The following is a 57,671-nucleotide window of genomic DNA, read 5'->3' on the forward strand; positions in this document are numbered from 1 at the left end:
TAATCACCGGCACATCATCAATGCCCCACTGCTTTGGCAGCATCAGCTTCTGGCTATCTTCATCGTCAATCAGCACCAGCCCGGCCAGCCCCATCGCCACCTGATGCCCGGTTTTTCCATGCTGGTGCGGGTGGAACCAGCAGGTCGCCGCGCGCTGGGTGGGCGTAAAGCTCACCGTGCGGCTACCGCCGGGTGGAATAATCCCCTGAGGACCGCCGTCGACGTCGCCCGGCACCTCCAGCCCATGCCAGTGCACGGTGGTCTCCTCGGGCAAGTTGTTCTGCACGTTTACCGTCACCGGTTTCCACTGTTGCAGGCGAAGGGCCGGCCCTAGCAGGTTGCCGTTATAGCCCCAGGTGGTCGCCGCTTTTCCGGCAAACTGCGTCTTCCCCGCCTGCACGGTCAGCAGGATCTGGTTATTGGCGTCGGCGGTTAACAGCGGAGGGATCGCAAGCGTTGGGCGTTCGGCGGCAAACACCGCTCGGCTCCACAGCGGCAGGGCGCTGACAACGCCGACGGCGGCGCTGAATTTGAGAAAATCACGACGATGCATCGGTACATCCTTTTCGACTTTTGCTGATTATTTGAGCTTAAGCCTTCCCCCTACGGGAAGGTCAAGCGGAAAGCTATCAATAATGCTCCCCGTCGCATGGATAAGTATGTTAACGTTGAATATCGACGATGTAAGGTAGAAGAAATGAAGACGTTTTTCCGAACGGTGCTGCTTGGATCGCTGCTGGCGATGTCCAGCTCGAGTTATGCTTTAAGCGAGTCTGAAGCGGAAGATATGGCCGATTTAACGGCGGTATTTGTGTTCCTGAAAAATGACTGTGGCTACCAAAACCTGCCTAACACGCAAATTCGTCGCGCGCTGGTGTTCTTTGCCCAGCAGAACCAGTGGGATCTCAGCAATTATGACACCTTCAATATGAAGGCGCTGGGCGAAGACAGCTACCGCGATCTCAGCGGTATCGGCATCCCAACGGCCAAAAAATGCAAAGCGCTGGCGCGTGATTCGCTGAGCCTGCTGGCCTACGTGAAGTAAGGCTCAGAGCCCGATGGCGCTACGCTTATCGGGCCTATGTTTGGCAGTGTGCCGGGTAAGCGCAGCGCCACCCGGCACGCCGTAAACGCGAATTAACGCTGTTGTACAAACTCGCGGTACGCCGCAACAACCTGCAGGAAATCTTCTACGCCGCAAAGCGAGAGGCTCTCTTCGTCGTAGTAGCTCATCCCCTCTTCCATTTCGTCGCCGGAAAACTCCAGCTGGTTCGCGCGAACCATCACTTCTTCGCCGTCCATCCATAACGTATATTCATGCCCGGCGCGCTGCCAGGAACGTTCACTGCCTTTTACGGTGCGTGCAGCCTGTTCGACTTCATCCAGTAGCGAGAGGTTATCTTTCACCTCTTCATTGAACCAGTGACCGACCACCTCGTGGCCCATCGACATACGTACTTTTACCCCTCCGGTAACGTCGCGCAGAAATTCGTAATCCATGATCTGTTCCTCTACAAAGGCAATGCGTCACCGCTGCATTGTACCTATCTGTAATTATCGCAGCAGCGGGCCAGAAAAAAAGCACGCGAGCTAGAGGTGATGCAAATAAAAATGCGCTCACCGTCTGCTTGAGCGCATTATCATCAGCGTTCGGGCATTATTTCACCGCCGTTGCGCGCTTCAGGAAAAGAGCATCGCCGCCGAGGTAGCCAGCTCGGTATCGCCATCGCGGGCGCCGCTGACGCCAACCGCCCCCACGCTCTGCCCGTCAATCACCACCGCGACGCCGCCCTGAAGCGACGAGACGTCCGGCGTCGGCGGGAAATGAGGCCGATCGCGATGGCAGCCTGATGCCAACACGCGGGAAGGCGAGCCGAGCTGTACCGCCGCGCGGGCTTGTTCGATAGCGGCATTAATGGTCACGCCCGATGCGTTATCATCGCGCGCGAAGGCGATCAGCCCGCCGTGAATATCCACCACCGCCACGCTGACCGACTGCTGCTGCTTTACAGCCGTGACGAGAGCGTGTTTAACCATCTGACGCGCGGCAAATAGCGTCAGCTGCGGGCGCGGCCTGACCAGTTGAGAAAGGGTAATATCGGACATGGCAAACTCTCCTTCGGACAAGAAGCGAATTGAAATTATGAAGGAAATTGGCCTGCCGCACGGTCAAGAAATGTTGAGGGGAGCGTAAAAAGCAGTCAGCGATATTCAGGGCGGTATGGCGATACACGCGCGGATAAAAAAAGGCGAGTGCCGAAGCCCTCGCCTTAATATTACGCTAGCGCGGTTATACCGCGGTCTGGAAAATCACGCCATCGGCTTTCTCGGTGTACTGAGACAGCTGGTCGAAGTTCAGATAACGGTAGGTATCCACCGCCGTCTTATCTACCTGCGCGACATAGGTCTGGTACTCTTCCGGCGTCGGCAGTTTGCCGATCAGCGCCGCGACCGCCGCCAGCTCCGCAGAAGCCAGGTAGACGTTCGCCCCGGTCCCTAAACGGTTCGGGAAGTTACGGGTAGAGGTCGACACCACGGTTGAGTTGTCCGCCACGCGCGCCTGGTTACCCATACACAGGGAGCAGCCAGGGATCTCGATACGCGCACCGCTCTTACCAAACACGCTGTAGTAACCTTCTTCGGTCAGCTGAGCTGCGTCCATACGGGTTGGCGGAGCCACCCACAGGCGGGTCGGCAGCTGGCCTTTGTGGTTATCCAGCAGCTTACCGGCAGCACGGAAGTGGCCGATGTTGGTCATGCAGGAGCCGATGAACACTTCGTCAATCTTCTCGCCCTGCACGTCAGACAGCAGACGCGCGTCGTCCGGATCGTTTGGCGCGCACAGGATCGGCTCTTTAATGTCAGCCAGATCGATGTCGATCACCGCTGCGTACTCTGCATCCGCGTCAGCTTCCAGCAGTTCAGGGTTCGCCAGCCATTTTTCCATGCCCTGTACACGACGTTCCAGCGTACGACGGTCGCCGTAGCCTTCCGCGATCATCCACTTCAGCAGCACGATGTTGGAGGTCAGGTACTCAACGATTGGCTCTTTGTTCAGCTTGATGGTACAGCCCGCAGCGGAACGCTCTGCGGAAGCATCGGTCAGCTCGAACGCCTGCTCCACTTTCAGATCCGGCAGACCTTCGATTTCCAGGATGCGGCCAGAGAAGATGTTTTTCTTACCTTTCTTCTCAACGGTCAGCAGGCCCTGGCGAATCGCATACAGCGGGATCGCATGAACGAGGTCACGCAGTGTGATACCCGGCTGCATTTTGCCTTTGAAGCGTACCAGCACGGATTCCGGCATATCCAGCGGCATGACGCCGGTGGCCGCAGCAAACGCGACCAGGCCAGAGCCCGCCGGGAAGGAGATACCGATTGGGAAACGGGTATGGGAGTCACCGCCGGTACCCACGGTATCTGGCAGCAGCATACGGTTCAGCCAGGAGTGGATAACGCCGTCGCCCGGACGCAGCGAGACACCGCCACGGTTCATGATGAAGTCAGGCAGCGTGTGGTGCGTGGTCACGTCAACCGGCTTAGGATAGGCGGCAGTGTGACAGAAGGACTGCATCACCAGGTCAGAAGAGAAGCCCAGGCACGCCAGGTCTTTCAGTTCGTCGCGAGTCATTGGGCCGGTGGTATCCTGAGAACCTACGGAGGTCATCTTCGGTTCGCAGTACGCGCCCGGACGAATACCTTTCACGCCACAGGCGCGACCAACCATTTTCTGTGCCAGAGAGAAACCACGGCTGCTTTCTGCCACGTCTTTCGCCTGACGGAAGACGTCGCTGTGCGGCAGACCCAGCGCTTCGCGCGCTTTGGTGGTCAGGCCACGGCCGATGATCAGCGGGATACGGCCACCGGCACGTACTTCATCGATCAGCACGTCAGTTTTCAGCTCAAAGCTTGCCAGCAGTTCGCCGGTTTCGTGGTTACGCACTTCGCCTTTAAACGGGTAAACGTCAATGACGTCGCCCATGTTCAGGTTGGAAACATCGACTTCAATTGGCAGCGCGCCCGCATCTTCCATGGTGTTGAAGAAGATAGGTGCAATTTTGCCACCGAGGCACAGGCCGCCGCCGCGCTTGTTCGGCACGTGCGGAATGTCGTCGCCCATGAACCACAGCACGGAGTTGGTGGCGGATTTACGTGAAGAACCGGTACCGACAACGTCACCCACATACGCCAGCGGGAAACCTTTCTTCTGCAATTCTTCGATCTGTTTGATCGGCCCCACTGCGCCCGGCTGATCCGGGTTAATGCCTTCGCGGGCGTTTTTCAGCATCGCCAGCGCGTGCAGCGGGATATCCGGACGAGACCATGCGTCAGGTGCCGGAGACAAATCATCGGTGTTGGTTTCACCCGTCACTTTAAAGACGGTCACGGTGATTTTTTCAGCCAACGCTGGGCGGTTCAGGAACCACTCGGCATCGGCCCAGGACTGAATAACCTGTTTAGCATAGACGTTGCCCGCTTTGGCTTTTTCTTCAACGTCATAGAAGTTGTCGAACATCAGCAGCGTGTGCGACAGCGCTTTAGCGGCAATCGGGGCCAGCTTAGCATCGTCAAGCGCATCAATCAGCGGGTGAATGTTGTAGCCGCCCTGCATGGTGCCGAGCAGTTCGATGGCTTTTTCTGGGGTAACCAGCGGGGAAGTGGCTTCGCCTTTCGCAACGGCGGCGAGGAAACCCGCTTTTACGTAGGCGGCTTCGTCAACGCCCGGCGGCACGCGATTGATTAACAGGTCTAACAGGAATTCTTCTTCGCCAGCAGGCGGGTTCTTCAGCAGCTCAACCAGCCCGGCCATTTGGGTTGCATCTAAGGGTTTGGCAACAATCCCAATGGCTGCACGCTCAGCTACGTGCTCACGGTATTCTTTTAGCACGACGGTATCTCCTCGCTCTCATTGTCATATGCGGTCGGCGATCTCTTCACGCTCCTGTGAGACAGCAGTTTGTAGGGTAAAAGCCCGGTACCGCGAGGGCCAGCATAGCAGGATTTCCGGGGACTGTTAATCCGTTTACAAAAAAGCAACATTAAATATTTGCTGAATCGTTAATGTTGATATAAGAGAGCAGAAAATCACGCATTTGAATGGGAAAAAACCATCTGTTAGCAGCCGTGTTAGATATTTTGTTATTAAAATATTACTTATACGTGACAACCACTTCAGGCCATAAATGTGCACAGGTGTAAGCTCCTGTCACAATTTCCCCGCATTGGCAGAAATCCCTACTTTAATCAAAAAACAAACAGCAGTCTCATTATACTCGCGGCATATTCGCTCCCTCACCCGGACTGCGTCGTTCCCTGGAGACTCACCATGAACTTGCCTTTTAAGCCCCACTATATTGCGCTGGTGTGCAGCGCCGGGCTGCTGGCGGCCGCCGGTACGCTGTATGTCAAAAGCCGCGAGCCCGCCGCGCCGGAAGCCACACCTGCACCGGTCGTTGCTACGGCATCGCCGGCCACTGCGGCACCCACCTACACCGCCGCGCAAATCACCCAGTGGGTAGCGCCCATCGCGCTCTACCCTGACCCGCTGCTCTCACAGGTGCTGATGGCCGCCACCTACCCTGACAGCGTGTCCCAGGCGGTACAATGGTCAAAAGATCATCCCGGCCAGCAGGGCGATGCTGCGGTAAAAGCCGTTTCCGGGCAACCCTGGGACGTGAGCGTCAAGTCGCTGGTCGCCTTCCCGCAGCTGACGGGCATGATGGGTGAAGATCCCCAGTGGGTCACCAACCTCGGTAACGCTTTCCTGGCGCAACCGCAGGATGTGATGGATGCGGTGCAACAGCTCCGCCAGCTGGCACAGCAAACCGGTTCGCTGAAGTCGACGCCGCAGCAAACGGTGACCGCCAGTAAACGTCCAACCCCTTCAGCCTCGGGAACGACGCACGCCGCCAGCAGCGCGCCAACGGTGATTAAGATTGAGCCAGCCAATCCGCAGGTCGTGTACGTGCCAAACTATAACCCGACGGTGGTTTACGGCAGCAGTTGGCCTTATACCGCCGCCCCACCGGTGTATCTGCCACCGCCCCCGGGGGAGCTGTTTGCCGACAGCTTTGTGCGCGGTTTTGGTTACAGCCTTGGTGTGGCAACCACCTACGCGATTTTCAGCAATATTGACTGGGATGATGACGATCGCCACCACGATGACGACAATCATGATCGCGGCGGCTACCAGCACAATGGCGATAACATCAACATCAATGTAAATAATTTCAATAAGATAACCGGAGAAAATCTCAGCGGCGCAACCCAAAACTGGCAGCATAATCCAGCCTATCGCGGCCAGACGCCGTATCCGAATAACGCCGTCGCCAATCAGTTCCACCCCACCAACGTGGCCGGTGGGCTAAGCGCCACACACCAAACACCGCAGCCGGTGGCATTACATCAGCCCGATGCCCCTGGTGGTCTGAGCGCTACCCAGCACGCTGCGCCAAATCGCGATACGCAGCGTCAGGCCGCCATGCAGCAGCTCAATCAGCGCACGCACAACGACATGCCCACGCCAGCCAGTTCGCGCGATGCTCAGCGCCAGGCCGCTTCACAACCGCTCAATCGTACCGCGTCGCGCAACAATTTCCGCGGCTACGATGCTCCCACCGGCCAGAGCACAACGCGAAATACGTCGCCGCATTCATCGCTGAACGACAAGCCGCATCTGGCCCAGGATATAACGGGCCAACGCAGCGCGCGGCAGGCTCATAGTGAAAGCAACGCATTCAGCGGCAATGAGAGCCGGGCTCCGTCCTGGCAGTCGCAGCAATCCCGCGGGCAGCAAAGCCGTCGCGTCTCCGGTATCGGCGGCCTGGCCGAGCATCATGAGTTTCATCGACGCTAAAGGATCACAAGATGAAAAAGCAGATACAGATAGCCCTGCTGGCGCTGGCGATGTCTCCCCTGATGGCATGGGCACAGCAGATATTCTCTACGCCAGACGAGGCAGCCAGCGCGCTGGTTGACGCGGTCAGCCGCAAAGATAACCCACAGCTGAGCCAGCTCTTTGGCGATAACTGGCAGCAATTTTTACCGCCCGATGGGGTCGATAGGGACGCTGTAGCCCGCTTTCTTCGTGACTGGCAGCTCGGCCATCGGATCGTCATACAGAACGCAACCGCCTGGCTGGAAGTCGGTCACGCCGGCTGGCGGCTCCCTATCCCCATGGAGAAAAGCGACAAAGGCTGGGCGTTTAATATCGCCGCTGGCAAAGATGAAATTCTGACGCGCACGATTGGCCGTAACGAGCTTTCGGCCATCGGCGCGATGCACGCCTATGTGGATGCGCAGGAAGATTACTATCAATTGAATCACGCCTGGGCGCAGAAAATCATCAGCAGCAAGGGAAAGAAAGACGGCCTCTACTGGCCGATAGCGCCGGGTGAAGCACCGAGCCCGCTGGGGCCGAATTTTAGCCCAGCCGCACCGAACGCGGGCTATCACGGCTACCATTTCCGCGTGATTGAAGGCAGAGATAACGGTACCGTGGCGCTGCTGGCGTGGCCGGTTGCGTGGGGCGAAACGGGGGTTATGAGCTTTATGGTCGGTCAGGACGATCGCGTGTATCAGGCCAACTTTGGTGAGGGAACGTCGGAGAAAATGACGGCAATCGACCGCTTTGATACGCAGACACCGTGGCAGCCCGCGCAATAGCAGGCGTAAAAAAAGCGGCTGGTTAGCCGCTTTTTATTTGCCGGATGGCGGCTTGCGCCTTATCCGGCCTATCTCATCGTAGGCCTGATAAGCGAAACGCCATCAGGCAACGTTGCTCAGAACTTACTTCTTCTTCGCTTTCGGGTTTGGCAGGTCGGTGATGCTACCTTCAAAGATTTCTGCTGCCAGGCCAACAGACTCGTGCAGAGTCGGGTGAGCGTGGATAGTCAGCGCGATATCTTCAGCGTCACAGCCCATTTCGATCGCCAGACCGATTTCGCCCAGCAGCTCGCCGCCGTTGGTACCGACAATCGCACCACCGATAACACGGTGAGATTCTTTGTCGAAAATCAGTTTGGTCATACCGTCTGCGCAGTCGGAAGCGATAGCACGGCCAGAAGCAGCCCACGGGAAGGTGGCGGTTTCATAGCTGATGCCTTTCTCTTTCGCTTCTTTCTCCGTCAGACCTACCCAAGCAACTTCTGGATCGGTATACGCAATGGATGGAATCACTTTCGGATCGAAGTAGTGTTTCTGGCCGGCGATAACTTCAGCAGCAACGTGACCTTCGTGAACACCTTTGTGCGCCAGCATCGGCTGACCGACGATATCGCCGATAGCAAAGATATGCGGTACGTTGGTACGCAGCTGTTTGTCGACGTGGATGAAGCCACGCTCGTCAACTTCTACGCCAGCTTTGCCCGCGTCGAGGTTTTTACCGTTTGGTACGCGACCGATAGCCACCAGCACGGCGTCATAACGCTGTGCTTCTGAAGGTGCTTTTTTGCCTTCCATGGAAACGTAGATACCGTCTTCTTTTGCTTCAACGGCGGTCACTTTGGTTTCCAGCATCAGGTTGAATTTCTTGCTGATACGTTTGGTGAAGACTTTAACGATGTCTTTGTCGGCAGCCGGGATAACCTGGTCGAACATTTCAACCACGTCAATCTCTGAACCCAGCGCATGGTACACGGTACCCATTTCCAGACCGATGATGCCACCGCCCATAACCAGCAGGCGTTTTGGCACTTCTTTCAGTTCCAGTGCGTCTGTGGAGTCCCAAACGCGTGGGTCTTCATGTGGAATGAATGGCAGTTCAATCGGACGGGAACCCGCCGCGATGATAGCGTTGTCGAAGTTGATGACGGTTTTACCGTTCTCGCCTTCCACTTCCAGGGTGTTTGCCCCGGTGAATTTACCCAGACCGTTTACCACTTTCACTTTACGGCCTTTGGCCATACCCGCCAGACCACCGGTCAGCTGAGTGATAACTTTCTCTTTCCAGGTACGAATTTTGTCGATATCGGTTTTCGGCTCGCCGAAGACGATACCGTGTTCAGCCAGCGATTTGGCTTCTTCGATAACTTTTGCAACGTGCAGCAGTGCTTTAGAAGGGATACAGCCAACGTTCAGACAAACACCACCGAGGGTGCTGTAACGTTCTACAATTACGGTTTCCAGACCTAAATCAGCGCAACGGAATGCAGCAGAGTAGCCCGCAGGACCTGCCCCAAGTACCACGACCTGAGTTTTAATTTCAGTACTCATCATGACCTCTATCATTTGTATCCGGCGGTCTGACGTTATAGTTATTACGCCCATCATCCACCGGGACGTTCTATCCGCGTGTATTTTACAAAATTGTTAACAATTTTTAAACAACAAACGGCAAACGATTTTGTCCTTTGTTGCTGATAACCCCTAACCACTCCGAGGTTACCAGAAAAAAGCCGGCCGTCAGGCCGGCTTTTTTATTACATCACCAGACGGCGAATGTCAGACAGCATGTTGTTGATGATGGTGATAAAGCGCGCACCATCCGCACCGTCGATTACGCGGTGGTCGAAGGAAAGAGAAATTGGCATCATCAGACGCGGCATAAACTCTTTACCGTTCCACACTGGCTCCATAGAGGACTTGGAGACACCGAGGATCGCCACTTCCGGCGCGTTAACAATCGGCGCGAAGTGGGTCGTACCCAGGCCACCGATGCTGGAGATGGTGAAGCAACCGCCCTGCATTTCGCCAGCGGTCAGCTTGCCATCACGCGCTTTCTTGGAGATCACGGTCAGTTCACGAGACAGCTCGGTAATGCTCTTCTTGTTCACGTCTTTGAAGACTGGAACAACCAGACCATTTGGCGTATCAACCGCCACACCGATGTTGATGTATTTCTTCAGGGTCAGGCGCTGACCATCTTCAGACAGAGAGCTGTTGAAGCGCGGCATCTGTTCCAGAGCGGCGGCAACGGCTTTCATGATGAAGACCACTGGGGTGAATTTCACGTCCAGTTTACGTTTTTCAGCTTCGGCGTTCTGCTGTTTACGGAACGCTTCCAGATCGGTGATATCGGTCTTATCGAAGTGAGTAACGTGCGGGATCATCACCCAGTTACGGCTCAGGTTAGCACCCGAGATTTTCTGGATACGGCCCAGTTCCACTTCTTCGATTTCACCAAACTTGCTGAAGTCCACTTTCGGCCAAGGCAGCATGCCCGGGATACCGCCGCCAGCGGCTGCAGCCGGAGCCGCTTCAGCACGCTTGATAGCGTCTTTCACGTAAGCCTGAACGTCTTCACGCAGGATACGACCTTTACGGCCAGAACCTTTCACTTTCGCCAGGTTCACACCGAATTCGCGCGCCAGGCGACGAATCAGCGGAGTGGCGTGAACGTAAGCGTCGTTCTCAGCGAACTCGGTTTTACCTTCAGCCTTCGCAGCCGGTGCGGCAGCAGGTTTAGCAGCCTGAGCCGGTGCAGCAGCAGGAGCTGGAGCCGCCGCGGCAGCTGGAGCAGCAGGTGCTGCGCCTTCCACTTCGAAGACCATAATCAGAGAACCGGTTTTGACTTTGTCGCCGGTGCTGATTTTGATTTCTTTTACGGTACCTGCGAACGGTGCCGGAACTTCCATAGAGGCTTTGTCGCCTTCTACGGTGATCAGTGACTGCTCAGCGGCAATTTTATCGCCCACTTTCACCATCACTTCGGTCACTTCAACTTCGTCACCGCCGATGTCCGGTACGTTAACGTCTTTCGAGCCAGAAGCCGCCGGAGCCGCTGCTGCTGCCGGAGCGGCAGCCTGAGCCGGTGCAGCAGCAGGCGCTGCGCCCGCCACTTCGAAGACCATAATCAGGGAGCCGGTGGACACTTTGTCGCCGGTGTTGATTTTGATCTCTTTCACCACGCCCGCGAACGGTGCCGGGACTTCCATGGACGCTTTGTCACCTTCAACGGTGATCAGAGACTGTTCAGCCGCTACGGTATCGCCGACTTTGACCATGATCTCGGTCACTTCAACTTCGTCGCCGCCGATATCAGGCACGTGAACGTCTTTTGCCGCTGCAGCAGCAGGTGCTGCTGCCGGAGCCGCTTCTTTCTTCTCTTCTGCCTTGGCAGGTGCAGCAGCTGCTGCACCGTCGGCGGAATCGAAAATCATGATCAGTTTGCCGGTCTCAGTTTTGTCGCCAACAGAGACTTTGATCTCTTTAACGATACCAGCCTGAGGAGACGGAACTTCCATAGAGGCTTTGTCGCCTTCTACGGTGATCAGCGACTGTTCAGCTTCAACTTTGTCGCCTACTTTGACCAGGATCTCGGTGATTTCAACTTCATCAGCCCCGATGTCCGGTACATTGATTTCGATAGCCATTGTTCTTTTACCTCTTACGCCAGACGCGGGTTAACTTTTTCTGCATCGATGTTGAATTTGGTGATTGCGTCAGCAACCACTTTCTTATCGATTTCGCCACGTTTAGCCAGTTCGCCCAGTGCCGCTACAACCACGTAGGAAGCATCAACTTCGAAGTGGTGACGCAGGTTTTCACGGCTGTCAGAGCGACCGAAGCCGTCGGTACCCAGTACGCGGTAATCGTCAGCCGGTACATAAGTACGAACCTGCTCAGCAAACAGTTTCATATAGTCAGTAGAGGCAACAGCCGGCGCGTCGTTCATTACCTGAGCGATGTACGGAACGCGCGGCGTTTCCATCGGGTGCAGCATGTTCCAGCGCTCACAATCCTGGCCATCACGCGCCAGTTCAGTGAAGGAGGTTACGCTGTAAACGTCAGAACCTACACCGTAGTCGTTCGCCAGGATCTGTGCTGCTTCACGGACGTGACGCAAGATAGAACCGGAGCCCAGCAGCTGAACTTTACCTTTCTTACCTTCGAGGGTTTCGAGTTTGTAGATACCTTTACGGATACCTTCCTCGGCACCTGCTGGCATTGCCGGCATGTGGTAGTTTTCGTTCAGCGTGGTGATGTAGTAGTAAACGTTCTCTTGTTTCTCACCGTACATGCGCTCCAGACCATCGTGCATGATGACCGCCACTTCGTACGCGTAAGATGGATCGTAAGAGATACAGTTCGGGATAGTCAGAGACTGAATATGGCTGTGACCATCTTCGTGCTGCAGACCTTCACCGTTCAGCGTCGTACGACCGGAAGTACCGCCTACCAGGAAGCCGCGAGCCTGCTGGTCGCCTGCCTGCCAGCACAGGTCACCGATACGCTGGAACCCGAACATGGAGTAGTAGATGTAGAACGGAATCATCGGCAGGTTGTTGGTGCTGTAAGAGGTCGCAGCCGCCAGCCAGGATGCGCCAGCACCCAGTTCGTTGATACCTTCCTGCAGAATCTGGCCTTTCTCGTCTTCTTTGTAGTAGGCAACCTGCTCACGGTCCTGCGGGGTGTACTGCTGGCCGTTCGGGCTGTAGATACCAATCTGACGGAACAGGCCTTCCATACCAAAGGTACGCGCTTCATCGGCGATGATCGGCACGAGGCGGTCTTTGATGGACTTGTTCTTCAGCATCACGTTCAGCGCACGGACGAACGCGATAGTGGTGGAGATCTCTTTGTTCTGCTCTTCCAGCAGCGGGCCGAAATCTTCCAGCGTCGGCAGCTCTAACTTCTCATCGAAGTTCGGCTGACGGCTCGGCAGGTAGCCGTGCAGTTTCTGACGCTGAGCGTGCAGATAGGTGTGTTCTTCAGAACCTTCCGGGAAGGTAATGTAAGACAGTTTTTCAACCTGCTCGTCGGTCACAGGAACGTTGAAACGGTCGCGGATGTAGCGCACGCCGTCCATGTTCATTTTCTTAACCTGGTGAGCGATGTTTTTACCTTCAGCGGTGTCACCCATGCCGTAACCTTTGATGGTATGGGCGAGGATTACGGTTGCTTTGCCTTTGGTTTCCTGCGCTTTTTTCAGTGCAGCGAAGACTTTCTTCGGATCGTGACCACCGCGGTTCAGGGCCCAGATCTGCTCGTCAGTCCAGTCGGCAACCAGCGCTGCGGTTTCCGGATATTTACCGAAGAAGTGCTCACGTACGTAAGCGCCGTCTTTGGATTTGAAGGTCTGGTAGTCGCCGTCAACGGTTTCGTTCATCAGTTGGATCAGTTTACCGCTGGTATCTTTACGCAGCAGCTCATCCCAACGACCGCCCCAGATAACCTTGATAACGTTCCAGCCAGCGCCCGCGAAGATGCCTTCCAGTTCGTTAATGATCTTGCCATTACCGGTTACCGGGCCGTCAAGACGCTGCAGGTTACAGTTGATCACAAAGACCAGGTTGTCCAGTTTTTCACGGGTCGCGATGGTGATCGCACCTTTGGATTCCGGCTCATCCATCTCGCCGTCGCCCAGGAAGGCATAAACGGTTTGTTTGGAAGTGTCTTTCAGGCCACGGTGTTCCAGATATTTCAGGAATTTCGCCTGGTAGATAGCGCCGATAGGACCCAGACCCATAGAAACGGTCGGGAACTGCCAGAAGGTTGGCATCAGTTTCGGGTGCGGATAAGAAGACAGACCTTTACCGTGTACTTCCTGACGGAAGTTGTCCATCTGCTCTTCGGTCAGACGACCTTCCAGGAAAGCACGTGCGTAGACGCCCGGAGAGATGTGGCCCTGGAAGTACACCAGGTCGCCGCCATCCTGCTCGTTGCGCGCACGGAAGAAGTGGTTGAAGCAGACTTCGTAGAAGGTCGCAGAAGACTGGAAGGAAGCCATGTGGCCGCCCAGCTCGAGGTCTTTTTTAGACGCACGCAGCACGGTCATGATGGCGTTCCAACGGATAGCAGAACGAATACGACGTTCCAGCTCCAGATTGCCCGGGTATTCCGGTTCATCTTCAACGGCAATAGTGTTGACGTAACCGCTAGCTCCTGCACCCGCCGCAACCTGAACGCCGCCTTTGCGGGCTTCAGAGAGCAGTTGGTCGATCAGATACTGAGCGCGCTCAACACCTTCTTCACGGATGACCGATTCGATCGCCTGTAGCCAGTCGCGAGTTTCGATCGGATCCACGTCATTGTGTAAACGTTCTGACATGGGTTATTCCTTATCTATCTAGTACGTTGATTTGTCTGGAACCTGTCCCATTGCGCTTTCGTGGGAAAACGCAATAAGACAGGTTCTGCGTTTAGTTGCCGCGCGCTAAAGGCGCATTTCTACATTTTCTGGTCAAACGACTGCCAGAAAAAAGCTTATTCCTTTCGCTGCTGGAGGCGGCGTAACGAGCGCTCACGGCGGCTCTGTTCACGGCTGCGATCCAGCAAAATCTCTTCGATGAAGGCCAGGTGGCGGTGTGACGCTTCGCGCGCCTGTTCGGGCTCGCCGGCCATAATCGCTTCGAAAATGCCTGTACGATGATTGCTGACCAGCGGGAGCATCTCCCGGCGGGCGTACAGCAGTTCAAAGTTCTGGCGAACATTTTGCGCCAGCATCGGCTCCATACACCGTAGCAGGTGAAGCAGCACCACGTTGTGGGCAGCTTCGGTGACCGCAATTTGATACTGGACGACGGCGTCTGATTCAGCGTCAAGGTCGCCCGACTGCTGAGCCCGCTCAATGGCCTGATGCAGCTCGCGAATGCGTACGCGATCTTCATCAGTGCTGCGCAGTGCCGCGTAATAAGCCGCGATACCTTCCAGCGCGTGACGGGTCTCTAGCAGATCAAATTGGGATTCAGGGTGGTCGGACAGTAGCTCAACCAGCGGATCGCTGAAGCTCTGCCATAGGCTGCTCTGAACAAAAGTCCCGCCGCCCTGACGACGAAGCAGTAACCCTTTGGCTTCGAGGCGTTGAATCGCCTCACGCAGCGAAGGGCGGGAAACGTCGAACTGTTTTGCCAGCTCGCGTTCAGGTGGAAGTTTTTCGCCGGGGCGTAAGGTCCCCTCGAGGATCAAAAACTCCAACTGCTGCTCAATCACATCGGATAGTTTTGGTTGGCGGATTTTGCTGTAGGCCATTGTTCCCTGTCTCTGCCATTAGCCCGGAGTCAATTGGTCTTACCAATTTCAAGTTCGTAGCGCTAAAGTAACAAAGTATTCACCTTATGTCCATACAGGTTTTGATTGAAATCAGTAAACCCGGCACTTTTTAACAACATTACAGAAATGATGTTTCAGAAATGTAACTTTGCACAAAAAACAACTTTACCTATAAAGAAGTATAATTAACTAAAACCAAACAAAATTAAGCAAACTGAACCGTTTCAATTAATCAATTACTGAATTTAAATTCAATAAAATGAATATAAATTCAGTAATTGCGAATTTTTCATTTTTGGCGCCTCGTGACTACTGTTGTCTTTTTATCCAATTCGTCATCATCCCTTCACAAAGCAGGTGCATTCCGCCGCGCTTACCACTATTCTGCTCATGACGAAAGAGTCTTACCTCTTTTTAAGAAAAGCATTTCGTAAATAAAACAATACAGAAAACGGAATTTCTTAAGTACATACGCACAACAGCGTCACAATAATAACCACACACGAGGTTTCACAATGGAAGGTCAACAGCAAGGCGCACAGCTTAAGCGCGGCCTTAAGAACCGCCATATACAGCTGATCGCTCTGGGCGGCGCTATCGGCACCGGCCTGTTTCTTGGCAGCGCCTCCGTTATTCAATCTGCCGGTCCCGGTATTATTCTCGGCTACGCTATCGCCGGTTTTATTGCCTTTATGATCATGCGCCAGCTTGGCGAAATGGTGGTGGAAGAGCCGGTAGCAGGCTCCTTCAGCCACTTTGCCTATAAGTACTGGGGCAACTTCGCCGGCTTCGCATCAGGCTGGAACTACTGGGTGCTGTACGTTCTGGTTGCCATGGCGGAACTGACCGCCGTCGGTAAATACATCCAGTTCTGGTGGCCAGAGATCCCAACCTGGGCATCGGCGGCCGTCTTCTTCATTGCTATCAACGCCATCAACCTGACCAACGTGAAAGTGTTCGGTGAGATGGAGTTCTGGTTTGCCATTATCAAAGTGGTGGCCGTTATCGCGATGATTCTGTTCGGCGCATGGCTGCTGTTCAGCGGCACCGCAGGCCCGCAGGCGACCGTTCGCAACCTGTGGGAACAGGGCGGCTTCCTGCCGCACGGCTGGATGGGGCTGGTGATGATGATGGCGATCATCATGTTCTCCTTCGGTGGCCTTGAGCTGGTGGGTATCACCGCAGCAGAAGCGGATAACCCGGAACAGAGCATCCCGAAAGCCACCAATCAGGTTATCTACCGTATTCTGATTTTCTATGTGGGCTCGCTGGCGGTACTGCTCTCGCTGATGCCGTGGACCCGCGTCACCGCAGATGTCAGCCCGTTCGTGCTTATCTTCCATGAGCTGGGTGACTCGCTGGTGGCAAATGCCCTGAACATCGTGGTGCTGACCGCTGCACTCTCCGTGTACAACAGCTGCGTATACTGCAACAGCCGTATGCTTTTCGGCCTGGCGCAGCAGGGTAACGCCCCGAAAGCGCTGCTGAGCGTGGATAAACGCGGCGTACCGGTGAACACCATTCTGGTTTCCGCCGTCGTCACCGCGCTGTGCGTGCTGATCAACTACCTGGCCCCAGAGTCCGCATTCGGACTGCTGATGGCGCTGGTGGTCTCGGCGCTGGTGATCAACTGGGCGATGATTAGCCTGGCACACATGAAGTTCCGCAAGGCAAAACAGCAACAGGGCGTGACCACGCGCTTCCCGGCGCTGTTCTACCCGCTGGGCAACTGGATCTGCCTGGTCTTCATGGCCGCAGTGCTGGTGATTATGGTGATGACCCCGGGTATGGCCATTTCCGTGTGGCTGATTCCGGTATGGATTCTGATCCTCGGCATTGGCTACCTGTTTAAGCAGAAAGGCGCCAAAACCGTTAAAGCGCTGTAATACTCCCCGCCCCCTCACCTCCTGAGGGGGCGTTTACCTCTATGTTACCTGCCTCACAGTTTCCTTTTCGCAGCAATTTTATCCATATGATTAACGTTATCCTGCTACGCATTTCGCCGTTTAGCTGCCAATAATCTCCTCCATATTATTCGGGAGAGGTCTGGCGATGAACTCAAGTAAACTGTCAGTGAAAGAGAAGATTGGCTATGGCATGGGCGATGCAGGATGCAACATCATCTTCGGCGCTATCATGCTGTTCGTTAACTATTTTTATACCGATATTTTCGGCCTTGCGCCGGCGTTGGTTGGCGTACTGCTGCTCTCTGTTCGCGTTATCGACGCCGTGACCGACCCGATTATGGGCGCACTGGCCGACCGTACCCGCAGCAAGTATGGCCGTTTTCGTCCATGGTTGCTGTGGATTGCCTTCCCCTACGCCCTCTTCAGCGTGCTGATGTTCACCACGCCGGAATGGAGCTACAGCAGCAAAGTTATCTATGCGTTTGTTACCTATTTCCTGCTGTCGATCACCTATACCGCCATCAACATTCCCTACTGCTCGCTGGGCAGCGTTATCACGAACGACCCGCAGGAGCGCGTTGCCTGCCAGTCCTATCGCTTCGTGCTGGCTGGCATCGCCACGCTGCTGCTGTCGCTGACGCTGCTGCCAATGGTTGACTGGTTCGGCGGCGGTGACAAAGCCAAAGGCTATCAGCTGGCGATGACCGTGCTGGCCTTTATCGGGATGTGCATGTTTCTGTTCTGCTTCTCCACCGTACGCGAACGCGTACGCCCGGCTGTGCAGACTAACGATGAACTGAAACAAGATTTAAAAGACGTGTGGAAAAACGACCAGTGGGTGCGCATTCTGCTGCTGACGCTGTGTAACGTCTGCCCCGGCTTTATCCGTATGGCCGCCACCATGTACTACGTCACCTGAGTTATGGGAGAAAGCACCCACTTTGCAACGCTGTTTATCAGCCTTGGCGTCGTCGGCATGATGTTTGGCAGCATGCTGGCAAAAGTGCTAACCGACCGCTGGTGTAAACTGCAGGTCTTCTTCTGGACCAACATTGTCCTGGCCGCGTTCTCCATCGCCTTTTACTTCTTCGACCCGCATGCCACCGTACTGATCGCGGTGCTCTATTTCCTGCTCAACGTCCTGCACCAGATTCCCTCGCCGCTGCACTGGTCGCTGATGGCCGACGTAGACGACTACGGTGAATGGAAAACCGGCAAACGCATCACCGGCATCAGCTTCTCCGGCAACCTGTTCTTCCTGAAGGTTGGCCTGGCGGTCGCGGGCGCAATGGTCGGTTTCCTGCTCTCCTGGTACGGCTACGACGCGGGCGCGAAAGCGCAAAGCGACACCACGATTAACGGTATTATGCTGCTGTTCACCGTCATTCCCGGCATCGGCTACCTGATTACCGCCGGAGTGGTGCGTCTGCTCAAGGTTGACCGCCAGTTGATGAAACAAATCCAGGAAGACCTGGAAAAGCGCCGCGCTAACTATCGCGAGCTGAATGAGTACCAGCAAGAACTGAAAACGACTGAACACGTAAGGAAAGCCTGATGAAGAACTGGCCCAACCCCTTTATTGAGCAGCGCGCAGACCCGTTTATTCTGCGCCACCAGGGAGAGTACTATTTTATCGCCTCCGTGCCGGAATATGATCGGCTGGAAATCCGCCGCGCCGCTGACCTCGATGGCCTGCGTACCGCCCAGCCGGTGGTGGTCTGGCGTAAACCCGAAACCGGCCCGATGAGCCAGCTTATCTGGGCTCCGGAGCTGCACCACATTAACGGTCGTTGGTATATCTACTTCGCCGCCGCCCACACCCAGGCGCTCGATAGCCAGGGGATGTTCCAGCATCGCATGTTCGCGCTGGAGTGCAGCGACGCCGATCCGCTGAACGGCAAATGGGTGGAGAAAGGTCAGGTCAAAACGCCGTTCGATACCTTTTGCCTAGACGCCACCACCTTTGAGCATCAGGGCAAACAGTGGTATCTGTGGGCGCAAAAATCGCCGGACATTGCCGGTAATTCGAACCTGTATCTTGCCGAGCTGGAAAACCCATGGACGCTAAAAGGTGAACCGGTGATGCTCAGCCAACCGGCGTTCGACTGGGAATGCCGCGGTTTTCTGGTGAACGAAGGGCCTGCCGTCGTCACTCACGGCGACCGTCTGTTTATCAGCTACTCCGCCAGCGCGACCGATGAAAACTACTGCATGGGACTGCTGTGGATTGATAAAGATGCTGATATGACCCATGCGGCAAACTGGCATAAATCGCCCACGCCGGTGTTTACCACCAGCGACGAAAATCGCCAGTATGGGCCGGGGCACAACAGCTTTACACAGACGCCTGAAGGGGAAGATGTGTTGGTGTATCACGCAAGAAACTACACGGAGATTGAGGGCGACCCGCTGTATGACCCGAATCGACATACCCGCCTGAAGACGGTGCGCTGGAAGGACGACGGGATGCCTGATTTCGGCATCCCGCCGGCAGATTCGCAGTAAACCTCTTGCCCGGTGGCGCTACGCTTACCGGGCCTGCCGTAATGCAGGCCGGATAAGCGCCATCCGGCACAACGCTACACTAACGTCCCATAAATGGTCAGCAGCGCCATTACCACGACGACCGCGTACGACGTTTTCTTGGCCATCGAAACCGCCGCTTTCGGCGTTGCCACTTTATCCACGTGCGGCTCGCGCGCCAGCGAATACTGTGCCAGGGTGGTTAACACCTGATACTGCGATGAATGGCGGTCGCCCAGCGAGGCAAACCACGCCGGCAGCGCTTTCTCTCCGTGACCAATCAGCGCATACACGACGCCAACCAGGCGCACCGGCACCCAGTCCACCACGTGAAGTATGGCATCGATGCCCGACTGTAAACGCTGGTGCGGCGTTTGATAGCGCGCCAGCCAGGACTGCCATGAGCGCAGGAACGCATAGCCCATTAACGCCACCGGCCCCCAACTGCCGCCCACCACAAACCAGAACAGCGGCGCGAGGTAGAAACGGTAGTTAATCCACAGCAGCGCATTCTGTAATTCCCGCAGGAACTCCCGCTCGTTACAGCCAGGAGGCACGCCGTGAATCATCGTCAGCTCGCAGGCCATCGCATCACGCGCGTGGGTATCATCGCGCGACGCCGCCTTCAGATAGGCGTGATAGTGCAGACGAACGCGCCCCGCGCCGATGCACAGCAGCCCCAGCAAAATCCAGAAAATCAGCGTCGGTACGTTAAACAGCAGCCCTTCCAGCGCACGCTGAATCAGCGCCACCAACGCCATCGCCACGACGGTCATCGCCAGCATTGCGGCCAGTGAGTAATGTTTCACCCGGCGGAACAGGGCCTCCAGCCTGTGGTCAAGCTGCCAGTGCTCGCCGAGCTTAAACAAGCGCTCCGCAAACAACACCAGAAGCGTGGTAAACAACGTCATGTCATCTCCTTATTCGACGAAGGGGTGACCTGCGCGCGAAAACGATCCCAATCAAAAGCCGGGCCGGGATCGGTTTTGCGCACGGGCGCGATATCACAGTGGCCGGTCATGTTGTCGGCAATGGCAGGATACTCGGTGATTAACAGCTGGGTCAAAGCCGCCAGCTGCAGATACTGCGCGTCGGTATAGGCCAACGTATCGGTGCCTTCCAGCTCAATACCGATAGAGAAATCATTACAGCGCTCGCGACCACGATAGCTCGAAACGCCAGCGTGCCAGGCGCGCTTATCAAAGGCAACGTACTGAACAATCTCGCCGTCGCGGCGAATAAGACAGTGGGCTGAAACCCGCAGATGGGCAATTTCCGCAAAGAACGGATCGGCATCAGGATCGAGCGTACCGGTAAACAGGGCGTCTATCCAGGGGCCGCCAAATTGGCCCGGCGGTAAGCTAATATTATGCACAACCAGCAGCGAGGGGACCTCATCCTCTGGACGACTGTCGTGATGGGGAGAAGGCACGTGCCGAACGCCCACCAGCCAGCCCTTATCTAACTGCATTCAGGATCTCCTTACGTATGGTTATGCTACTCGGTTCAGAGTAGCATGTTTCAATCTTTCGCATCGTTACCAATTTGGAGCTTTATCATGCCGCCTCGCCGCTACAACCCAGACCACCGACGTGACGCGCTGTTAGAACGTATCAACCTCGATATTCCCAACGCCGTGGCCCACGCGCTGCGCGAAGATCTGGGAGGTGAAGTTGACGCGCATAACGATATTACCGCACAACTCCTGCCGGAAAACAGCCACTCGCACGCCGTGGTCATTACCCGTGAAGACGGCGTATTCTGCGGCAAGCGCTGGGTAGAAGAGGTCTTCATCCAATTGGCCGGTGATGACGTCACGCTCACCTGGCACGTGGCCGACGGCGACACCGTGGTCGCCAATCAGCCGCTGTTCGAAATTAACGGCCCGTCGCGCGTGCTGTTAACCGGCGAACGCACCGCGCTGAACTTTGTTCAAACGCTCTCCGGCGTCGCCAGCGAAGTGCGTAAATACGTCAACCTGCTGGAAGGCACCCATACGCAGCTGCTGGACACGCGCAAAACGCTGCCAGGCCTGCGCACTGCATTAAAATATGCCGTGCTGTGCGGCGGCGGCGCTAACCACCGCCTGGGATTATCCGACGCCTTCCTGATTAAAGAAAATCACATTATTGCTTCCGGATCCGTACGCCAGGCGGTAGAAAAAGCCTTCTGGCTGCACCCTGACGTACCGGTGGAAGTGGAAGTGGAAACCCTGCAGGAGCTGCGTGAAGCGCTGAAGGCCGGCGCCGACATTATCATGCTCGATAACTTCGACACCGAACAGATGCGCGAAGCGGTAAAGATCACCCAGGGTCAGGCGCAGCTGGAAGTCTCCGGCAACGTCACTTTCGACACCCTCCGCGAGTTTGCCGAAACCGGCGTCGACTTTATCTCCGTCGGCGCGCTGACCAAACACGTTCGCGCCCTCGACCTGTCGATGCGCTTCCGCTAAGCCAGGAAAGGCCTTCCCTGCGAGCTAGACCGATCATAACGTTGTAGGCCGGAAAGGCGTTTACGCCGCCATCCGGCCCACAGATCCTCCTCGAAGACGTTTTTCGACCCGCCTTCCATTTTCCACGTTCACTTCTGCAACCGTCGGAAAAAAACTGGAAGGCCCTATCCTGAATGCCTTTTCGCCCCTCGCTGTCGTTTCGACGCTCTGCCAAAGTACCGCCAGTTTCAGCAAGGAGCACAATATGAACAGACAACGGGGCTTTACCCTTATCGAACTGATGGTGATTATCAACAGTAAATTACTGTAATAATTAAACGCAGAAACAATATTTAACATGTTGATTATAATGAAATAAAAAAGAGGCTATAAAGCCCCTTCATAAAGTAGTATCAAGATATCGAAAGGATTCAGGAAACAAAGCCCTGTGAACCCTCTTCCTTTGCCCCTTGCCGCTATATCAGTTCTCAATGCTGCCAGTACTGACACTCTCAGCCGATTGTTAGCTACTAACCTTTTGTCAGAGGTGTATTTTTCGCCACTTTCGCAATGGTAGCTCTAGAGCAACCGATTAACGCCTGAATTTTGTTCCAGCTTTTTCCGTCAGACAGTAATTCTTGTACTTTATTGTGTAGACTCTCATCTACCGGGCGGCCTCGATACTTTTTCTCATTTTTGGCCTTTTCAATACCCTGCATTTGCCGTCTGCGGCGATCTTCGTAGTCTTTGCGGCTGATTGCCGCCAACATATCCAGCATCATTGAATTCATTGCTTCAAACATACGGGCGGTGAATTCGTCCTGAACATTTAAAAGCTGGTGGCTTGTGGGTAAATCCAACGACACGACTCTGATCCCCTTAGACTCAATAAGCCCTCGAAGGGTTTTCCAATCCTCACCAGTAAGGCGGCTGATTCGGTCAATTTGCTCACAAAGCAAAATGTCACCACGTTCTGCTATTTCCAAAAGCAGGAATAACTGAGGGCGTTGCAGGCTTGCACCTGATTCATTCTCTTTGAAGTACTTTGATACCTTCAGATCATGCGAATGGGCAAATGCCTCTAACTCATTAAAGGCTCTGCCTGCATCCTGCTCCTTCGTCGAAGCTCGAAGATAACCCCAAACTCTCATGACACACCCCATCGGTCTGTTTTATGTGGTTCATTATATTTGGTTCATTTTAAGTTGTAAAGTTAATTTAATGAACCAGCCTTGCTGGTGGTCTGGATTGGTCTGCTTGATGTATACTTATTCGACACCGAGTTCATGATGGATAAGCTTTCATTAGCAATTGATTGCCTCCGAAAGTCTATAACCAGAGGCTACTGAAGCCGCAGCAATTCAAGGCTCATGTATGCACTACTAAATAGCTGCGCCTAATACCGCTACACTTTTGCCTGACCATGTTTTCCTCCGGGGAATGGGCTGGCGGTTTCCATAAAATGGCGGACCTTTTTCAGTAACTGCCACATTGAGCGGCACTGATGATTACGGGTTATCGTGTCATGAAGTGCCTGCCATAGCCGTTCCACATGATTCACCCACGGCGAGTAAACCGGCTGGTAAATTACCCTGAACTTGGGATTTGCTTTCAACCAGCGCTGTGTTTCGCGGCTTTTATGGATAATGTAGTTATCAACGATCAGCGTGATTGTTTTCGCCCGCCGGTAAGTGGCTTTCAGGTGCTTCAGCAGAGCGATAAACAGCGCTGAACTTTTGCTGTTGCCGCCCACGTAGCTGACTTTACCCGTGCCACTGTGCAGTGCGCCGGCCAGATAGTATTTTTCGTTCTGCCCCGGCGTCACTACCCGTTTCTGCTGTCCGCGCAACTGCCAGTCCGCACCGATTTTAGGATTAAGGTGGATATCCACTTCATCTTCATAAAATACCGGATGCTCTGCGCTGCATTCATCCAGCGCTTTGTGGATTACCGCCATCTTTTCATCTTTATGTGGGTCACGGATACGCAGAGTTGGCGCGGCCCTGCGCCATACAAGCCCCGCAGATGGCAACCAGCGGCGAACGGTTCCTGCATGTAACTGGCAACCGGTTATCTCATTGATTTTTATTGCCAGTAATTCGGTGCTCCAGCGTGAACGTTGATAACCAAAATCGCCGGGAGAATGCTTTATCAGCTCACGTAACAGGGTGCAGATATGTTCAAAAGGCCAGCGTCGGGAGCGCCCTGCGGGTAAGGATTTCAGGCCTTCAATACCTGAGTGCGTAAACCAGTTAATCCAGCGACCAACGGATGAACGGGCACAACAGAGAGTTCTGGCAACATCGCTGACCCGTTCACCCCGATGAAGCATCAGCATGGCCGTGAGTCTGCGGGCATGATTTTTATCACGCGTTTTATGAATAGCTTTCTGCATCAGGCGTCGTTCGCCACGGGGTATTGGTACTATGATCGGCATCGCTCAGTCCGGTTGGTGATTTTGGTTGGTTTGGCGATTGATCAGATCGCACAATCCGGGCTGAGTTCCCTTTCAGTGATCTACTATTCCGCGCAGCTATTTAGATTTGCTGGTGAAATCAACAGTACGTTTGATTTGCATTTTTACTCTAGAATTCAGTCATCTTTTCGGGGTTATGGATAATTGAATGCACACTTCGATTGAAGTACTCAGCCAAGCAAGTTTCAAGTCGGTTCTTGGCAGACCTAATGAAGGCCAAATGGCCTTAACGCTTTTATGCCTTGTTGATTGGCCTGACGGAGTGCAAAGGCAATCATATGTGAAAATATTTACTAAGGAAGAAAGTATTGGTGTCTTCAATGAAGTTCTTGGGTACCTGCTTACCAAATCAAATGATCTTCCTGTAGCCCCAAAAGCAGGCATATTGATATTGCCTGATGGTATCATTGATTCAATTGACAAGCCCGTATCGCCAATTGCCTTTGTTAGCTCCAAAGTTACCGGACATTCTCCGGCTAGCTATTACAACATTGGTGATATGATTAAATTTGAGAGTCTTAGAAGGATTCTCGATGGATGGGAAAAGTTACATAAAACGATCGCTTTTGATGAGTGGGTCGCAAACCAAGATAGAAATTTAGGGAACTTGATCATTGATTCACACAATCAAGTCACCCTTATTGACCACAGTAATATGCCTGTAGATCTCATGTGGTCTCCTGAAGACTTATCCATAACTATCAGCCCAGTCAATAAGTTGGAAATGGCCCTCCGAGCCGCACCAACCCTTCCTCAGAAAATGGATATAGTAAATGGAGCTAGCGGACAAACTGAAGCATTGGATATCGTAATAGCAGAGATTACTTATTGGTGTGAAAAACTTCTGAATCCGCAAGCAAAAGATTGTTTATTGGAATTTTTGAGTCATCGTGCGATTTTTTCCAAAGAAAGATTAAGCAGAAGACTTGGTGTACTGGCGGGGGTCGCGTGATTAACTTTGATTCTATCCTAAGTGAGCATTCACATCAGCCGATTGTCAAAGGTGAATGGTTTACAATTCAGTGGTGCCCTGATGTTGCCACAGGAGAAAAACTCAATATCGGTGTATGTTTCAAAGATAGTTTTGGCGGGGTATTTGTACAAACTCTTGAGTATTTTGACAGGATTTCTTGCTTGTACTCTCATGGCATGACATTTCACCTTAAGTTGGCTTGTGAAGTGGCTAGGGAGATAGTACTTTCAGGGGAAGTATTTTTATCAAATCAATGCCAGAATTTAACTTTTAAAAACAATGGATATGCTCAAGGTGAATCAGCAGACGACATAGTATCTTCTCTGTTTTCAAATGTTGTTCCTTTATCGGTAAAAGTGACAAAAAAGAGAGAGAAAGTTTACACTCCAATTTCAAGAGATCGCCTTTACAATATAATGGATGGCTACCTCAAACAACACCTTGAATACGAAGAATATTTTGAGATGCGAGACCCATCCCCTTTAAAAAGAATTACACTGGGGCAACAATCGCAAACAATTTATCTTCCTTACAAAGCCAAGACCTCACTCGGAACAATAGCGTCAGCAGCCTATTCTGATGAAAATTTAGCCAAGTGTCATTTGTATGATGCTCAAAGAGATATCTCATTAGCTTTGAATAACTACGATGAGTATAAGTGTGGAGCGATTTTCATATTGTCTCCAAACAATGACCTCAAAGTAGACAAACGTGATCAAGTAGATTTAGAGATTGATAAGTTTTGCTGGTATTTGAAAACACAAGCCATAGAAACCGAAGTCGATAGTGACCCATATAGTTTATCCGACAGAGCTATCCATTGGTACCGTAGGAAGGCTGCCTGATAATATTCCTAGTTCACAAGAAAACCGTCCTTTGGCGGTTTTTTGTGTCGAGAATATCCAAGATTTCCAATCATTGATTTTTAACCAATGCAGGGTTGGCGAAAAGTTCAGTACTGAGATCTGAGTACACGGCATTTGGTCGGCGAGGTTGAACCTGCTCAGACGAACGAGATTTTAAATCGTGCAGAAAAATACTGACTGTACTTTTATCTCAGTAAACGATCCCTTTAGATTTTTTGCCAAAAATCAGGAGGGCAGGTATTTGATTATTTTTTGTACTAAAGGCCAGGTAATCTTAGCGAAATAGTTAAGCAGCCTAATACAAAGGCTGCCATAAAGATTGCTAATGTTTTATAACTTATTCTATTTGGAACATGTTTGTCTTGCCTGTGCGATATTACCATCAGTTTGAAAGTATTTCACATAAACCGTTATAGTTTTATCATTTAATTTAGACAAGTAAAATTTATAGGGTGAATTTTGATCCTGATATATTGATGAACCGTCTTGTGCAACCATCTTTAATGGTAAAGACGCAATGGTAACAACCGTATTCTTGATTGATAATTCACTAATTAATTCCTTCTCTGATACAGTATAAGTATTATACATATTGTCTATTGTATTTTCATTTTTATCATCATATAAACTAGATCTATATATCAATCCTCTAGGTGTATTCAATGTGTCAGAAAAGTTATCACAACTATAACGACCAGCTATTATTTCATTATCAGTTTTATTAACTTGCTCTGGGCCGGAGGCAGGGACCACTGCTTGTGATACAGTATGAGTGGGTTGCTTAACTTGGTCTGATTTATTTTCACCTAACATCATATTTAAATCACTCATGCGAGCAATGTATGCGTCTTTTAGAGACTGAGCAGTAGTAGCTTTATTACGCACATTTTTTAGCCAACTCAGTTGGGATTTTTTGATAAGTTGAACGTTATCTGGATTTTCTTTGTTAACCTTCTTGTATAAAATACTTAACTTGTCATCCAATGTTGATAATGCTGGCGTTGTACAAATTGTTAGTTCTGTATACCCCTTAGCTTTGCTACAATCAAATGATGCTGCCATTGAAATCACTGGCATACTCATGATTATTACAGATAAAGGAATGGTTGCTATTTTCATTTAAATTTTTACCCATATATATGAAACGATAATGCCGCTAAAATATTTAAAAAATAAACTATTTTTGATGGAGCTTAAATCAGGTAAAAAACTATCCTAACATTCCACATTAGTACTATCGAATTCGATAGTGCTATACCACGTTACGCATAGTATAACCTCGAATGTTATAATTATCGCTACTGTTCTTTCTTACTCAGAACGATCAAGTACCATGTACGCTGGCTGACACATGCTCCCACGTTCCTGTAGCCAGTAGTAATCAAGATCAGCTACACGCACGTCCAATCCAGAATCAACACGGTTGATCTGTAACCGTAGCCCTACAGCATCCTTGTACGATAAACCAGATTTAACATTGTACTGGTACTTAACCCCACCTTCTTCTTCAAATGACTTGAGATAAGGGGTAATCTGCTTCTGGATTTCTTTCAGACAAATAACTTCATTGCCAACAACAAAGGGATTTTCAGCTTTCCCTTCTGGCGAAGTAGCCGCAATTGTGGTTAATGGGAGTAACATTAATAGTACTGATATTGTTTTCATCATTTATTCGATTCCTTGAGTGAACGTTACTGTTTCGAACAAATTTGTGTAATTGTTGAATTATGATTAAATTCAACATCAATTACCTTTATAGTATTATCATTCAGTACTGATACAAAGTAGTTACTTGATGAGTTCCCGTACTTCTTTGACCCATCTGCTGCAATCTTGTTAAATTCAGCTGTATATATACTATCTTCTTCGCCAGGAATTGGCATTCTACTGATTAATTCATTGTCTGAAATAGTATAGTAAATTGAAATCCCTTTATCGGAATAATAACCTGAATCGTATTTTGTTCCCTGTCGAGTTTGTGTTATCGCATCAAACTTATCACATTTATAAACATTGGACTTTGTCTTTTCCGTACTGTCAGCCGTTGAAGCCTTTGCATCAGTACTCTTATCTTGTGAAACAATCCCTGCACCAATTCCAATAGACACCATGAAAACAACAAAACTTATCACCAAGGAAAGTGTTAAAGTACGGAATTTTCCCCGACCTTTATTTCTGAAACGGTTTGAAACTTTCTTATAACAAAGTACCGAAATTGCTATGCAGATAATGAAAACGATCAATCCAGACATACATTTTCCTCAGATTTCATTTACGTTAAGTTTCTTATAGCGTTCAGGCCAGATCGTACTAACGGGTACACCGATAAAATCGGCAATAATTCGCTCACCTTTCGGCCAATGTCGCTCAAGTACGTTATAAAGTGTTCTTTCATGTAAACCGCTATCTCGGGATAGCTGTGCCAACGTTCCTCCTCGCTTCTTGATAGCTGCCAAGATATCGGCCCTATGCCAGTTCTCAGTACTAGCATTTTGCTCCTTTATCTGAGATTCTAACTTGTTGTGAATACTCATAATGACCACTCATTACTAACATTGAGAACATGATTGATCATTAAAAGGAATTCGTCAAATAAAAATGAGGAACAAAGTTCCTTTTAATGTGGTGGGTTGTGCATGGCTGGCAAAAAAGAAAGCGTTGAACAGTTCAGCGAAAGGTTAAAATCGATAGTACCTTCTGGTTCAGGGCGAGATTTCGCCAAAAAAGCAGGCATAGGGTACAGTACTGTCCACAATTATCTACAAGCTGTATCAAGCCCTACGCTTGAGAATCTTGTGCTTCTGGCTAAAGCTGGTGGCGTGTCGGTTGAATGGCTGGCTACTGGAAAAGAGTTTTCAAAATCGGCAAACACAGACCAAGCCGAAGAACTGTTGAAAATTCCTTTTATTGATAGAGATGATTTCCTTTTACTGGATTCAGGTGTTTTCCCTGATTTACAGGAAAAGGCCAAGTCTCTTGCTGCATTACGGGTCAGTACAGATGTAATGGAACCTACATTCTTAGTTGACAGTATTTTACTTATTGATCAGCAACATAAGCAGTTAAAAGACGGTAAAGTGGTAGTACTCCACAAAGAAGGAAGCTACCTGTATAAGCGGGTGCAGGTAGTCCCTGATGGATACAATTTAAGCAGTGATAACACCAAATACAGTGCAATGATCGTCAATCAGCATTCATTATCCTCCTTTGATGTGCTGGGGGAAGTACTGATAGTATTGAATCATTTGTAGTCTGTGAGTCTGTGCCTACGAAGCCCTTTATACGTTCTCAATGCAATTCTGAGGCGATTTTCTATCGATGGCATGGGTTGGCACTACTTCTTGGTTCAATCGCCGCTAGCAGCTTCCTATGCAATTTTATGAATCGGAATCAGGACGCTGCTTCGCGTGGTTCCCATTAGGCGAGTAATGACAATACTTTTAGTTCGAGGGATATAATTTAACCCTAAGTAATCAGGGCCAAGTGATCTTACCTCGATTCGAACTTATCAAAGAACTTCATGCGTTCTTCGCCTTTGTAGTCAAAACCTTGAGATTTAATCAGTTCTTTAAGTTCAGCACTGATGTTACCTGTTTTTTTGATCTCGTACATTTTCCCATCAACGGTAACATTAATGATTTCTCTTTGATTAGTACTTCTTACAGTACCGGACTTTGCCTTGCCATTTTTAATACCTAAAGAAGCAAGCAGAGCAGCCTTTACTGATTCATCTAAATGCAATATCTGTTGCTTGATATCATCAACTTTACTTGCATCAAGCTCCTTCTTGTACTCGTGAGCAACAAGAGAAAGATTTCTTGATACACGATTCAACTGATCAATGAATTCATGAGGATTTTCTTTAAAAAGTTTATCAAGCTCAGCTTTACAATCAGTTAACTTGAAGTTCTTCCCAGCAGTTCTTTCAATCAACTTCTTGTAGTCAGTATTTGCAAGATCATGCACAACATCAGTGTTTTTGCTCATTACACTCCCCTATCAATTATCAGTCATATACAAACCTATGATGAGATTACTTCATTCATAAAAAAACAACAAGAAGTTCATAGCAGAAACATTGATCATATTTCATTAAAGAATATCAAGTACTAACTTCGTTAGCACTCTCTAAAGTATGTTAAAGTACTTCGCTTGCTATCGCCGCTTGTACTTCAACATACTTATTCGCTTTGCTTCGTTTAACACGATCTATCCTGACGAGATTTGTTGAGAAATTTCATCCCCCCACTCGGGGGATGAAAACAATAAAAAAGTACACGAATTGTGTACTTGATTTATTCTGACGATGATAGTCATCGAAATATTGTATTGCGATTTACTCAAATTTTAGACGGATCAATACCATCTAAAGCTATGAGTACGGAAGCGGGTTGCTCTGTATTCTCCCATATCGCAGTTCATATGCAACGGTCCGTGCTTTAAACATAGCACGACTTAGTACTGAGTCTATACAATCAAACCAATACTTGTTTCTTTAAATTTTGGATGGTTCTATACTATATAAAATCCATCGCATTGTTTTAAAGAAACTCCCTTAACAAATTACTCAGGTGCGAACCTATATGTCTATCTAGAAAGTACTTATCTGTTTATTGTACTTTTTTATTGTGCCGCATTGCCGTAACTCCTGCGTTCCTTAGTATTTGGTATCGGATTAACGCTCGGGAAATTGGTACGGGTCTCATTTGCACATCGAACTGCTTGAACTTCTCAACTGCCATCTACATTTTCGATAGGATCAGGTTTTTATTCATTAGTACTTCAGTACTATCAAGCAGAGTTTTATATCTATATTATACCACATTATTTTAATTCGTTTCATTTATTTTACAATACGACAATGTATTTACCACAACATTATACCATATAAGTAGATTTTATTTCACTAATAATAGTTTAATTATCATTAATTAAGTACTCAATTGATTTTAGATCATCATTTTGCACTGCCATAAAAACAACCGCTCCTGTCTTACTATTAATTACCATAGCTTGTTTCTCATTAACGCCGACATAACTCACAACCAGCATGATAGTATTATCATAACGCTTCATTTTTATATTTTTAATAACACGCTTAACCTTTACATTAAAATCAAGCCTTAACTTTGTATTTTTTGGGTCTAGCAAATCATCAGTATATGAATCTTTTAGATCATTAAAAGTTTCGTAGCCAATATTTGATTGTTTCAGTATAGTAATTTCATTTCGGATCTCACTAATACGACGCTGAATGTTTTTCAGTATACGCCTATCATTAGGGTCAGGTATGTCTTCTTTTTCAAGATCAGCTAGAATTTCATTGCTGTATTTTTCATTAGAAACTAACTCCATTGAAAGATAGTTTATTTTAACCTGTATGTCATTATCATCACTTCTCAGCATAGAGAAGTCAAAATTCCTGAGATGTTCTAGTAACGCATTCTCTACAATCTTGTACTTAAAACCTCTCTCTTTACATTTATCTATTTTTACAAGGCTTCCGCCACATCGAAAATATGTATCACCTTTTTTATCAACACTGTTAACTTGCACATATCTTCCACAATTCATACATATGCACAAACCTGCAAATAAATTATTTGCCTTTACATTTATCTTCCCTAATGGGTTTCTTTGCTTTCTTAAATCATTAACCGCTTCAAATAATTCTGGTTCAACAACGACAGGGTAGATAGACATACCATCTAAAATTTTACGCCCTGTAGAATTAAACCTACCTATAAACCTCTGATCTTTAATTATTTTCATTAAGTGATTGATTGTTGGTTCTCTTTCATTTATCTGCATTCCTCTCTTTTTTAGTTCATCACGGATTGCTGCAGGCCCAAACCCGTCAGCATACATTTTAAAAATAAGATTGTACTTTTCTGACTCACCTTTTTTTAATACATATTTGTTGTTTTTTACTTCAATCCAGGATGGCACGCGATGAGTTAAAACAGACGTTCCGTCGATGGTGTTTTTTATTCTTTCATCCCAATTTTTAATACTTAAACGAGCTTTGCGTTTACTTTCATTATGTGCTCGCTGTAAGCCGCCTGAAATAATATTCAGATCACTATATTGGTGATGTATCATTTCTGTTTCCACCTCATGGATATCGCATCCTGCATTAATCAGACTCAAGAACAACCCTGCTGCTCGGTTCGGTGCGGCTCTACTAAAACGGTCAAGGTTTTCAATGACTAATACGGAATTAGTGATCTTCTTCTGTAACACATCATCTATAAAGGTTTTCAGTACAGAACCATCTTCGATATTTTTTCCGCTATACGCAGACACACCTTCAGCATACAACCAACTTATGTCCCCCAACTCATAGCCACGGTTATGTTGAGAATCATCGTATGCAGCAACGTAATCTCGCAGCATTTCTTGCTGTCTCGACATACCATAGCCATCTTTAGCTTGTCCTCTCGAACTGACGCGAGCATAGCAATACACCGCTTTTTTCATTTAATTTTCCTAAGATCACAACAGTAATAAGCAGTATATCATGGTCGTTATCGGCATTATTGCTATCCTCAGCGCCATCGGCATTCCCGCCTATCAGAACTACCTGCGCAAAGCCGCACTGACCGATATGCTACAAACCTTTGTCCCTTACCGTACCGCCATTGAGCTGTGCGCGCTCGACCGCGGCGGGGTAGACAACTGCGATGCGGGCAGCAACGGCATCCCGTCCCCCACCACCACGCGCTACGTGTCGGCCATGAGCGTCGCACAAGGAACGGTTATTCTGACCGGCCAGGAAAGCCTTAACGGCCTGACCGTGACCCTCGTTCCCGGCTGGGACAACGCCAATGGCATCACCGGCTGGCAGCGAACCTGCGATATCCAGAACGACGGCGCGCTCCAGCAAGCGTGCGAGGACGTCTTCCGCTTTGATGCGCAATAAGCGGGGCGGCAATCATGAAACAGGAGCAACTCTTCACGCTGTGTCAGCGCCATCGCGCGGTGCTGCTCAACAATGCGCAAGATGAACTGAGCATTGCCGTCGTCGGCACTCCGCCCACAGAACTCATGGACTCACTCCGCTTCGCCACCCAAAAACGCATTGATATCGAGTGCTGGGAGCAGGAGAGAATGGACAAGCACCTCCAGCGGCTAGCCCCACTCGCGCAGCCTTCAATACACCAGGAGAGTGACAACGCAGTAGATCTGCTTAACCATTTGCTCAAGCAGGCGCTCGTGCAACGCGCCTCCGATATTCATTTTGAGCCAACAGAGCGTGCGCTACGCGTACGGCTGCGGGTAGACGGCGTGCTGCATGCGCTCACGCCCGTCGCGCTGACGCTGATGGCCCCGCTGATCGCCAGGCTTAAGGTGCTCGCAGGGCTGGACATCGCCGAGCGACGCCTGCCGCAGGACGGGCAGTTCACGGTAGAGATTGACGACACCCCACTCTCTTTTCGCCTTTCAACCCTGCCCTGCCGATACGGTGAAAAAGCCGTGCTCCGGCTGCTGCATAAAGTCGAGCAGGCGCTGGATCTGCATAGTCTGGGGCTTTCCGCCGACGCACTTGCGCAGCTGCAATCCGCGTTGAATCAGCCTCAGGGGCTGATTCTGGTCACCGGACCAACGGGCAGCGGCAAAACCGTCACGCTTTACAGCGCACTGCAAAACCGTAACCGTTGCGACGTCAATATCTGTAGCGTCGAAGATCCCATAGAGATCCCTCTGGACGGACTGAACCAGACGCAGGTCAGCCCTCGCGCCGGGCTGACGTTCCAGAACATCCTGCGCGCCCTGCTGCGCCAGGATCCAGATATCGTGATGGTCGGCGAAATACGCGACGGTGAAACAGCGGAAATCGCCATTAAGGCCGCGCAAACCGGTCACCTTGTACTCTCAACGCTGCACACCAATTCGACGGTTGAAACGCTGGTGCGCCTTGAACAGATGGGCGTCGCGCGCTGGATGGTGTCATCGGCGCTATTAATAGTGGTAGCACAGCGTCTGGTCCGTCGTCTATGCCCGCACTGTCGCCAGATGCTGCCAGGAGAGCAGCCGCTGCCGCGTACGCTATGGCCTCGCCCACTGCCACGCTGGACGGCCTCCGGCTGCTCGTACTGCTATCATGGCTACCAGGGCCGTCTCGCGCTGTTTGAGCTGCTGCCGATCGCGCCTGCACTGCGGCAGGGCATCGCCAGCGGACTTAGCCCGGAACAGCTGATGCAGCATGCGCGGGAGGCCGGCATGGCGACGCTGTTTGAGAACGGCTGCCTGGCCGTTGAACAGGGGCTGACGACGCAGGAAGAGCTGCTACGCGTACTGGGGTTGCCTCACGATGCGTGAACAGCTGTGGCACTGGCGGGGTGTCGATGCCAGCGGAGCCGAACGTCGTGGCGCGCTGTGGGCTAGCCATCGGCCCGCGGCGCTGATAGCGCTGGCTCAGCAGAATATTATCGTCCTATCGCTCAAGCGTCGCACGGTGAACCGGTCACTATGGCGAGCACAGCACAGCTGCGCGGTGATAAGCCAGCTGGCTACGCTATTGCAGGCCGGGTTAACCCTCTCAGAGAGTTTGGCACTGCTCAGCCAACAGCATCCGATACCGCAGTGGCGCGCTCTGCTGGAAACGTTGGCCTCCCGGCTCGCCGAGGGGGTCTCGCTATCGGAGGGTTTAAGGCCGTGGCCGGAGGCTTTTCCACCGCTGTATCAGGCGATGATCCGTACCGGCGAAATAACCGGCTGGCTGGAGCATTGCTGCCAGGCGCTCGCGCGGCAGCAAAAAGCGCAGCTGCTATTAACGGCAAAAGTGAAAAAGGCGCTGCGCTACCCGCTGATTATTTTAACCCTGGCAGCGCTGGTCGTGGCGGCAATGGTCAGCTTTGTTTTGCCTGAATTTACCGCCATCTATCGCACCTTCAACACGCCGCTGCCCGCCCTTACGCTGGCCGTTATGGCCAGTGCAGACGCGGTGGCAAGCGCATGGCTTCCGCTCTGTAGCCTGGTGCTACTGGCCACCGGGCTTAGCGTCGGGTTTAAAGATCATCCGCCGTGGCAGCGCCTTCGCCAGCAGCTGCTACTCGCCTTACCGGTTATGGGCACGCTCGCTCGCGGCCAGATGCTCAGCCAGATTTTTACCGTACTGTCGTTGACTCAACGAGCCGGCATTGCCTTTTTACAGGGGCTGGAAACCGTGGAAGAGACATTGAACAGCCCATGGTGGCGCGAGGTCATTGCCAGCCTGCGCCAGCAGGTGTCACAGGGCAGCGCTATCTGGCAAGCCATGGAAAACTGCCATGAGTTTACGCCGCTGTGCTTACAACTGGTCAGAACCGGAGAAGCGTCCGGGGCGCTGGATGAAATGCTGGAAAACCTGGCGCGACACCACGATGAAAGCACGCAGAATCTGGCAGAAAGCCTGACGGCAACGCTGGAACCGCTGCTACTGATTGTGACAGGACTCATTATCGGCACGCTGGTCGTCGCGATGTATCTGCCGATTTTTCATCTGGGAGATGCGATCGGCGGAACAGGGTAACGCGGGTCAGTTAAGGCGTTGAATTCAGAAGCCAGGAGCAGGAACGGTATGCCGGATAAGGCGTTTACGGCGCCATCCGGCAATCCGTGCGCAGTGTGCCGGATAGCGCTTTTGCTTATCCGGCCTACGAATTTAGGCATTACGCCTGCATGAGGAGGATTACAGGCTATTGAACACGCGGTTCTCTTGTTCCTGCACCCGGATGAAGGTCGTGCGTTTAGTCAGCTCTTTCAGACGCGATGCGCCGACGTAGGTGCACGCCGAACGCAGGCCGCCGAGGATGTCGCGCGCGGTGTTATCTACCGGGCCACGCAGCGGCAGCTTAACCGTTTTGCCTTCCGCCGCGCGGTATTGTGCAACACCGCCCACGTGACGTTTCATCGCGGACTCAGAGCTCATACCGTAGAACAGCATAAATTTCTCGCCGTTCTCTTCAACAATCACGCCGCCGCTTTCATCGTGACCGGCCAGCATGCCGCCCAGCATCACGAAGTCCGCGCCGCCGCCAAAGGCTTTAGCCACGTCGCCCGGCATGGTGCAGCCGCCGTCGCTGACAATCTGGCCACCCAGACCGTGCGCTGCATCGGCGCACTCGATCACCGCAGAGAGCTGCGGATAGCCAACGCCAGTTTTCACGCGAGTGGTGCACACCGAGCCAGGGCCGATACCCACTTTCACAATATCCGCGCCGGACAGAATCAGCTCTTCGCACATTTCACCGGTCACGACGTTACCTGCACAAATCGTCTTGGTCGGCCAGGCTTCGCGCGCTTTCGCTACGAACTGCACAAAATGCTCGGAGTAACCATTCGCCACATCAATGCACACGAAGTTCAGCGCCGGGCTCAGCTTAAGGATCTGCTGCGTTTTTTCGAAGTCTGCGTCGGAGGTGCCGGTAGACACCATCACGTGCTTAAGCACGTCTGCGGACTCGTTCTGGACAAACGTCTGCCACTCTTCAACGGTGTAATGTTTGTGTACGGCCGTCAGGATACCGAAAGAGGCGAGTGCTTTTGCCATCCCGAAAGTACCCACGGAGTCCATATTCGCAGCGATAATCGGCACGCCTGACCAGCGTTGGCCTGAATGTTTAAAGGTGAATTCGCGTTCCAGTTCAACATCGGAACGGCTTTTAAGAGTAGAGCGCTTAGGGCGGATAAGAACGTCTTTAAAACCTAACTTCAGATCTTCTTCGATACGCATGTGCGAATTCCTGGGGTTAATGGCAATTAAATTGAGAGCACAACTCCAGTAATGCAATCATACGCACTAATCAGGGCTTCGCAAGACTGCGATTTTCACTTTTTTTAAGCTACAATCCCATAAATTTACCTGGCGAATAGTACAGTGCATCATTGATTCACTCGCACAGGGCTGCCAGTTTTTTAACCAAATGATTTTCATGCAAAAAATCCAGGGCTTAGCGGTATGACTTACACAGTGGCGTTAACAGGCGGCATCGGCAGCGGCAAAAGTACGGTCGCAGAGGCCTTTGCTCACCTGGGAATTAACGTGATTGATGCCGATATTCTCGCCCGTCAGGTTGTCGAACCCGGTACGCCGGCGCTCGCCGCCATCGCCGATCGTTTTGGTTCTCATATCCTCACCGCAGAAGGCGAATTAGATCGCCGGGGGCTGCGCGAGCGCATCTTTGCTCATCCTGAGGAAAAAGCCTGGCTAAACGCCCTCTTACACCCATTGATTCAGCAGGAAACGCAGCGTCAGCTACGGCAGGCCACCTCGCCTTACGTACTGTGGGTTGTTCCCCTGCTGGTGGAAAACAAGCTTTATCAGCGGGCCGATCGCGTCCTGGTCGTTGATGTATCGCGAGAAACCCAGCTGCTTCGTACCATGCAGCGCGACCACGTATCGCGTGAGCATGCCGAAAACATTCTTGCTGCTCAGGCCACGCGTGAAGCGCGCCTGGCGGTTGCTGATGACATTATTAATAACAACGGCACACCAGATGCTATTGCATCGGATGTCGCTCGCCTTCACGCGCACTACCTTGAGCTCGCGGCACAGGCTGTATCACAGGAAAAATCGTAATGCACACCCACATCCTTTTTGAGCATCCGCTAAATGAAAAAATGCGTACCTGGCTGCGTATTGAATTTCTGACTGAGCAATTGAATGCCAATTTACCCATCAGGGATCACGCCAGCGCGCTGCACTTTTTTCGCAACGTCGGGGATTTACTGGATGTGTTCGAACGCGGCGATATCCGCACGGAGCTGCTAAAAGAGCTGGAGCGCCAGCAGCGCAAACTCAACGCCTGGAGCGAAGTTCAGGGCGTCGATCTCAGCCGCATTGACGCCCTGCGTCAGCAGCTGAAAAACAGCAGCACTATTCTGATGGCGGCACCACGCATCGGGCAGTTCCTGCGCGAAGATCGCCTGATCGCGCTGGTTCGTCAGCGTCTAAGTATCCCGGGCGGCTGCTGCAGCTTCGATTTGCCGACGCTGCACATCTGGCTGCATTCAAAACAGCATCAGCGCGACGCCCAGGTCGAATCATGGCTTGCCAGCCTTGAGCCGCTGAATCAGGCGCTGTCGCTGATTCTCGATCTGGTTCGCAACTCCGCGCAGTTCCGCAAGCAAACCAGCCTGAACGGCTTCTATCAGGATAACGGCGACGATGCGGACCTGCTGCGTCTGAAGCTTGAGCTAACGTCTCAGCTTTACCCGCAAATCTCCGGCCATAAGAGCCGTTTCGCCATTCGCTTTATGCCGCTGGACAGCGAGCACGGCGTGGTGCCGGAGCGACTGGATTTTGAACTGGCATGCTGCTAAGGAGAGAGAATGACTGAGGTGACAACGGTAAACTGTCCAACCTGCAATAAGCCGGTTATTTGGGGCGAACAAAGTCCTTATCGTCCATTCTGTTCTAAGCGCTGCCAGCTTATCGATCTCGGAGAGTGGGCGGCGGAAGAGAAACGCATTCCGAGCAGCGGCGATCTCTCCGACAGCGACGACTGGAGCGAAGAACAACAGTAATGTCGCGTAGGGCCGGATGAGGCGCTACGCCGCCATCCGGCAACCTGCACCATTTAGCCTGATGGCGCTCCGCTTATCAGGCCTACCCCGCAATGAGCTTTTCAATCACCGGCGCGTTCGCTGGCGGAAATTCGTCCGCCACTAAATCACGTTGCGCAACCCAACGCCCCGGCTGCCCTTCTTTCCCCCACGGCGCCCCTTCCCAGCTATCAACCAGCCAGAACCACAGCGTTATGTGACGATCGGGAAACTGATATTCCAGCTTATCAAACGGTTGCAGCGAGGTAACCACAATCCCAACCTCTTCTTCCAGCTCGCGGATTACCGCCTCCTGCGGCGACTCTCCGGACTCAATTTTGCCGCCTGGAAACTCCCACTTATGCGCCATGTGCGCATCGGCAGCGCGCTGAGTGATATAGATTTCGCCACTGACATTGCGAATGATGCCGACGGATATTTGCAGTATTTTCATTTTGTCTTACCCATAAAAAAGGCGCAGAAGTCTGCGCCTTTTATTTTTTATAATGACCTTAGCTCAGACGGCCGTGGCACTGTTTGTATTTTTTACCGGAACCGCAAGGGCATGGGTCATTACGGCCCACTTTACGTTCGCCGGTCTGCGCGGCCAGATCCTGCGCGGCGGCTTCGTCATCGCTCTGATGGCTCAACTGCTGCATCTGTGCCAGACGCTCGGCTTCTTCACGACGCTGCAGTTCCATCGCTTCAACTTCCTCCGGCATGCGCACCTGCACTTTGCTCAGGGTGCTGATCACTTCATACTTCAGCGACTCCAGCATGGCGGCAAACATAGAGAAGGATTCACGTTTGTACTCCTGCTTCGGATCTTTCTGCGCATAGCCACGCAGGTGGATCCCCTGACGCAGGTAGTCCATCGCGGCCAGGTGCTCTTTCCACAGAGAATCCAGCGTTTGCAGCATCACGCCTTTTTCAAAGTGACGCATCATCTCAGCGCCGACCACTTCTTCCTTACGTTTGTACACCTCAACGGCGCTTTCCAGAATACGCTCGCGCAGCGTCTCTTCGTGCAGTTCAGGCTCTTTATCCAGCCACTCAGAGATAGGCAGATCGAGGTCGAAGTCGTTTTTCAGACGTTCCTGCAGGCCAGGGATATCCCACATTTCTTCCAGCGACTGCGGCGGAATGTGCGCATCGATGGTAGCTTTAAACACGTCTTCGCGGATGCTGTTGATGGTTTCGCTCACGTCGCTCACGTCCAGCAGTTCATTACGCTGGGTGTAGATCGCACGGCGCTGGTCGTTGGCAACGTCATCGTATTCCAGCAGCTGCTTACGAATATCGAAGTTGCGGCTTTCCACTTTACGCTGCGCGTTAGCAATTGCCTTGGTAACCCACGGGTGTTCAATCGCTTCGCCCGGTTTCATCCCCAGTTTACGCATCATGCCGGACACGCGGTCAGAGGCAAAGATACGCATCAGGGCATCTTCCATCGACAGGTAGAAACGAGAAGAACCCGCGTCACCCTGACGACCGGAACGGCCGCGCAGCTGGTTATCGATACGACGAGATTCGTGACGTTCAGTACCAATGATATGCAGACCGCCAGCCGCCAGCACGGCGTCGTGACGAACCTGCCAATCGGCTTTGATCTGCGCAATTTGTTCCGGGGTTGGGTCTTCCAGCTGCGCGACTTCTGCCTGCCAGCTACCGCCCAGCATAATATCGGTACCACGACCTGCCATGTTGGTGGCGATGGTCACGGCAGAAGGGTAACCCGCCTGTGCAACGATATCCGCTTCGCTAGCGTGGAACTTGGCGTTCAGCACGTTGTGCTTGATACCCGCTTTGGTCAGCTCATGGGAAACCACTTCAGATTTTTCGATAGAGATAGTACCGACCAGCACCGGTTGGCCTGCCGCAGTACGCTCTTTAATATCTTCGATGATCGCCTGAATTTTTTCCGCTTCGGTCATGTAGACCAGGTCCGGCATGTCTTTACGGATCATCGGACGGTTGGTCGGAACAACCACGGTGTCCAGCTTGTAGATAGAGCTGAATTCGAACGCTTCGGTATCTGCAGTACCGGTCATACCGGCCAGTTTTTCGTACAGACGGAAGTAGTTCTGGAAGGTGATGGATGCCAGCGTCTGGTTTTCGTTCTGGATTTCAACGCCTTCTTTCGCTTCCACGGCCTGGTGCAGGCCATCGGACCAGCGACGTCCCTGCATGGTACGACCGGTGTGTTCATCGACGATGATAACTTCGCCGTCTTTCACGATGTAGTCGACGTCACGGGTGAACAGCACGTGAGCGCGCAGCGCGGCAGTAACGTGGTGCATCAGCATAATGTTGCCCGGCGAGTAGAGCGACTCACCTTCGTCCATGATGCCTTCTTTAACCAGCAGCTCTTCAATCAGCACCAGACCGCGTTCGGTCAGGTTAACCTGACGGGCTTTTTCATCTACGGAGAAGTGGCCTTCACCCTGGAAGGTGTCGGAGTCTTCTTTCTCCTGACGCACCAGGTGAGGAATGATTTTGTTAACGCGCTTGTACATTTCCGAGCTGTCTTCTGCCGGGCCGGAGATGATAAGCGGGGTACGCGCTTCATCGATCAGGATGGAGTCGACCTCATCCACCAGCGCATAGTGCAGTTTACGCTGTACGCGTTCTTCCGGGCTGAACGCCATGTTGTCGCGCAGGTAGTCAAAGCCGTATTCGTTGTTAGTACCGTAGGTAATGTCGGCATTGTAGGCTTCGCGCTTAGCAGGCGCCGGCAGACCAGACATGTTGACGCCCACGGTCATGCCGAGGAATTCGAACAGCGGACGGTTGTTTTCGGCGTCACGCTGAGCCAGGTAATCGTTGACGGTCACAACGTGCACGCCCTTACCGGACAGCGCGTTCAGGTAAGCCGGCAGGGTCGCGGTCAGGGTTTTACCTTCACCGGTACGCATTTCCGCGATGCAGCGATCGTTCAGGACCATCCCACCCAACAGCTGGACGTCGAAGTGGCGCATACCGAATACACGTTTGCTGGCTTCACGTACCACGGCAAACGCTTCCGGGATCAGGCTTTCAACGGTTTCCCCTTTTTCAATACGGGCACGAAATTCGTTTGTTTTAGCCTTCAACTCGTCATCGGAGAGCTTTTCCATTTCTGGCTCCATCGCGTTGATAACAGCGACGGTTTTGCGCATACGGCGCAGGGTACGATCGTTACGACTACCAAAAACTTTGGTCAATAATTTGATTAACATAATAAAATCTCAAACGCCCCGCCATCGCGGAGTCATAAAAATAAAGGAGTTAACACGGTTATTTTCAGACGAGGCGCTGCGGCCCGGCGCGAATGCCCTGCACCTGGCTTACCCAGGCAGGAATGCTAAAAACCGGAGGTGAGAAGGCGGGTAATGCCGCCCCCTGAGCAATCACAATCGACGGCTGGCTCTCGACGTTGAGCAGCGCATTCAGGGTATCGAGCAGCGCCAGGTGCTGTGCCGCCTGCAGTGGCGACGTCGGCTCGGCAACCGGAGAGGCGGTTGGCGCCATGGCAAAAGAAAGGTGGCGAATAACGGTGCGAATAGCATGCTGATGCCAGTAGTCTACGCTGAAGGAGGGGCGACGATTGCTTTCCAGCCGCGCCAGCTGCGAGAAATCAATTCTCTGCGCCGGATTATGGTTACTGGTTGTTGCGCGGGCGGGGGAAGCCGGTTCGGCGTTGTTCGCAAGCGCAGGCAGACCAAAACCGGCAGCAACCATCCCCAACAGGAGATGCGGCCAGAAGTAGCGTCTACCAAACTGTCGCCAACGCGTCAGCATTCCACTCACGTAATGTTCCACCTTCGGTTTAAGTACCGTTATTCTATTTTAGCTCGAGGATATTACCATTAATGCCGCGTGACAGCAGCAGGAATGACGAAAACAGCCGCGAAAAACGGGTTAAGAATGCAGCGGTTGTGCAGCCGTGTGATCTTTATTGGCAGGGGAAAAGAAAATGGCAGGAGCAAAAAGAAAAAACGACTGGTTCCCTGACCGGAGAGAGTGCCAGGTTGCCAGTCGAATTTACGCTATGGTCGGGCTTATGCCAGAACCATTGACGGTGCTTTGAACGCCATCGGCAGTTCTGCGTCGTCCTCGAAGGTCACAAATTCCCAAGCTTCCTGTTTTGCCAGGACCGCCTGCAGAAGTTTGTTGTTCAGCGCATGACCGGATTTATACGCGGTAAATGCACCGATAATGTTGTGACCACACATGAACAGGTCGCCGATTGCATCCAGCATTTTGTGACGAACGAATTCATCTTCAAAACGCAGGCCGTCTTCGTTCAGTACGCGATAATCGTCAACAACGATGGCACAATCGAAGCTGCCGCCCAAGGCCAGGCCACGGGACTGCAGATATTCGATATCACGCATGAAACCGAAAGTACGAGCACGGCTAATCTGTCGCATGAACGCGTCTGCGGAGAAGTTCATGGCATAACGCTGCGTGCTGGCATCAATAGCCGGATGGTTAAAATCGATGGTAAAGTCCAACGAGAAACCATTATACGGTTTGAATTCAGCCCACTTATCGCCATCTTCCACGCGAACCGTGTCTTTAATGCGGACGAATTTCTTCGCGCAGTTCAGTTCATCGATGCCGGCATCCAGCAGCAGATAAACGAACGGTGCGGCGCTCCCGTCCATAATCGGGATTTCTGGCGCATCGACTTCAACAACGATGTTGTCGATACCCAGGCCCGCCAGCGCAGCGTTCAGGTGCTCTACGGTAGAAATCCGCACGTCATGCTCGTTGACCAGGCAAGTACAGAGCATAGTATCACGCACAGATTTGGCATCGGCCGGAAAATCTACCGGTGGATTCAAGTCGGTGCGACGATAGATGACCCCGGTATTTGCCGGCGCAGGGCGTAGCGTCAGCGTGACTTTTTTGCCGGTATGTAAACCGACGCCAGTCGCCTGAACGATACGTTTAAGAGTCCTTTGTTTGATCATCGTATAATCTCGCCAAATTAACTATCCAACCGAAGTGTACTACACATTCGGTGGGCCAGTTTAGCACAAAGAGCGCTGATTCCCAACTTCCAGCTAATTCTTAGTCAGCTTGCTTACGCAGGAAGGCCGGGATATCCAGATAATCCGGTTCTTTGGTGGTCTGCGGCGTATTGTCGTTGACCACTTTTGCTGCCGGTTTCTGCTCTTGGGTCAGCGGCGCCATACCGTGCTGCTGATAGCGATCCAGCGCCGGCTGCGGCGTCTGCTTGTTGGTGACCAGGGTAATCTCCGGACGTTTGTCCATACCGATACCGGTGGCAACGACGGTCACGCGCAGTTCGTCGTTCATGTCCGGGTCAAGGGAAGTACCGATAACCACGGTCGCATTGTCAGAGGCGAACGCACGGATGGTGTTACCCACGGTTTCGAACTCATCCAGACGCAGGTCGAAGCCCGCAGTAATGTTGACCAGCACGCCGCGTGCGCCGGACAGGTCGATGTCTTCCAGCAGCGGAGAAGAGATAGCCATTTCAGCCGCTTCTTCCGCACGATCTTCACCGCTCGCCACGCCGGAACCCATCATCGCATAGCCCATTTCGGACATCACGGTGCGCACGTCTGCAAAGTCGACGTTCATCAGGCCCGGACGAGTGATCAGCTCAGCGATACCCTGCACTGCGCCTTTCAGCACGTCGTTCGCCGCGCCAAACGCGTCGAGCAGAGAGATACCACGACCCAGCACTTTCAGCAGCTTGTCGTTCGGGATGGTGATCAGGGAGTCCACGTGCTTGGACAGCTCGGTGATACCCTGCTCCGCGAATGCCATACGCTTCTTGCCTTCAAAGTTGAAAGGCTTGGTCACAACGGCAACGGTCAGGATACCTAAATCTTTAGCCACTTCCGCAACCACAGGCGCTGCACCGGTACCGGTACCGCCACCCATGCCGGCTGCGATAAACACCATGTCTGCACCGTCTAACGCTGCGCGCAGCGCTTCGCGGTCTTCGTCGGCCGCGTTACGGCCCACTTCCGGGTTGGCCCCTGCGCCCAGACCTTTGGTAATACCGCTACCGATCTGGATAGTCTGGCCAACAGCCGTTTTACGCAGTGCCTGTGCGTCGGTGTTAACGGCGAAGAATTCAACGCCTTCGATGCGCTCGCGCACCATGTGTTCAACGGCATTACCGCCGCCGCCACCGACGCCGATGACTTTAATCACCGCGTCGTTGGTCAGTTCCATAGGTTCAAACATAGTTTCTCTCCGTTTTGTGCCTGTCGCCCGAGACCGTGAATGTGCGTCGGTCTCTTTAAAAATTAAAACTCTTTGCGTAACCAGCTATTCAGTCGTTTGATCCACGATCCGACCGATGCCGTGACGCGCTTTTCTACTTCTGCTTCACCGCTCAGATGGGACTCTTTCCCATAGTGCAGCAGGCCCACCGCCGTTGAATAGTACGGCTCCTGGGCATAGTCTGTCAGACCGGTAATGTTCAGCGGCGCACCAATACGCACCTGCGTATGGAACACGCGCTGCGCGCAGGCGGCTAAACCTTCAATCTGCGCTGCGCCACCGGTCAACACAATCCCCGCCGCGAGGTGATGTTTAACCCCCTGCTGACGAAGCTGTTCCTGTAACTGTAAAATCTCTTCATTGACGAGGTTCAGCAGCTCGGTATAACGCGGCTCAATGACCTCTGCCAATGTCTGGCGCTGCAGACTGCGCGGCGGACGTCCGCCCACGCTCGGCACTTCAACGCTCTCATCTTTGCCCACAATCGAGCCCAGCGCGCAGCCGTGGCGCACTTTAATCGCTTCGGCGTCGCTCGGCGGCGTGCCGAATGCATAAGCGATATCGCTGGTCACCACGTTACCCGCATACGGGATCACTTTCGTGTGGCGCAGCGCGCCGCCAGTATACACGGCGATATCCATTGTACCGCCACCGATATCCACGACACAGACGCCCAGCTCACGTTCGTCTTCCGTCAATACGGAATAACTTGACGCCAGCCCGGCGAAAATCAGCTGATCGACCTTCAGCCCACAGCGCTCTACCGCTTTGACGATATTCTTCGCCATATCGTTGTGGCAGGTAATCAAATGTACCTTGGCCTGCATACGCACGCCGGACAAGCCGACCGGGTTCTTGATCCCTTCCTGGTAATCAATGGCGTATTCCTGCGGAATCACGTGCAGAACACGATGTTCATCGCGCACGCGAACCGACTTCGCCGTGTGCACCACGTTCTCAACGTCTTCCAGCGTCACCTCTTCTTCAGAGATGGGCACCATACCAATTTCATTTTGACAGCTAATGTGTTTGCCGGAAAGCGCCAGATATACAGAAGAGATCTGGCAATCCGCCATCAGCTCAGCCTGGTCGATAGCGCGCTGTACGCATTTTACTACCGATTCCAGGTCGTTAACTCCGCCTTTATCCATACCCCGGGATGGGCAACTGCCGACCCCAATGATATTAATCACTCCGTCGGGCAGAACTTCCCCTACTAAAGCGGCCACTTTTGCAGTGCCAATCTCCAGTCCAACTACCAGTTTTCTGTCCGTCGCCTTGATCATTGTTGTTCTGCCTGTGCCTGATTCTGTTGTTGATTAGTATCCGCCGCAGGAGCAGGTTCCCAGCCTACTGCCGCCCCCGAGTCATAACGCAAATCAACATAGCTAATCCGATTACCCTCTGTTTGCGCCTGCTGTTCCAGAACCGGATACAGTTCCAGGAAACGCGCCAGCCGCTTCATCGTATCGCCCCGCCCCAGATTCAGCTTGATACCGTTATCAAGCGTCAGCTGCCACGAACGGCGCGCGGTCATCGCCGCAACCTTCAACGTGAACTTCCCTTTCGCGAGCACCGCTCCCATGTCGTGATAGCCCTGCAAGACTTCGCTTGCGCTGCCTTCCGGGCCATAGAGCATAGGCAAATTCTGCTTGCTGGTGCGATCGGCCGGGACGCTGAAGGCCGTGCCTTCTGCATCTACCATGTGCTGATCATTCCAACGCGCAATTGGCACATATTCAACCAGATGAATCTTCAATTCGTCCGGCCACTGCTTTCTTACGCTTGCCTGCTTAATCCACGGCAGGCGTTCAATCTGGCCCTGAACGATATTCACGTCCTGAGTCATAAAGGTTCCCGGCGATCCCAGCGCCAGGATGGACTGACGAATATCATCGTTACGCGTGTAGTGGCGCTCGCCGGTCACCACCAGTTTTGAGATGGGCAAACGTTGCGCATCTTCCATCCAGCCCAGCACGACCCAGCCGCTCACAAACACGGTACACAGCACCGCCAGCAGGAACAGGATCCCCGCTAAACGCGTTCCATTATTGCGCCGTGAAGCGGCATACTCTTCTTCTTCACGGTTCCGCGTATTCAGCGCAGCCTGCGACATATCACCCCGCCAGGTCCAGAATTCGTACTACCAGCTGCGAGAAACTGATTCCCGCCTGTCGCGCCGCCATCGGCACCAGACTGTGGCTGGTCATCCCCGGAGACGTGTTCGCTTCCAGTAGATAATACTGCCCGTCACTGTCCTGCATGACATCAATCCGCCCCCACCCCTGGCAACCTAACACTTTCCAGGCTTTCAGCACCAGAGATTGCATTGCGGCTTCCTGGGCAGGTTCCTCACAGCCAGGGCAGAAATATTTCGTCTCATCAGAGAGATACTTCGCCTCATAATCATAGAAGGTTCCGGCTGGTTGGATGCGAACTGACGGTAAAATTTCTTCACCGAGCACCGCCACCGTAAACTCAGGCCCACTGAGCCATTTTTCTACCAGAACTTCGTCATCATGTTGAAACGCCTGCGCTAATGCCGGCGCCAGCTGCGCACTCTCGGTCACTTTCGACATGCCGACGCTGGAACCTTCGCGGCTGGGCTTGACGATCAGCGGCAACCCCAGCCCGGCGAGCTGCGTGAACACCTCATCCGACAGCCCGTTTTCAAACGCCGCGCGGTCAACGGCCACCCACGGAGCAACCGGCAGCCCGGCGCCCTGCCACAGCAATTTGCTGCGCAATTTGTCCATGGAGATAGCCGATGCCATCACCCCGCTGCCGGTATAAGGCAGCTGAAGCAGATCCAGCAGACCCTGCAGCGTGCCATCTTCCCCGCCGCGGCCGTGCAGCGCAATAAACACTTTCTGAAAACCCATGTTTTTCAACTGGGTAACATCGGTTTCTTTTGGGTCAACCGCATGAGCATCGACGCCAGCCTCACGCAGCCCCGCCAGCACCGCCGCGCCGGAATTCAGCGATACCTCGCGCTCGGCGGAGGTCCCGCCGAGAAGAACCGCGATTTTATCAGCCATGGCGCGGTTCCTCCTGAGTTTGCGGCTTCAGTTTGATTTCAGCTAAGTTACGCGCGATTTTACCAATATTTCCCGCGCCTTGAATTAGCACGAGATCATTACCCGTCAGCACAGAAGCCAGCATTTCCGCAACCTGAGCCGGATCGGAGACCAGAATCGGGTCCACTTTGCCGCGCCCGCGGATGGTACGACACAGCGAGCGGCTGTCGGCCCCCGGAATCGGCGCTTCACCCGCCGGGTAAACATCGAGCATCAGCAGCGCGTCAACCTGGGTCAATACGTGCGCGAAATCATCGTACAGGTCGCGCGTACGGGTATAACGGTGCGGCTGGAATACCATCACCAGTTTTTTATCCGGCCAGCCAGCGCGCGCGGCTTTAATCGTCGCATCCACTTCCGTCGGGTGATGACCATAGTCATCCACCAGCATGGCTGAACCTTCTTTGCCGTTGACTTCCGCCAGCGGGAATTCACCGAGGAAATCAAAGCGGCGACCGGTACCCTGGAAACTTTCCAGCGCGCGCAGAATCGCATCGTCTTCGATACCCTCTTCGGTGGCTACCGCAACCGCCGCCGCCGCATTCAGGGCGTTATGGCGCCCCGGGGCGTTGAGCGTTACACGCAGGTTGTCTTTATCCTGACGCACCAGCGTGAAGTGCCCCTGTGGGCCAATCTGCTGGTAACCTTCAACGCGCACGTCGGCGTCATCGCTGAAGCCATAGGTCGTCGTCTGACGGCCCACGCGCGGCAGCAGTTCGCGAATCACCGGGTCGTCTACGCACATCACCGCGCGGCCATAAAACGGCAGGTTGTGCAGGAAGTTAATAAACGTCTGCTTTAAATTTTCGAAGTCGCCCTGGTAGGTATCCATATGGTCGGCTTCAATATTGGTGACAATGGCCACCATCGGCTGCAAATGCAGGAACGACGCATCGCTCTCATCCGCTTCCGCAATCAGGTAACGGCTATTGCCCAGGCGCGCGTGCACGCCCGCCGCTTTCACCAGACCGCCGTTAACGAAGGTCGGGTCCAGCCCGGCTTCCGCATAAATGCTCGCTACCATTGCGGTGGTGGTGGTTTTACCGTGCGTCCCGGCAATCGCGATGCCGTGACGAAAACGCATCAGCTCCGCCAGCATCTCGGCGCGGCGAATCACCGGAATACGTGACTCACGAGCCGCCACAATCTCAGGGTTATCGGCAGAGATCGCCGTTGACACCACAACAACACTCGCATCGCGCACGTTTTCCGGGCGATGGTTGAAATAAATGGTGGCGCCCAGTTTACTCAACTGCTGGGTCACCGGGTTCGGCGCCAGGTCGGAACCGCTGATCTGATACCCTTCGTTGGCCAGTACTTCGGCAATACCGCCCATACCGGCGCCGCCGATGCCAACAAAGTGAATGTGCCGGACGCGACGCATCTCGGGCACGATAGAACGCAGTTTCGCCAGTTGTTGTGTATTCATTCTCTAAACGCCATCACTTCAAAAATTCGGGCGACGCCATTGCGCCGCGATGATTAAGCCTTTGCTGCCAGGCTGACTTCTTTTGCTACCCGCTCGGTAGCATCCGGGATAGCCGCCGCGCGCGCGCGTTCGGCCATCTCTAATAAGGTGGTGCGATCCCAGCTTGCCAGGGTCTCGGCCACCGCTTGCGCCGTGAACTGCGGCTGCTCGTAGATCTTCGCCGCGCCGGCTTTTTCCAGCGGCAGCGCATTCCAGTACTGCTGGCGGTCTTTATGCTGGAACGGGACGAAAATGGCCGGCAGACCGGCTGCCGCGATTTCGCTGACCGTCAGCGCGCCGGAACGGCACACCACCACGTCGGCCCACGCGTACGCAGCCGCCATGTCGTCAATAAATTCAGTCACTTTGTGCTGCGGCTGACCGGCATCGACGTAAGCCTGCTCAACGGTCTGCTGAGCGCCCTTGCCGCTCTGATGCCAGAGGGTGACCGCATCGCCCAGACGCTGCGCCACCTGCGGCATGGTCTGATTCAGGATGCGCGCGCCCTGAGAGCCGCCAACCACCAGAACGCGGATCGGACCCTCGCGGCCCACCAGGCGCTGCTCCGGCAGCGGCAGCGCCAGTACGTCAACGCGTACCGGGTTACCTACCACTTCGGCATCCGGGAATGCCCCAGGGAAAGCTTGCATCACTTTGCTGGCAATTTTCGCCAGCCATTTGTTCGTCAGCCCGGCAATACCGTTCTGTTCGTGCAGGACCACCGGGATGCCCAGCGACCACGCAGCCAGACCGCCTGGGCCGGATACATAGCCGCCCATGCCCAGCACCACGTCCGGCTTAAAGCGCTTCATGATAGCCCGCGCCTGGCGCCAGGCGTTGAAGATACGCATCGGCGCCAGCAGCAGGGCCTTCAGGCCTTTACCGCGCAGCCCGGAAATATGGATAAAATCAATCTCAATGCCGTGCTTCGGTACGAGGTCGGCTTCCATACGATCGGCGGTTCCCAGCCAGCGAACCTGCCAGCCCTGATCCATTAAATGGTGCGCAACCGCCAGCCCGGGGAACACGTGTCCGCCGGTACCGCCCGCCATCACCATTAGCCGCTTTGTTTGACCGCTCATCGAGAACCTCGGGTAAACGCCTGTGCTTTCTCCAGGCGAGTTTCATAATCAATTCGTAACAAGAACATAATGGCAGTCGACATAATCAGAAGACTGGAGCCGCCGTAGCTGATCAGAGGCAGCGTCAGGCCTTTCGTCGGCAGCATACCGGCCGCCGCCCCTACGTTCACCAACGCCTGGAAACTGAACCATACGCCGATTGCGCAAGCCAGGAAGCCAGAAAAACGTTGGTTAATCTCCAGCGCTTTGCGACCGATGGACATGGCGCGGAAAGCGACGAAGAATACCATTAAAAGTGCCAGTACCACACCGATATAACCCAATTCCTCGCCGATGATGGCGAAGATGAAGTCGGTGTGCGCCTCAGGCAGGTACTCCAGTTTCTGTACCGAGTTACCTAACCCCTGCCCCCACATCTCGCCACGGCCGAAGGCCATCAGGGATTGAGTCAGCTGGTAGCCGCTGCCGAACGGGTCTTCCCACGGGTTCCAGAAGGAGGTCACACGGCGAATACGATACGGTTCGGCGAGGATCAGCAGTACGACCGCGGAGATCCCCATGCCGATGATGGCGATGAACTGCCACAGCTTGGCGCCCGCCAGGAACAGCATCGCCAGGGTGGTCACAAACAGCACCACCACGGTACCCAGGTCAGGCTGCGCCAGCAGTAAAATCGCCAGTACGAAAATCACGCCCATTGGCTTTAAGAAGCCGCGCAGGTTGTTGCGCACCTCGTCAGCTTTACGCACCAGATAGTTGGCGATATAGCAGAACAGCGACAGCTTGGTCAGCTCGGCAGGCTGAATACGCAGCGGGCCAAAGGCAATCCAGCGCGATGCCCCGTTAACCGAGCTCCCCACCACCAGTACAATCAGCAGCATCCCGATAGAGGCGATCAGCATGAACGTACTGTGCTTCTGCCAGAACGACATCGGCAGTCGCAGAGTCACCAGCGCCAGCACAAACGCCAGCAGAATATAAAGGCCGTCACGCTTAGCGAACAGGAACGGGTCGTTCGCCAGACGCTGGCCCACCGGCATCGACGCCGAGGTCACCATAATGAAACCAATCGCCGCCAGGCCAAGCGTCAGCCACAGCAGCGTGCGGTCGTACATAATCAGGCTGTCGGTATCTTTCTCCCGGGAGCCCATCACCCAGCCCTTCAGCGCCGCGAACATCCAGCCGAATAGCCACGCGAACGCGCGCATACCCGGCACACGCGGCAGGCGTAGCCGCGGCAGTCTCAGGCGCGGGAGAGACAAACGCATCAACCTAACTCCCTGGCAAGACGAGCAAACACGTCGCCGCGCTGCTCAAAACTCTTAAACTGATCGAGGCTGGCGCACGCGGGCGACAGCAGCACCATATCGCCCGCTTTGACCTGCGGCGCAATCAGGCGCATTGCCTGCTCCATCGTTTCCGTCTGGGTGGCGATTTCCGGACGCAGTGCGGCCAGCTCGCCGCCGTCGCGGCCAAAGCAGAACAGACGAATATTGTCGCCGGTGAGGTAGCGCTGCAGCGGCATAAAGTCGGCCGATTTACCGTCGCCGCCCAGCAGCAGGTAAAGCGTCCCGGCAACGTGCAGGCCATTTAAGGCCGCTTCGGTACTGCCGACGTTGGTCGCTTTTGAATCGTTAATCCAGCGCACACCGTTATGATCCAGCACAATCTGGAAACGATGGGCCAGGCCGGTAAAGGTGGTCAGCGCTTTGAGGCTGGTTGCACGCGGCAGACCGGCGGCATCCGCCAGCGCCAGCGCCGCCAGGGCATTGCTGTAGTTATGCTGCCCGGTTAGCGGCATTTCTTTCACGTTGAGGACCTTTTCGCCCTTCACGCGCAGCCAGGTTTCGCCCTGCTGGCGGTTAAGGTGATAGTCGCCAACGTCAACGCCAAAGCTCACGCAGCGTTCATCGGCACCGCGCACCGGCATGGTCAGGCCATCGTCGGCATTCACCACACACACGTTGGCATGTTCATACACCCGCAGCTTCGCAGCGCGATACTGCTGCATACCCAGCGGGTAGCGGTCCATGTGATCTTCGGTCACGTTGAGAATGGTTGCCGCCACCGCGTGCAGACTGGAGGTGGTTTCCAGCTGGAAGCTGGAAAGCTCAAGCACGTACAGCTCGCGGGACGGATCGAGCAGCATCAGCGCAGGCAGGCCGATATTCCCGCCGACGCCGACGTTAACGCCCGCCGCTTTCGCCATTTCACCCACCAGCGTGGTAACGGTGCTTTTCCCGTTGGAACCGGTGATGGCAACAATCGGCGCCTGTGCTTCACGGCAAAACAGCTCGATATCGCCGACGATTTCAATCCCGGCATCCGCGGCCCGACTCAGCGCCGGATGCGCCAGCGCGATACCAGGGCTGGCGACGATCAGGTCGGCTGCCATCAGCCAGTCTTCGTTCAGACCGCCAACATAACGCTCGACCGATTCCGGCAGTTTATCCAGACCGGGCGGCGTCGCTCGGGTATCCATTACGCGCGGCGTGACGCTCTGCGCGAGGAAGAAATCCACGCAGGACAGCCCGGTCAGTCCAAGACCAATGATGACGACGTTTTTACCCTGGTAATCTGCCATGATTAACGTACCTTCAGCGTTGCCAGGCCAATCAGCACCAGCATCAGCGAAATAATCCAGAAGCGCACGATAACGCGCGGTTCCGGCCAGCCTTTGAGTTCATAGTGGTGGTGAATTGGCGCCATTCGGAAGATGCGCTGACCGCGCAGCTTGAAGGAACCGACCTGCAGAATCACCGACAGGGTTTCCACCACGAAGACGCCGCCCATGATCACCAGCAGGAACTCCTGGCGCAGCAGCACGGCAATAATGCCCAGCGCGCCGCCCAGCGCCAGTGAACCGACGTCGCCCATAAAGACCTGCGCCGGATAGGTGTTGAACCACAGGAAGCCTAAGCCCGCGCCGACGATCGCCGTACAGACGATCACCAGCTCACCCGCGTGACGCAGATAAGGGATGTGCAGATAGCTGGCAAAGTTCATGTTACCGGTCGCCCACGCCACCAGCGCAAAGCCCGCCGCCACGAACACGGTCGGCATAATCGCCAGGCCATCAAGACCGTCGGTCAGGTTGACCGCGTTGCCGGTACCCACGATGACGAAGTAGGCCAGCAGGATGTAGAACAGGCCCAGCTGCGGCATCACGTCTTTAAAGAACGGCACCACCAGCTCGGTCGCCGGCGTATCTTTACCGGCCAGGTACAGCGCAAAGGCCACGCCCAGCGCAATCACCGACATCCAGAAATATTTCCAGCGGGCGATCAGGCCCTTGGTGTCTTTACGCACCACTTTGCGGTAGTCATCGACAAAACCGATAATGCCGTAGCCGATAAGCACCGTCAGCACGCACCAAACGTACGGGTTAGACGGATAGGCCCACAGCAGTACGGAAACCGTAATCGCGGTCAGGATCATGATCCCGCCCATGGTGGGAGTACCGCGTTTGCTAAAGTGCGATTCCGGACCGTCGTTACGAACAACCTGGCCGAAGGACATTTTTTGTAAGCGGGCAATCATGCGCGGGCCCATCCACAAAGAGATGAACAGCGCGGTCAGCAGGCTGACGATGGCGCGAAACGTCAGATAGGAAAAGACGTTAAAGCCGGAATAATATTTGACCAGATGTTCGGCCAGCCACACTAACATGTCCCGTTCTCCTGTAAAGCGCGTACGACCTGTTCCATGGCGGCACTGCGTGATCCTTTCACCAGAATGGTGATCGTTTTATGTTCATTAATCAGCGATTTCAGACGCGCAACCACTGCCGATTTCTCGGTGAAGTGCTCCCCTGCCCCGCTCGCCTCGCTGATCGCCTGGCTTAATTTGCCAACGCTCAGCACGCGGTCAATACCGGCGGTTTTGGCCGCCTCGCCAACCTGGGTGTGACAGGCTTCGCTCTCAACACCCAGCTCACCCATATCGCCTACCACCAGCACGCGGTAGCCCGGCATTTCAGCCAGCACCTGCACGGCGGCCGTCATCGAACCGACGTTGGCGTTATAGGAGTCGTCCAGCAGCAGCTGGTTATCTGCCAACTGAATCGGGAACAGACGCCCCGGCACCGCTTTCAGCTGCGCCAGACCGGCTTTCACCGCGCTTAATTCTGCACCCACCGCCGTCGCCAGCGCGGTAGCCGCCAGCGCATTGGCGATATTATGCCGACCCGGCAGCGGCAGCAGGACCTCTACGCTGCCCTTCGGCGTACGCAGAGTAAATTCGGTGCCCTGAGCGGTAATACGCACGTTTTCAGCGCCAAAGTCGCTGCCCGCCGTATTTGGCGAGAAGCGCCATACGGTGCGATCGCCGATCGCCTTCTGCCAGTTAGGCCAGTCGTTGTTGTCGGCGTTGAGAATCGCAATGCCGTTTTCCGATAGGCCGGTAAAAATTTCGCCTTTGGCTTTCGCCACGCCCGCCAGTGAACCAAAGCCTTCTAAATGCGCGGCCGCCAGGTTATTGACCAGCGCCGCTTCCGGGCGGGTCAGGCTCACGGTCCAGGCGATTTCGCCCTGATGGTTAGCGCCTAACTCAATCACCGCATACTGATGCTCTGCGGTCAGGCGCAGTAGTGTCATCGGCACCCCGATGTCATTATTTAGATTGCCCGCGGTATACAGCGTGTTGCCGCACTGGCTCAAAATGGCAGCGGTCATCTCTTTGACCGAGGTTTTACCGGAGGAGCCGGTCAGCGCGACCACGCGCGCCGGTACCTGCTGGCGAACCCAGGCTGCCAGCTCACCAAACGCCTGGCGGGTATCGCTCACCACCAGTTGCGGAAGGTCGATGTCCAGCTTACGGCTGACCAGCAGCGCGCCTGCGCCGCCGTCTTTTGCCGTTTGCGCAAAATCATGCGCGTCAAAACGCTCACCCTTTAGCGCCACAAACAGGCAGCCTGCGGTTAATTTGCGGGTGTCGGTAGTAACGTCGGTAATCTGGCGATCGTCGCCATGCAGTTCGCCGCGCAGCGTGTCGGCCAACTGACTCAAGGTAACGCTAATCATGCTACGACTCCCAGCAGACGCGCTGCGGTCACGCGGTCGGAGTAATCCAGACGGCGATTACCGACAATCTGATAATCTTCATGGCCCTTGCCAGCCAGCAGCACCACGTCATTTTCTTGCGCCTGCATGATGGCGCTGGTGACCGCTTCCGCGCGGCCTTCCATCACCTTCGCATGCCCGGCATCGACCATCCCGGCCAGAATGTCGTTGATAATGGCGCGCGGCTCTTCGGTACGCGGGTTGTCATCGGTGACAACGGCAATATCGGCGAATTCTTCGGCGATAGCGCCCATCAGCGGACGCTTGCCTTTATCACGGTCACCGCCGCAGCCAAAGACGCACCACAGCGTGCCCGTACAGTGCAGACGTGCGGCCTGCAGCGCTTTTTCCAGCGCATCCGGCGTATGGGCGTAATCGACCACCACCGTCGGTTTGCCCGGCGCGCTGAACACTTCCATTCGGCCGCAGACCGGCTGTAAGCGGGCCGCGGTGTTCAACAGATCGCTGAGCGAATAGTCCAGCGCCAGCAGCGTTGCCAGCGCCAGCAGCAGGTTGCTGACGTTAAAGGCGCCCATCAGGCGGCTTTCGATCTCGCCTTCACCCCAGCTGGAGTCGAAGCGAATCGTGGCGCCGCTGTCGTGATAGTTAACGGCAGTGGCTTTCAGCCAGCGGCCGTGGCAGTTCGGGTTGATATGGTCTTCCATGGACACCGCCACCGCATCCGGCAGTCGGCCAAGCCAGCGACGGCCCACTTCGTCATCGGCGTTCACAATCGCCTGACCGCAGTGGTGAGTGGAGTAGAGCAGCCATTTCGCCGCTTCGTAGTGCTCCATATCGCCATGGTAATCCAGGTGATCGCGGCTCAGGTTGGTGAAGACCGAGGCGGCAAACTTGAGCGCCGCGACGCGGTGCTGCACCAGGCCGTGGGAAGAGACTTCCATCGCCGCCATCGTCGCGCCTTCAGCCACCAGGCCTGCGAGCACGTGCTGGACATCAACGGCAGAACCGGTGGTGTTTTCCGTCGGGATCACTTTCCCCAGCAGGCCGTTGCCTACGGTGCCCATCACCGCGCTGGTTTCGCCCAGCAGTTGGCACCACTGCGCAATCAGCTGCGTGGTGGTGGTTTTGCCGTTAGTGCCGGTCACGCCAACCAGATGCAGGCGTTCGGACGGCTCATGGTAAAAACGCCCGGCCAGCGCCGACAGACGTTCGTTTAACTGACTGAGGTAAATAACCGGCACGCCGTGAACTTCACGAATTTCACCGTCGGTCGCTTCATCTTTTGCCTCGGCGACAATGGCAGCAACACCTTGCGCAATTGCCTGCGGGATATAACGACGCCCGTCCGCCTGATGACCTACTACTGCCACGAACAGATCGCCCGATGCAGCCACACGGCTGTCGAGCGTCATCTCTCGCAGTGCTCGCTCCGGTGCATTCGGCACCCACGGAGCAAGAAGGTCGCGCAAATTACGATCTGCCACCTGAACCCTCGCCTTGATTTGTCACAAATTCACTCTTATCGCCCGTTGCCAGCGCATCCGGTTCAATGTTCATCGTGCGCAGTACGCCGCCCATGATGGCACCAAACACCGGCGCGGAAACGGCGCCACCGTAGTATTTACCCGCCTGCGGATCGTTGATGACCACCACCAGCGCAAAGCGCGGCTGGCTGGCTGGCGCAACGCCCGCGGTGTAAGCAATGTATTTGTTGATGTAGCGCCCGTCCGGGCCGACCTTTTTCGCCGTACCGGTTTTAATCGCAATACGGTAGCCTTTGATCGCCGCCTTCACGCCGCCGCCGCCGGGCAGCGCCACGCTTTCCATCATGTGCACCACGGTGCGGACGATAGACTCCGGGAAGACGCGTTCGCCGGGTACCGGCGGGTCAACTTTGGTTATCGACAGCGGGCGATAAATGCCATAGCTGCCAATCGTTGCGTAGACTCGCGCTAACTGTAACGGCGTTACCATTAGCCCGTAGCCGAAAGAGAAGGTGGCCCTCTCTATGTCAGACCACCGTTGTTTTTGAGGATATAAGCCACTGCGTTCTCCGACCAACCCCAAATTGGTCGCTTTTCCCAGCCCAAAACGTGAGTAAGTCTCTACTAACGCTGAGGACGGCATCGCTAACGCCAG

51 protein-coding genes and 1 pseudogene (2 of these 52 running past the window's edge) are annotated in these 57,671 nt (G+C 53.6%); 17 read left to right on the forward strand and 35 right to left on the reverse strand.

Annotated features, from left to right (window positions below; all coding sequences use genetic code 11):
• A protein-coding gene (cueO, locus tag H7R58_RS19775; protein WP_106925466.1) for a multicopper oxidase CueO crosses the window boundary here: on the reverse strand, positions 1 to 553 show its beginning. Its footprint begins 1,016 nt before the window's first position; only the first 553 of its 1,569 coding nucleotides appear in the window; its start codon is at positions 551 to 553; the stop codon falls past the left edge of the window.
• Between the two features lie 144 nt (positions 554 to 697).
• Between cueO and H7R58_RS19780 the strand changes: the two genes are divergently transcribed.
• Entirely contained in the window at positions 698 to 1,045 is a 348-nt protein-coding gene (locus H7R58_RS19780) for a YacC family pilotin-like protein (RefSeq protein ID WP_062772020.1), read from the forward strand.
• A 92-nt stretch (positions 1,046 to 1,137) separates the two neighbouring features.
• On the opposite strand, the gene yacL is transcribed toward H7R58_RS19780, so the two are convergent.
• The 3 genes from yacL to acnB form a co-directional block, all read right to left on the reverse strand.
• Entirely contained in the window at positions 1,138 to 1,500 is a 363-nt protein-coding gene (gene yacL, locus H7R58_RS19785; protein ID WP_064547505.1) for a protein YacL, read from the reverse strand.
• 180 nt (positions 1,501 to 1,680) lie between these two features.
• The gene (locus H7R58_RS19790; protein ID WP_106925464.1) at positions 1,681 to 2,106 is read right to left on the reverse strand and encodes a GlcG/HbpS family heme-binding protein; all 426 of its coding nucleotides are present in this window, start codon (positions 2,104 to 2,106) and stop codon (positions 1,681 to 1,683) included.
• A 184-nt stretch (positions 2,107 to 2,290) separates the two neighbouring features.
• Positions 2,291 to 4,888, reverse strand: a complete 2,598-nt coding sequence (gene acnB, locus H7R58_RS19795; RefSeq protein WP_106925462.1) for a bifunctional aconitate hydratase 2/2-methylisocitrate dehydratase — start codon at positions 4,886 to 4,888, stop codon at positions 2,291 to 2,293.
• 438 nt (positions 4,889 to 5,326) lie between these two features.
• On the opposite strand from acnB, the gene H7R58_RS19800 reads away from it, so the two are divergent.
• Together H7R58_RS19800 and H7R58_RS19805 are read left to right on the forward strand one after the other, a co-directional pair.
• Positions 5,327 to 6,856, forward strand: a complete 1,530-nt coding sequence (locus tag H7R58_RS19800; RefSeq protein ID WP_182929457.1) for a DUF3300 domain-containing protein — start codon at positions 5,327 to 5,329, stop codon at positions 6,854 to 6,856.
• Between the two features lie 11 nt (positions 6,857 to 6,867).
• Positions 6,868 to 7,665, forward strand: coding sequence for a DUF2950 family protein (locus H7R58_RS19805; protein WP_182929458.1), 798 nt, complete (start codon positions 6,868 to 6,870; stop codon positions 7,663 to 7,665).
• Positions 7,666 to 7,788: 123 nt separating this feature from the next.
• On the opposite strand, the gene lpdA is transcribed toward H7R58_RS19805, so the two are convergent.
• The 4 genes from lpdA to pdhR all read right to left on the reverse strand — a co-directional run bounded on the left by lpdA (position 7,789) and on the right by pdhR (position 14,910).
• Positions 7,789 to 9,213: a dihydrolipoyl dehydrogenase gene (lpdA, locus tag H7R58_RS19810; protein WP_106925639.1), complete on the reverse strand. Its 1,425-nt coding sequence runs from the start codon at positions 9,211 to 9,213 to the stop codon at positions 7,789 to 7,791.
• 206 nt (positions 9,214 to 9,419) lie between these two features.
• Entirely contained in the window at positions 9,420 to 11,312 is a 1,893-nt protein-coding gene (gene aceF, locus H7R58_RS19815) for a pyruvate dehydrogenase complex dihydrolipoyllysine-residue acetyltransferase (protein WP_106925456.1), read from the reverse strand.
• 14 nt (positions 11,313 to 11,326) lie between these two features.
• Complete coding sequence (aceE, locus tag H7R58_RS19820; RefSeq protein ID WP_182929459.1) at positions 11,327 to 13,990, reverse strand: pyruvate dehydrogenase (acetyl-transferring), homodimeric type; 2,664 nt, start codon at positions 13,988 to 13,990, stop codon at positions 11,327 to 11,329.
• A 155-nt stretch (positions 13,991 to 14,145) separates the two neighbouring features.
• Entirely contained in the window at positions 14,146 to 14,910 is a 765-nt protein-coding gene (gene pdhR / locus H7R58_RS19825; protein WP_106925452.1) for a pyruvate dehydrogenase complex transcriptional repressor PdhR, read from the reverse strand.
• A 536-nt stretch (positions 14,911 to 15,446) separates the two neighbouring features.
• Here pdhR and aroP point away from each other — a divergent pair.
• From aroP to H7R58_RS19840, 3 genes and pseudogenes are all read left to right on the forward strand, one after another.
• Positions 15,447 to 16,817 (forward strand): aromatic amino acid transporter AroP, encoded by a 1,371-nt coding sequence (gene aroP / locus H7R58_RS19830; RefSeq protein ID WP_106925450.1) that lies wholly within the window; start codon positions 15,447 to 15,449, stop codon positions 16,815 to 16,817.
• 166 nt (positions 16,818 to 16,983) lie between these two features.
• Positions 16,984 to 18,393 (forward strand): annotated as a pseudogene (locus H7R58_RS19835) (glycoside-pentoside-hexuronide (GPH):cation symporter).
• Positions 18,393 to 19,343, forward strand: a complete 951-nt coding sequence (locus tag H7R58_RS19840; RefSeq protein WP_106925446.1) for a glycoside hydrolase family 43 protein — start codon at positions 18,393 to 18,395, stop codon at positions 19,341 to 19,343. The pseudogene H7R58_RS19835 and the gene H7R58_RS19840 overlap by 1 nt, the downstream one beginning before the upstream one ends.
• A 74-nt stretch (positions 19,344 to 19,417) precedes the next feature.
• On the opposite strand, the gene ampE is transcribed toward H7R58_RS19840, so the two are convergent.
• On the reverse strand, positions 19,418 to 20,272 hold the full coding sequence (gene ampE, locus H7R58_RS19845) for a beta-lactamase regulator AmpE (protein ID WP_182929461.1): 855 nt from the start codon (positions 20,270 to 20,272) through the stop codon (positions 19,418 to 19,420).
• Positions 20,269 to 20,832, reverse strand: coding sequence for a 1,6-anhydro-N-acetylmuramyl-L-alanine amidase AmpD (gene ampD / locus H7R58_RS19850; protein ID WP_106925442.1), 564 nt, complete (start codon positions 20,830 to 20,832; stop codon positions 20,269 to 20,271). The genes ampE and ampD overlap by 4 nt, the downstream gene beginning before the upstream one ends.
• Positions 20,833 to 20,919: 87 nt before the next feature.
• Between ampD and nadC the strand changes: the two genes are divergently transcribed.
• Together nadC and H7R58_RS25650 are read left to right on the forward strand one after the other, a co-directional pair.
• Positions 20,920 to 21,813, forward strand: coding sequence for a carboxylating nicotinate-nucleotide diphosphorylase (gene nadC, locus H7R58_RS19855; RefSeq protein ID WP_106925440.1), 894 nt, complete (start codon positions 20,920 to 20,922; stop codon positions 21,811 to 21,813).
• A 244-nt stretch (positions 21,814 to 22,057) separates the two neighbouring features.
• On the forward strand, positions 22,058 to 22,123 hold the full coding sequence (locus tag H7R58_RS25650; RefSeq protein ID WP_182934817.1) for a prepilin-type N-terminal cleavage/methylation domain-containing protein: 66 nt from the start codon (positions 22,058 to 22,060) through the stop codon (positions 22,121 to 22,123).
• A 199-nt stretch (positions 22,124 to 22,322) separates the two neighbouring features.
• Here H7R58_RS25650 and H7R58_RS19865 read toward each other — a convergent pair whose 3' ends face one another.
• Positions 22,323 to 22,943 carry a recombinase family protein gene (locus H7R58_RS19865; protein ID WP_032664618.1) on the reverse strand — a complete coding sequence of 207 codons (621 nt, stop codon included), beginning with the start codon at positions 22,941 to 22,943 and terminating at the stop codon, positions 22,323 to 22,325.
• 254 nt (positions 22,944 to 23,197) lie between these two features.
• Entirely contained in the window at positions 23,198 to 24,229 is a 1,032-nt protein-coding gene (locus H7R58_RS19870) for an IS630-like element ISEc33 family transposase (protein ID WP_001395480.1), read from the reverse strand.
• Between the two features lie 187 nt (positions 24,230 to 24,416).
• On the opposite strand from H7R58_RS19870, the gene H7R58_RS19875 reads away from it, so the two are divergent.
• Together H7R58_RS19875 and H7R58_RS19880 are read left to right on the forward strand one after the other, a co-directional pair.
• Positions 24,417 to 25,220 (forward strand): hypothetical protein, encoded by an 804-nt coding sequence (locus tag H7R58_RS19875; protein ID WP_032664617.1) that lies wholly within the window; start codon positions 24,417 to 24,419, stop codon positions 25,218 to 25,220.
• Entirely contained in the window at positions 25,217 to 26,086 is an 870-nt protein-coding gene (locus H7R58_RS19880) for a hypothetical protein (RefSeq protein ID WP_032664616.1), read from the forward strand. Before H7R58_RS19875 ends, H7R58_RS19880 begins: the two co-directional genes overlap by 4 nt.
• A gap of 363 nt (positions 26,087 to 26,449) precedes the next feature.
• Here the strand turns inward: H7R58_RS19880 and H7R58_RS19885 are convergent, their stop codons facing one another.
• The 4 genes from H7R58_RS19885 to H7R58_RS19900 all read right to left on the reverse strand — a co-directional run bounded on the left by H7R58_RS19885 (position 26,450) and on the right by H7R58_RS19900 (position 28,641).
• Complete coding sequence (locus H7R58_RS19885; protein ID WP_139155752.1) at positions 26,450 to 27,226, reverse strand: lysozyme inhibitor LprI family protein; 777 nt, start codon at positions 27,224 to 27,226, stop codon at positions 26,450 to 26,452.
• 192 nt (positions 27,227 to 27,418) lie between these two features.
• Positions 27,419 to 27,772 (reverse strand): hypothetical protein, encoded by a 354-nt coding sequence (locus H7R58_RS19890; protein ID WP_176690028.1) that lies wholly within the window; start codon positions 27,770 to 27,772, stop codon positions 27,419 to 27,421.
• Between the two features lie 26 nt (positions 27,773 to 27,798).
• Complete coding sequence (locus H7R58_RS19895) at positions 27,799 to 28,359, reverse strand: hypothetical protein (protein WP_032664614.1); 561 nt, start codon at positions 28,357 to 28,359, stop codon at positions 27,799 to 27,801.
• Between the two features lie 9 nt (positions 28,360 to 28,368).
• Positions 28,369 to 28,641 carry a helix-turn-helix domain-containing protein gene (locus H7R58_RS19900; RefSeq protein WP_050488798.1) on the reverse strand — a complete coding sequence of 91 codons (273 nt, stop codon included), beginning with the start codon at positions 28,639 to 28,641 and terminating at the stop codon, positions 28,369 to 28,371.
• 102 nt (positions 28,642 to 28,743) lie between these two features.
• Here H7R58_RS19900 and H7R58_RS19905 point away from each other — a divergent pair, with 102 nt between their 5' ends.
• Positions 28,744 to 29,358, forward strand: coding sequence for an XRE family transcriptional regulator (locus H7R58_RS19905; RefSeq protein WP_050488797.1), 615 nt, complete (start codon positions 28,744 to 28,746; stop codon positions 29,356 to 29,358).
• Between the two features lie 238 nt (positions 29,359 to 29,596).
• Here the strand turns inward: H7R58_RS19905 and H7R58_RS19910 are convergent, their stop codons facing one another.
• The gene (locus H7R58_RS19910; protein ID WP_032664613.1) at positions 29,597 to 30,094 is read right to left on the reverse strand and encodes a hypothetical protein; all 498 of its coding nucleotides are present in this window, start codon (positions 30,092 to 30,094) and stop codon (positions 29,597 to 29,599) included.
• A 930-nt stretch (positions 30,095 to 31,024) separates the two neighbouring features.
• Positions 31,025 to 32,587 carry a recombinase family protein gene (locus tag H7R58_RS19915; RefSeq protein WP_182934515.1) on the reverse strand — a complete coding sequence of 521 codons (1,563 nt, stop codon included), beginning with the start codon at positions 32,585 to 32,587 and terminating at the stop codon, positions 31,025 to 31,027.
• Between the two features lie 40 nt (positions 32,588 to 32,627).
• Here H7R58_RS19915 and ppdD point away from each other — a divergent pair, with 40 nt between their 5' ends.
• From ppdD to hofC, 3 genes are read left to right on the forward strand one after another with little or no spacing between them, the layout of a single operon-like run.
• Positions 32,628 to 33,029, forward strand: coding sequence for a prepilin peptidase-dependent pilin (ppdD, locus tag H7R58_RS19920; RefSeq protein WP_182934516.1), 402 nt, complete (start codon positions 32,628 to 32,630; stop codon positions 33,027 to 33,029).
• A 14-nt stretch (positions 33,030 to 33,043) separates the two neighbouring features.
• Positions 33,044 to 34,429 carry a type II secretion system protein GspE gene (gspE, locus tag H7R58_RS19925; protein WP_182929462.1) on the forward strand — a complete coding sequence of 462 codons (1,386 nt, stop codon included), beginning with the start codon at positions 33,044 to 33,046 and terminating at the stop codon, positions 34,427 to 34,429.
• Entirely contained in the window at positions 34,422 to 35,621 is a 1,200-nt protein-coding gene (gene hofC, locus H7R58_RS19930; RefSeq protein WP_182929463.1) for a protein transport protein HofC, read from the forward strand. Before gspE ends, hofC begins: the two co-directional genes overlap by 8 nt.
• Before the next feature lie 159 nt (positions 35,622 to 35,780).
• Here the strand turns inward: hofC and H7R58_RS19935 are convergent, their stop codons facing one another.
• Positions 35,781 to 36,824 carry a GMP reductase gene (locus tag H7R58_RS19935; protein ID WP_106925432.1) on the reverse strand — a complete coding sequence of 348 codons (1,044 nt, stop codon included), beginning with the start codon at positions 36,822 to 36,824 and terminating at the stop codon, positions 35,781 to 35,783.
• 225 nt (positions 36,825 to 37,049) lie between these two features.
• On the opposite strand from H7R58_RS19935, the gene coaE reads away from it, so the two are divergent.
• The 3 genes from coaE to yacG are packed head-to-tail and all read left to right on the forward strand — an operon-like array spanning position 37,050 to position 38,617.
• Complete coding sequence (gene coaE, locus H7R58_RS19940; RefSeq protein WP_106925430.1) at positions 37,050 to 37,670, forward strand: dephospho-CoA kinase; 621 nt, start codon at positions 37,050 to 37,052, stop codon at positions 37,668 to 37,670.
• Entirely contained in the window at positions 37,670 to 38,413 is a 744-nt protein-coding gene (gene zapD, locus H7R58_RS19945) for a cell division protein ZapD (RefSeq protein WP_106925427.1), read from the forward strand. The genes coaE and zapD overlap by 1 nt, the downstream gene beginning before the upstream one ends.
• A 9-nt stretch (positions 38,414 to 38,422) precedes the next feature.
• Positions 38,423 to 38,617: a DNA gyrase inhibitor YacG gene (yacG, locus tag H7R58_RS19950; RefSeq protein WP_106925425.1), complete on the forward strand. Its 195-nt coding sequence runs from the start codon at positions 38,423 to 38,425 to the stop codon at positions 38,615 to 38,617.
• 82 nt (positions 38,618 to 38,699) lie between these two features.
• Here yacG and mutT read toward each other — a convergent pair whose 3' ends face one another.
• From mutT to H7R58_RS20030, 16 genes are all read right to left on the reverse strand, one after another.
• A complete protein-coding gene (gene mutT / locus H7R58_RS19955) occupies positions 38,700 to 39,089 on the reverse strand; it encodes an 8-oxo-dGTP diphosphatase MutT (RefSeq protein ID WP_106925423.1) in 390 nt (129 codons plus the stop codon).
• A 58-nt stretch (positions 39,090 to 39,147) separates the two neighbouring features.
• Entirely contained in the window at positions 39,148 to 41,853 is a 2,706-nt protein-coding gene (secA, locus tag H7R58_RS19960; protein ID WP_182929464.1) for a preprotein translocase subunit SecA, read from the reverse strand.
• A gap of 64 nt (positions 41,854 to 41,917) precedes the next feature.
• Positions 41,918 to 42,424, reverse strand: a complete 507-nt coding sequence (gene secM, locus H7R58_RS19965; protein ID WP_197974843.1) for a secA translation cis-regulator SecM — start codon at positions 42,422 to 42,424, stop codon at positions 41,918 to 41,920.
• 251 nt (positions 42,425 to 42,675) lie between these two features.
• Positions 42,676 to 43,593: a UDP-3-O-acyl-N-acetylglucosamine deacetylase gene (lpxC, locus tag H7R58_RS19970; protein WP_106925417.1), complete on the reverse strand. Its 918-nt coding sequence runs from the start codon at positions 43,591 to 43,593 to the stop codon at positions 42,676 to 42,678.
• A 100-nt stretch (positions 43,594 to 43,693) separates the two neighbouring features.
• Positions 43,694 to 44,845 carry a cell division protein FtsZ gene (gene ftsZ, locus H7R58_RS19975; RefSeq protein ID WP_182928388.1) on the reverse strand — a complete coding sequence of 384 codons (1,152 nt, stop codon included), beginning with the start codon at positions 44,843 to 44,845 and terminating at the stop codon, positions 43,694 to 43,696.
• A gap of 62 nt (positions 44,846 to 44,907) precedes the next feature.
• Positions 44,908 to 46,170, reverse strand: a complete 1,263-nt coding sequence (gene ftsA, locus H7R58_RS19980; protein WP_035893041.1) for a cell division protein FtsA — start codon at positions 46,168 to 46,170, stop codon at positions 44,908 to 44,910.
• Positions 46,167 to 47,000: a cell division protein FtsQ gene (gene ftsQ, locus H7R58_RS19985; protein WP_106925412.1), complete on the reverse strand. Its 834-nt coding sequence runs from the start codon at positions 46,998 to 47,000 to the stop codon at positions 46,167 to 46,169. Before ftsQ ends, ftsA begins: the two co-directional genes overlap by 4 nt.
• A 1-nt stretch (position 47,001) precedes the next feature.
• Positions 47,002 to 47,922 (reverse strand): D-alanine--D-alanine ligase, encoded by a 921-nt coding sequence (locus H7R58_RS19990; protein ID WP_182929465.1) that lies wholly within the window; start codon positions 47,920 to 47,922, stop codon positions 47,002 to 47,004.
• The gene (gene murC, locus H7R58_RS19995; RefSeq protein ID WP_106925408.1) at positions 47,915 to 49,390 is read right to left on the reverse strand and encodes a UDP-N-acetylmuramate--L-alanine ligase; all 1,476 of its coding nucleotides are present in this window, start codon (positions 49,388 to 49,390) and stop codon (positions 47,915 to 47,917) included. Before murC ends, H7R58_RS19990 begins: the two co-directional genes overlap by 8 nt.
• Positions 49,391 to 49,443: 53 nt before the next feature.
• The gene (gene murG / locus H7R58_RS20000) at positions 49,444 to 50,511 is read right to left on the reverse strand and encodes an undecaprenyldiphospho-muramoylpentapeptide beta-N-acetylglucosaminyltransferase (protein WP_106925406.1); all 1,068 of its coding nucleotides are present in this window, start codon (positions 50,509 to 50,511) and stop codon (positions 49,444 to 49,446) included.
• Complete coding sequence (ftsW, locus tag H7R58_RS20005) at positions 50,508 to 51,779, reverse strand: cell division protein FtsW (RefSeq protein ID WP_106925404.1); 1,272 nt, start codon at positions 51,777 to 51,779, stop codon at positions 50,508 to 50,510. Before ftsW ends, murG begins: the two co-directional genes overlap by 4 nt.
• Positions 51,779 to 53,095, reverse strand: coding sequence for a UDP-N-acetylmuramoyl-L-alanine--D-glutamate ligase (murD, locus tag H7R58_RS20010; RefSeq protein WP_106925402.1), 1,317 nt, complete (start codon positions 53,093 to 53,095; stop codon positions 51,779 to 51,781). Before murD ends, ftsW begins: the two co-directional genes overlap by 1 nt.
• Before the next feature lie 2 nt (positions 53,096 to 53,097).
• Entirely contained in the window at positions 53,098 to 54,180 is a 1,083-nt protein-coding gene (gene mraY, locus H7R58_RS20015; protein ID WP_106925400.1) for a phospho-N-acetylmuramoyl-pentapeptide-transferase, read from the reverse strand.
• The gene (gene murF, locus H7R58_RS20020) at positions 54,174 to 55,532 is read right to left on the reverse strand and encodes a UDP-N-acetylmuramoyl-tripeptide--D-alanyl-D-alanine ligase (RefSeq protein ID WP_182929466.1); all 1,359 of its coding nucleotides are present in this window, start codon (positions 55,530 to 55,532) and stop codon (positions 54,174 to 54,176) included. The genes mraY and murF overlap by 7 nt, the downstream gene beginning before the upstream one ends.
• The gene (murE, locus tag H7R58_RS20025; protein WP_182929467.1) at positions 55,529 to 57,016 is read right to left on the reverse strand and encodes a UDP-N-acetylmuramoyl-L-alanyl-D-glutamate--2,6-diaminopimelate ligase; all 1,488 of its coding nucleotides are present in this window, start codon (positions 57,014 to 57,016) and stop codon (positions 55,529 to 55,531) included. The genes murF and murE overlap by 4 nt, the downstream gene beginning before the upstream one ends.
• A protein-coding gene (locus tag H7R58_RS20030; RefSeq protein ID WP_106925394.1) for a peptidoglycan glycosyltransferase FtsI crosses the window boundary here: on the reverse strand, positions 57,003 to 57,671 show its 3' portion. 1,098 nt of this gene lie beyond the right edge of the window; 669 of the gene's 1,767 nt are visible here — the last part of the coding sequence; the start codon falls outside the window, past its right edge; it ends in the stop codon at positions 57,003 to 57,005. The genes murE and H7R58_RS20030 overlap by 14 nt, the downstream gene beginning before the upstream one ends.

The sequence above is a fragment of the Klebsiella sp. WP4-W18-ESBL-05 genome, from assembly GCF_014169075.1.
Lineage (GTDB): Bacteria > Pseudomonadota > Gammaproteobacteria > Enterobacterales > Enterobacteriaceae > Kluyvera > Kluyvera ascorbata_B.

Coding starts and splice junctions, on each gene's coding strand:
- H7R58_RS19780 (WP_062772020.1), top strand. CDS start 698: ATGAAGACGTTTTTCCGAACGGTGCTGCTTGGATCGCTGCTGGCGATG.
- yacL (WP_064547505.1), bottom strand. CDS start 1,500: ATGGATTACGAATTTCTGCGCGACGTTACCGGAGGGGTAAAAGTACGT.
- H7R58_RS19790 (WP_106925464.1), bottom strand. CDS start 2,106: ATGTCCGATATTACCCTTTCTCAACTGGTCAGGCCGCGCCCGCAGCTG.
- H7R58_RS19800 (WP_182929457.1), top strand. CDS start 5,327: ATGAACTTGCCTTTTAAGCCCCACTATATTGCGCTGGTGTGCAGCGCC.
- H7R58_RS19805 (WP_182929458.1), top strand. CDS start 6,868: ATGAAAAAGCAGATACAGATAGCCCTGCTGGCGCTGGCGATGTCTCCC.
- lpdA (WP_106925639.1), bottom strand. CDS start 9,213: ATGAGTACTGAAATTAAAACTCAGGTCGTGGTACTTGGGGCAGGTCCT.
- aceF (WP_106925456.1), bottom strand. CDS start 11,312: ATGGCTATCGAAATCAATGTACCGGACATCGGGGCTGATGAAGTTGAA.
- aceE (WP_182929459.1), bottom strand. CDS start 13,990: ATGTCAGAACGTTTACACAATGACGTGGATCCGATCGAAACTCGCGAC.
- pdhR (WP_106925452.1), bottom strand. CDS start 14,910: ATGGCCTACAGCAAAATCCGCCAACCAAAACTATCCGATGTGATTGAG.
- aroP (WP_106925450.1), top strand. CDS start 15,447: ATGGAAGGTCAACAGCAAGGCGCACAGCTTAAGCGCGGCCTTAAGAAC.
- H7R58_RS19840 (WP_106925446.1), top strand. CDS start 18,393: ATGAAGAACTGGCCCAACCCCTTTATTGAGCAGCGCGCAGACCCGTTT.
- ampE (WP_182929461.1), bottom strand. CDS start 20,272: ATGACGTTGTTTACCACGCTTCTGGTGTTGTTTGCGGAGCGCTTGTTT.
- ampD (WP_106925442.1), bottom strand. CDS start 20,832: ATGCAGTTAGATAAGGGCTGGCTGGTGGGCGTTCGGCACGTGCCTTCT.
- nadC (WP_106925440.1), top strand. CDS start 20,920: ATGCCGCCTCGCCGCTACAACCCAGACCACCGACGTGACGCGCTGTTA.
- H7R58_RS19865 (WP_032664618.1), bottom strand. CDS start 22,943: ATGAGAGTTTGGGGTTATCTTCGAGCTTCGACGAAGGAGCAGGATGCA.
- H7R58_RS19870 (WP_001395480.1), bottom strand. CDS start 24,229: ATGCCGATCATAGTACCAATACCCCGTGGCGAACGACGCCTGATGCAG.
- H7R58_RS19875 (WP_032664617.1), top strand. CDS start 24,417: ATGCACACTTCGATTGAAGTACTCAGCCAAGCAAGTTTCAAGTCGGTT.
- H7R58_RS19885 (WP_139155752.1), bottom strand. CDS start 27,226: ATGAAAATAGCAACCATTCCTTTATCTGTAATAATCATGAGTATGCCA.
- H7R58_RS19890 (WP_176690028.1), bottom strand. CDS start 27,772: ATGAAAACAATATCAGTACTATTAATGTTACTCCCATTAACCACAATT.
- H7R58_RS19895 (WP_032664614.1), bottom strand. CDS start 28,359: ATGTCTGGATTGATCGTTTTCATTATCTGCATAGCAATTTCGGTACTT.
- H7R58_RS19900 (WP_050488798.1), bottom strand. CDS start 28,641: ATGAGTATTCACAACAAGTTAGAATCTCAGATAAAGGAGCAAAATGCT.
- H7R58_RS19905 (WP_050488797.1), top strand. CDS start 28,744: ATGGCTGGCAAAAAAGAAAGCGTTGAACAGTTCAGCGAAAGGTTAAAA.
- H7R58_RS19910 (WP_032664613.1), bottom strand. CDS start 30,094: ATGAGCAAAAACACTGATGTTGTGCATGATCTTGCAAATACTGACTAC.
- H7R58_RS19915 (WP_182934515.1), bottom strand. CDS start 32,587: ATGAAAAAAGCGGTGTATTGCTATGCTCGCGTCAGTTCGAGAGGACAA.
- ppdD (WP_182934516.1), top strand. CDS start 32,628: ATGGTCGTTATCGGCATTATTGCTATCCTCAGCGCCATCGGCATTCCC.
- gspE (WP_182929462.1), top strand. CDS start 33,044: ATGAAACAGGAGCAACTCTTCACGCTGTGTCAGCGCCATCGCGCGGTG.
- hofC (WP_182929463.1), top strand. CDS start 34,422: ATGCGTGAACAGCTGTGGCACTGGCGGGGTGTCGATGCCAGCGGAGCC.
- H7R58_RS19935 (WP_106925432.1), bottom strand. CDS start 36,824: ATGCGTATCGAAGAAGATCTGAAGTTAGGTTTTAAAGACGTTCTTATC.
- coaE (WP_106925430.1), top strand. CDS start 37,050: ATGACTTACACAGTGGCGTTAACAGGCGGCATCGGCAGCGGCAAAAGT.
- zapD (WP_106925427.1), top strand. CDS start 37,670: ATGCACACCCACATCCTTTTTGAGCATCCGCTAAATGAAAAAATGCGT.
- yacG (WP_106925425.1), top strand. CDS start 38,423: ATGACTGAGGTGACAACGGTAAACTGTCCAACCTGCAATAAGCCGGTT.
- mutT (WP_106925423.1), bottom strand. CDS start 39,089: ATGAAAATACTGCAAATATCCGTCGGCATCATTCGCAATGTCAGTGGC.
- secA (WP_182929464.1), bottom strand. CDS start 41,853: ATGTTAATCAAATTATTGACCAAAGTTTTTGGTAGTCGTAACGATCGT.
- lpxC (WP_106925417.1), bottom strand. CDS start 43,593: ATGATCAAACAAAGGACTCTTAAACGTATCGTTCAGGCGACTGGCGTC.
- ftsZ (WP_182928388.1), bottom strand. CDS start 44,845: ATGTTTGAACCTATGGAACTGACCAACGACGCGGTGATTAAAGTCATC.
- ftsA (WP_035893041.1), bottom strand. CDS start 46,170: ATGATCAAGGCGACGGACAGAAAACTGGTAGTTGGACTGGAGATTGGC.
- ftsQ (WP_106925412.1), bottom strand. CDS start 47,000: ATGTCGCAGGCTGCGCTGAATACGCGGAACCGTGAAGAAGAAGAGTAT.
- H7R58_RS19990 (WP_182929465.1), bottom strand. CDS start 47,922: ATGGCTGATAAAATCGCGGTTCTTCTCGGCGGGACCTCCGCCGAGCGC.
- murC (WP_106925408.1), bottom strand. CDS start 49,390: ATGAATACACAACAACTGGCGAAACTGCGTTCTATCGTGCCCGAGATG.
- murG (WP_106925406.1), bottom strand. CDS start 50,511: ATGAGCGGTCAAACAAAGCGGCTAATGGTGATGGCGGGCGGTACCGGC.
- ftsW (WP_106925404.1), bottom strand. CDS start 51,779: ATGCGTTTGTCTCTCCCGCGCCTGAGACTGCCGCGGCTACGCCTGCCG.
- murD (WP_106925402.1), bottom strand. CDS start 53,095: ATGGCAGATTACCAGGGTAAAAACGTCGTCATCATTGGTCTTGGACTG.
- mraY (WP_106925400.1), bottom strand. CDS start 54,180: ATGTTAGTGTGGCTGGCCGAACATCTGGTCAAATATTATTCCGGCTTT.
- murF (WP_182929466.1), bottom strand. CDS start 55,532: ATGATTAGCGTTACCTTGAGTCAGTTGGCCGACACGCTGCGCGGCGAA.